The following is a 57,671-nucleotide window of genomic DNA, read 5'->3' on the forward strand; positions in this document are numbered from 1 at the left end:
TGTCTGAAGGGGTGATTGTTGCTCCTGAAAATTCACCTTCTTTTGATCTTTCTGCAACCGAAATAATATTTTATGGCGGAATGTCAATTGCAGCCTTGCTTTTTGCTTACAAATTGTTCCAAATAAACCGGCTAAAACGTCATGGCGAAATCCGTTACTTTAAAGACTTCACTAGGGTGTTAGTGCGCAATAGTAATATTGCCTTTTCCTTTTTTAGGTCGATTTTTTTGGGCGACCAAGTGTTGGAAAAGGAACATAAAAGCATTATTCAGCACGAGCTGGTACATATAGAACAAAGACATAGTTGGGACCTTTTGTTCTTTGAACTAATGCGCATAATAGGCTGGTTCAACCCCTTGATCTACGTTTATCAAAACAGGGTTTCCGAATTGCACGAGTTCATCGCCGATGCAAAAGTGGCCAAGACCCATAAGGCGGAGCAGTATCAATTGCTGTTGTCACAGGTCTTTCAGACCCAACATATTTCTTTCATCAATCAATTTTTTAAATCATCATTAGTCAAAAAACGAATCGTCATGTTACAAAAATCAAAATCAAAAAGAGTTTGGCAGCTAAAATATTTATTGTTGGTGCCGTTGGTAGTGGGAATGTTGGTGTACACTTCCATGGAGGCCAAAGAAAATGGAATTTCTGAGGAAGAACAAGCTACTGGCGATGCACAGTTAATAAAAAACATCAAATTGCCTCAACTTAGTAATCCTAATCAAGGCGATGTTGATGTTCCTTTTTCTCAAGTTGAAAAGGTTCCAGTTTTTCCCGGTTGCGAAGACGCGGAAAATATGAGGGCCTGTTTTCAAAAACAAATGCAGAAACATATTGGTAAGAATTTTAGATACCCCCAAGAAGCTCAGGAAAAAGGTATTCAGGGACGGGTGAATATTATGTTCGTTATTCAAAAAGACGGAAGTATAGGGAATGTTCGCATGCGCTCCCCGGATAAAATTTTGGAAGCAGAGGCAGCGCGAATTATTTCACTGTTACCACAAATGGCTCCTGGCGAACACAAGGGAAATAAGGTGAGGGTTGCTTATTCCATTCCCATTACATTTAAGTTGGAGGGAAAAGAGGAATTTGGTATAATGGAAAATAATGATGGAACATCAGATGTGGCCTTCGCCATTATAGACAAAGTTCCAGTCTACCCAGGTTGCGAGGATGCAGGGGATATGAGAGCCTGTTTTAATCAAATGTTGCAGAGGCATATTGGAAAGAATTTTAGATATCCCGAACAAGCCCAGGAAATTGGCATTCAGGGACGGGTAAATGTGCTGTTCATTATTCAGGAAGATGGAAGCATTGGTAATGTTAGTTTACGCGGTCCGGACAAATTATTGGAAGATGAGGCGGCCCGAATTATTTCTTTGTTGCCGCAAATGACCCCTGGGGAACACCGTGGTGAAAAAGTACGGGTACCTTTTTCGATTCCAATTACGTTTAAGCTTGAGGGCCCTAAAGACATTGACACATCTCAATCCCCAGAATTAATGTCAGTTTCGAATACGATGTCCGTAATGGCAAATGTTAAAAAGGTTGGTGGTAAGGAGTATCTTCGATGTATGGTTACCGATGGAACCAAAGGGTTGCCAGGGGTAAATGTTTCCGTACAAGGAAAAAATGAGGTTGTGGTTACAGACTTTAATGGGATAATTGAGATTGAAGCCCAAAAAGGAGAGGTCTTAACTTTTCAGTACAAAGGATTGCCCACTACTATGCTTGTCCTTACGGATCAACAGAAATACCATATTACCAATAAGTAAACATTACTATATGTTTCTTTAAGGTAACCACTGTGCTGTTGGTAAGGATATTTCTTGAAAATTGTAGCCCATAGGTTAAGATTATTCAACAGGAAATTGACGGCTACACCCCTTAAATTGATCAAAAAATTGTAATTTCCGCCCAGAATCTGGCATACATGAGGAAAGTTGCGGTTTTGGCTTGTTTTTGTCTTTTTACCTCTTGCGACTGGTTTACTTCCAAGGAAGAAAGAACCCAAGAATTGGTAAACGAGGAAATGCGCAATATAAATTTTAATGAGGTAGATCGTTATCCACTATTTGACAATTGTGATGAAATGATGGATAAAGCGGGACAATTGGATTGTTTTCAGAATACCCTTTTGGAACAATATACGGAGACTTTGGAGGATTTTGAATTTCAGTTCGTGTCCGATGTCAATACCAATATTTACGTAGATTTTCTGGTGGACTACAAAGGGGAAATATCCGTTTTGGAAGTACAGCGCAATGAGGATATTGAAAATCAGATTCCGGAATTTCGCAGTATTATCACCCAAAGTCTAAAAGGACTGCCCCATTTATCGCCCGCCTTAAAACGAGGTGTGCCCGTATCCTCCAAATTTAGGATTCCTATTATTGTGAATTCTAAATAAATAAAATCACTAAAAATTAAATAGCTTCTTCCTTGGCACACGAAAAGATAATATTGGGTATTGATCCTGGAACTACAATCATGGGCTTCGGCCTAATTAAGGTGGTGAATAAGAAAATGGAGTTTGTTCAAATGAACGAGCTCCTGCTTCAAAAATACAATGACCCCTATACCAAGCTAAAACTAATTTTTGAACGCACCATAGAACTCATCGACACCTATCACCCGGACGAAATAGCTATTGAAGCACCTTTCTTTGGTAAGAACGTCCAATCCATGCTCAAGTTAGGCAGGGCTCAAGGGGTAGCCATGGCCGCAGGATTGTCGCGCCAAATTCCCATCACGGAATACCTCCCAAAAAAGATTAAAATGGCCATTACGGGAAACGGCAACGCCAGTAAGGAACAGGTAGCCAAAATGCTTCAAAGCGTACTGAGTTTAAAGTCGCTCCCCAAAAACCTGGACAGTACGGATGGCCTGGCCGCTGCCGTATGCCATTTTTATAACGAAGGCCGAATAGAAGTTGGTAAAAGCTATAGTGGTTGGGATGCCTTTGTGAAACAAAACGGAGATAAAATCAATAAACAATAAACAATTAGCAATTACCAATACTTTGTATGGGAACAGATAGTAATCCTTTAGCCGATATATAGTGAACAGTAATCAGTAATGAGTAAACAGTATGGTAAGAGCCAACAGTTAAAATTCTGATCAGACCTATTTGCCAATTAATTCGAAGACTTATTTTTGATGTATTGAACAATAATCAGTAGTTATGAGATTTCAAGACTTATTGGCCTATAAAAAATCTTTTGCCTTGGCAATGAAGATTTTTGAAATTTCCAAAACCTTTCCTAAGGAAGAAAGATATTCCTTGACCGATCAAATAAGAAGATCTTCCAGAAGTGTTTCAGCTAATATTGCCGAATCTTATGCTAAGCGACTTTATCCTAAATATTTCATCAATAAATTAACCGATAGCGATGCTGAGAATTTAGAAACCCAAGTATGTATGGAATATGCTATGGAATGCCAATATATAAAAAAGGAAATATTCGATGAGATGGTAAGTGAAAGTCAGGAAATTGGGAAGCTAATTTATTTTATGATCAATAACCCCGATAAGTTTGGTTCCAAATAGGTTAATTTTACTGACCACTGACCACTGACCACTGACCACTGACCACTGACCACTGAAAAAATGAGCGGCATCTACGTACATATTCCTTTTTGCAAGCAGGCGTGCCATTACTGCGATTTTCATTTTTCCACCAATTTGGGGAAGAAGGAGGCTATGATATTGTCGCTGATAAAGGAACTGGAACTTAGGAAGGATGAGTTTAGGGATGAGGTGGTAGAGACCATTTACTTTGGGGGTGGAACGCCATCGGTTTTGAATACGGCCGAAATCGACCAGATAATTAGGGCAGTTTATAGTAATTATACCGTAGTAGCTGATCCTGAAATAACCTTGGAGGCCAATCCGGATGATCTGTCGAAAGAAAAGATAGAGGAATTGGGTAAATCGCCAATCAATAGGCTGAGTATCGGTATACAATCCTTTTTTGAGGAGGATTTGAAAATGATGAACAGGGCACATAATGCCCAAGAAGCTGTAGCATGTATTGCTATGGCAAAGTTGTATTTTGATAATATTTCCATCGATCTTATTTATGGCATTCCCGGAATGACCAATGAAAGATGGATTTCCAACATAGAAAAGGCCTTGGCTTTTGGGGTGCCGCACATTTCCAGCTATGCCCTTACCGTAGAATCTAAAACCGCCCTAAAAACATTTATAGACAAAGGACTTATCCCACCCGTGGATGATGAATTGGCAGAAGCACATTTCCATATTTTGGTCCAGAAATTGGCAGAAGCCGGATTTGTAAATTATGAGATTTCTAATTTTGGGAAACCTGGATATTTCTCCCGTAATAACACCGCTTATTGGCAAGGAAAAAAATATTTGGGAATAGGTCCGTCTGCACATTCCTATGACGGGCTTAGAAGAGGTTGGAATATTAATAACAATGCAAAATATATAAAAGCGATTGCCCAGAACGAGCTGCCCATGGAAACTGAGGTGTTGTCCATAACAGATCGTTACAACGAATATGTCATGACTGGTTTACGGACCATATGGGGTGTATCCCTGGAGCGAATCAAAACCGAGTTTGGTCAGAAGTTTTATGCCTATTTGACGCAACAGGCTCAAAAAAAAATAGAGGACGGACTACTTTATATTGAGAAGGATCATTTATTGGTCTCTAAAAAAGGCAAATTTTTAAGTGATGGGATTGCTGCCGATTTATTTTTGGTTAACTTGTCCTGAGCACGAATAACAAGTTCAGCATACATGAAAACCATTATAAAACACAATACTAAAAAATATACAATAGATCTGTCCAAGCCTTTGGATATCTCTATTCCCATTACTGGAAAGAGGACCAATGTAAATGCATGGTATGTAGATCCTCCAAAAATAGAGCCGCATACGGAAGGGGAATTTATAGGGAAGATCACAGAAGGGGCTTCCATCAATTTTAACGATATTAGTTTTAATCCTCATGCCCATGGCACCCATACCGAATGTATTGGTCATATAACGGAAGAGTTCTATTCCGTAAATAAAAGCCTTTCCAAATTCTTTTTTATGACAGAGGTCATTACCATAGCTCCGGAAAAGATTAATGGCGATTTTGTGATTTCTAAAAAGCAATTGCAATATGCCTTGGGCAATAAAAATAGGGAGGCAGTGGTCATTCGGACCATCCCTAACCTTAGGGACAAAATGACTAGGCAATATGCCAATACCAACCCCCCGTATTTATTGGAATCGGCAGCACAATTGTTGGTGGACAAGGGGGTGGAGCATTTGTTGATAGATCTTCCTTCCGTGGACAAGGAAAAGGATGACGGAGCCCTTTTGGCCCATAAAACCTTTTGGAATTACGATGGAAAACGGCGGTTGCACGCTACGATAACCGAGTTTGTTTTTGTGGCAAATTCCATCAAGGATGGGAAGTACTTTTTGAATCTTCAATTGGCTTCATTTGAAAATGATGCCAGCCCCAGTAGGCCTGTTTTATATTTAATAGAGGAATAATAATTAGGGGGTATGCGGTTACTTTTAAAAAGTGAGGAATTACTAATGTTCTGTCTGGGATTATATCTCTTTAGTTTGTTGGATTATAGCTGGTGGTGGTTTGTTGGGCTAATTTTGGCGCCAGATATAGGGATGCTTGGCTATATTATGGGAAATAAGATTGGTGCTATCGGATATAATATATTCCATCATAAGGGTTTGGCCATCGCTATTTATTTTCTCGGGATTTATCTTTCATTACCTTTGTGTCAGTTAATAGGGATTATCCTGTTTTCCCATGCTTCCATGGACAGGATATTTGGTTATGGGCTTAAATATAACAAGGGGTTTAAATACACCCACTTAGGTGAAATAGGTAAGGCAAATGAGTGATATATTGGAACTTTTTTTGGGCCTCATTCTCGGGGCCATTGCAATGTACTGGGTGTTTTCTTTTTTTCGTAAAAAGAGGAGTAAGGAACTCACGGAACATCAGTCGGCCATTTTATTGGATAAGATAAAAAGCGTTTGCAAATTAATCACCGTGGAGGGCGATTTTGCCGAAATTTATCGGTATGAAAATACCAAAGAGCGTTTTCTTAGCTTGGTAAGCAGCAAAAAGAAGGCCTTGATCATTATTAATGCCAAGGCGCACATTGGTTTTGATCTAAAGAAGTTGCAGATGTATGCCGATAACGATAAAAAAAGAATAATACTTACCAATTTTCCTCAACCTGAAATTCTGTCCATTTCCCCGGAACTACAGTTTTACGATATACAAAACGGACTTTTCAACTCCTTTACCCCAACGGACCTTACCTCCTTGAATATGGAGGCAAAACAACACATAAGGGATAAGATTCCTCAAAGTGGTTTAATGGATACCGCAAATAAAGAGGCTTTGGAGGCTGTACTTTTAGTCGAGAAGATTGTGGAGACCATAGGTTGGAAACTGGACTATTCTGCCCTGGAAATGAACAACCGAAAAAAGGACTTATTGGAGAAATAATTTCCTTTTTTACATAATCCCGATTTGGAATCAATTTTATTTATTTTAGCGAAATGATGGGATGGTCTCTATGGGGCATATTTTTGGTGGGACTTTGAAAACAAAATTTATAATGAAAACTTTATTTTATACTGTATTATTTTTAACAATGACCGTAGCAAGTTATGGTCAAAACAAAGAAGATATGAAGAACTTTGATTCCAATTTTGTGCACACCGTTTTTTTTTGGTTGAAGAATCCCGACAGCGTTGAGGATAGGAAGGCCTTTGAGACGTCCATCTTAAAATTTATGAGGGATTCCAAATACGCCAAGACCAACTTTGTGGGCGTACCGCCAAAGGCCACCCGTGATGTTGTGGATGGTTCCTTTACCTATTCCTTGGTGGTTTCCTTTGAATCGGCAGATGCACAGGCAAAATATCAGACAGAAGAAGCCCATAACCTATTTGTGGCGGAATCCAGCAATTTATGGTCTAAGGTTATCGTGTACGACTCCCAAGGGATTTAGTTCTATGTTATGTTGACTTATAGGCAGGCCAATGCCGGGGATTATTTGGAATTCGCCAAATTGCACGTAAAAAGTTGGCAACAACATTACAGAGGTGATTTTAGTGATCATTTTTTGGATGTTGAAGCTGCTTCGGAAAGAAAAGAGGTTTGGAAAGATAGACTAAGCAATCCCTCTCCTAATCAATTCGTTTTGGTTGCAGAACAGGATGGGGAAATCTGTGGATTTGCCTGTGCCTTTCTAGAGAATGATACCGAATACGGCACCTTATTGGATAATTTGCACGTATTGGAGAAGGTCAAGGGAAAGGGAATTGGCAGACATTTGATAAGCTTGGTGGCCCAGGAAGCACTGAAGAATAATCCCGAAGGAAAATTGTATTTATGGGTGTTGAAGAACAATGCCAGCGCAATGGCCTTTTATGAGCGTTTGGGAGGAGTTAATGGTGAAACCGTGGTAGGAAACGACATTGGTGATCAGGAAGTACTTAAATGCAGGGTAACATGGGAAAGTCTAAAAGTGCTGGCACATTGGTGATGCATTAGAACCGATATTATGAATATAGAGGAATTTAGGGAGCATTGTATTATTAAAAAAGGGGTTACGGAAGAATTCCCCTTTGATGCCGCCACCTTGGTGTTCAAGGTAATGGGCAAAATGTTTGCCCTAGTGCCTCTGGAGCGTATCCCATCCCAAGCCAATTTGAAATGCGATCCGGAAAGGGCCATTGAATTGCGGGAAACATACGATGGAAAAATCACTGCTGGGTACCATATGAGCAAAGTACATTGGAATACCCTTTATTTGGAGTCTTTGGCGCCTACTTTGGTCCAGGAATTGATAGACCATTCCTACGAACTGGTAGTTGCCGGTCTAACAAAAAAGTTACAGGCCCAACTTAAGGCTTTGGATTAACTACATTTGCATAAATTACATTTCAAATTCCTAAATGGATAACCTAAAAACATTTTATAGACACAGAGTTGAACTGCATACCGGATTGTTGGGGCAGGTAAAAAGACAACTGGCCTTATCCAGTACCATCAGATTGATCGTTTTTGTTTTCGCGGCCGGCTTGACCTACCTTTTTTTTGGGGATACCAAATTGGTCTTGGGAACAGTCATAGTTGCCATAGGCCTGTTTTTATTTTTGGTTTCCAAACATACGGATTTACAGTACAGGAGGGACAAACTTTTGGCCCTAATAAAAATAAATGAAACGGAAATTAAGGTGTTGGAACGCAATTTTCATCACCTTCCCGATGGTTCGGAATATAAGGATCCTACCCATTTTTTTGCCCAGGACATTGACCTGTTCGGAAAAGGGTCTTACTATCAATATAGTAATCGTACCGCCTTGCTCCAAGGTAGCGATATGTTGGCGGAGATGCTATTGTCCAATAACTTGGCCAATATTGCCGACAAGCAGAAGGCTGTGGAAGAATTATCCAAATTACCCGATTGGAGACAGGAATTTTCTGCAATAGCTATCCTGGTAAAAACGGATACTACCACCAAAACCATAGTTTCATGGCTTTCTGGCTATAAGGCATACGTTCCCAAGGTAATGCGTTTTGTGTCCTATGCTTTTTCTTTGGTTTCCCTGATTTTAATTGGAGGATACTTGTTTGGGCTATTACCCGGTTACCCAATTTTCATGATACTATTGGCGGGTTTGTTATTGAGTGGTTTTTACCTAAAAGGCACTTCTAAATTGGCTTCGGATGCCAATAGGTTACAAAGTACCTTTCAGCAATATCAAAAATTGATTCTAAAAATAGAGGAACAGGAATTTACCTCCGATCTTTTAAGGGAAAAGAGGAATTCTGTGGTCTCCCAGAAAGAGTTGGCCTCAAAAGTTTTAAAGGAATTCTCTGAAATTCTCGGTGCCTTGGACCAAAGGAACAATATGTTTTTTGCCTTGTTGGGGAACGGATTTTTTCTTTGGGATTTGTTACAGGCGTACAGGATAGAACGGTGGATAGGCCAGCACGGGCCAAAGGTGGAACAGTGGTTTAACGCCATAGCCTTTTTTGATGCCTTTAATAGTTTGGGGAATTTTGCCCATAATCACCCCAGCTATAGCTATCCGAAGTTGGTGGAAAACGAGATTGTCCTGAAATCGGTGAAGGCATCACATCCTTTATTGGATCCCCAAAAAGCGGTTCCCAATGATATAACGATCCTTAAGGAACAGTTTTTTATTGTCACCGGAGCCAATATGGCCGGGAAAAGTACCTTTTTACGAACGGTTTCCCTGCAAATTGTCATGGCCAACGTAGGACTTCCTATATGCGCCCAATCTTCGGAATATTCCCCTATTAAATTAATAACCAGCATGCGGACTACTGATTCCCTTACGGATGATGAATCTTATTTCTTTTCCGAATTGAAGCGGTTGAAGTTTATCGTGGATGAAATACAGAAGGACAAATATTTTATTGTTTTGGATGAAATCCTAAAAGGGACCAACAGCATGGATAAGGCTATTGGCTCACGGAAGTTTGTTGAAAAGTTGGTGGCCTCAAAATCTACCGGGATTATTGCGACCCATGATTTAAGTTTATGTGAAGTTTCAGAGGAGTTGCCCCAGGTTATGAATTACTATTTTGATGCTGAAATCATTAATAATGAACTTAATTTCGATTACACCTTTAAAACAGGGGTTTGTAAAAATATGAATGCATCTTTCTTGTTAAAAAAGATGGAAATAGTGGAATAACCACTATGGTTTAGGTAGGAAATTGTAAATTTTCAGTACCCTTCGACGAAATGAGGGCATAGCTCTTTTGAATAAATAATCAGGATGGATTCGCTAACACAGATAGTACTGGGTGCCGCAGTGGGAGAAGCGGTTTTAGGTAAGAAAGTAGGCAATAAAGCCATGCTTTACGGAGCTATTGCCGGGACCATACCCGACTTGGATGTTTTAGCCAATTACGTTACCGATACTGTTACCGCTATAGAATGGCATAGAGGGTTTACCCACTCTATCTTCTTTTCCATAATTTTTGCCCCTATCTTCGGTTGGTTAGTTTTTAAATTGGAACGGAAGGGGCCTGCCACATGGAAGGAATGGTCATGGTTGTTCTTTTGGGGACTTTTTACCCATCCCATTTTAGATGCCTTTACCACGTGGGGGACCCAACTTTTTTGGCCATTTGATCTTAGGGTAGCTTTTCAGAACATCTTCGTTATTGATCCCTTGTACACCTTGCCCTTTTTGCTGTTCCTTATTCTGGCTCTGCGCCAAAAGCGCAATCTAGCGCTGCGGTGGCGTTATAATATGTGGGGGTTGACCATTAGTAGTTTGTATTTGGGACTTAGCTTGGTGCTCAAAGGAGTGGCTTATAAAAAGATTACCGATAGTTTGGACGCACAGGGAATAGCTTATACGGAAATAGATACTAGGCCTTCTCCATTTAATACTGTTCTTTGGTCTGCCAATGTGGATGCGGGGGATGCCTACCTCATTGGGAACTACTCTTTTTTCGATAATAAGCCAGTTCTGTTCAGTCGGTATCCAAAAAACCACGAATTGTTGGGTGGCTTGGCCCAAAGTGATAAGATTCAACGGCTGAAAAAAATTACTGAAGGTTGGTATACGATTAATGAGGTAAACGGGCAGTTGTTTTTTAATGACCTGCGATTCGGGTTGATGAGTTTGGATCCCAAGGAGCAGCAATTTGCCTTTAATTATAAGTTGGTTCCCAAGGATGGGGAGCTGTTGGTAGAGGAAAGTCCAAAATTAAAAAGGGATGCCAAAAAGCTCCTTTTGGCCCTATGGGCACGTATGTGGGGGAATTAACGCAATGCTTTAGGTCTCAGATATGGTCCCCTCGAGCGGAGTCGAGAGGTGTTGGACACTTATAATGTTAAAATGAGGTTTCGACTGCGCTCAACCGGACAGTCGGGGGATTTTGGCCATATTGTCCTATAGATTTTAAACGAGAGGTTGAAGGTAAAGGTTAATCCCGTTGGGAGATTAGCTTTATCTCTATAAGCTCTTTACTTGCACCTCATGAAAGGCATCGGCCTGTAACTTCAACAATTCCTCTGCTTTTTGTTTTTTGTATTTGTAAATTTCCTCTTCTTCTGCTATTTCACTGTAGATTTTATTGTTTAAAATGGTATCTGTTTCCAATACTTTTTCACGTTGCCCAACCTTTTGGGTTACCCAGGTCCTTAGGGCACTTTCTTGGTCTTCCAGCTTATAATCGTAAGCCCCTTTAGGGGAAAGCAATTTTGCTACTATGGGTGATGTTTCTATAGCTAGGAACAAAAGAAAAATAAAGAAAGAGGGCAACCATGGCAATTTATCCAGGGCATTTATTCTAGCCAGGAGTCCGTCGAAACCATCAATAATGGGTTGAGTAGTTGTTATTTGATCTGCATATTCCAGATCCAGAGCAACGATCTGCGCCTCCAAGGCTGAAATTTTTTCGGAGTTCATTTGTTTTAGGGCCTGCAGTTCGGCCAGGGCGACATCGTGTTTGTCCCTTTTTTCCTTGTATACTGGCCCCTTGCCCAGTAATTTGGTACCTGCGGTTCCTTCTGCCTCGGAGATATAGGTGTCGTAAAGGGCATTTGTTTCGGCCTCCTTGGTAATAATTTCATTTTTAAGGCCCAATATATCGTTCTTTAGTTGTTCGGTTTTTGGGGTGTATTGTGTGGCAATTTGCTCCTTATTGGCAAGCGTCATCGTATTTTTTTCCTCTAGGAGTACCTGATTGATCTCTTTTTCAAAAATTTTCATTTCCAAAGGTTTGGAGATGACGATGGCGATAATGATGGCTAATATTAGTCGCGGGGTTGCCTGTAATAATTCGCTCTTAAAACTAGCGCTCTTTTTTATGGTAGATACAATAAATCGGTCCAGATTAAAAATGAGAAGCCCACAAATAAGGCCGAAAAAAATGGAGGTATAGATATTGTCGAAGACGGTAAATAGGGCATAGGCACTAGCTATAAATGCCATGACTGCCGTAAAGAAGACGGTAGCGCCAATTCCGGCGTATTTGTTTTGTTCTCCTTTGGAGCAAGTTTTGAGAATATCGGTATCGGCCCCGGAGCAGAGCATAAAGAATTGCTGTAACATAGTGATCTGATTTTGATTGATGTTCCTATAGACTGTTAGAATGTAGAAACCTATGATTTGTTACAGTAAATTATCATAAATATTGGGCATAAGCTTAGAGCTTTTCAATATTGCTGCACAGAGGATGCCCCTGCTTAGATAAATTCCAGATGGGTAGCCATGCGTATCAAGGTGGCGGTATTTTTGGCTTCGAATTTTGCCAATAGGTTTTTCCGGTGGGTGTCTACGGTGGTGATACTTATAAAAAGTTTGGTTGCGATCTGGTTATTGGTAAGACCTTCTGAAATTAGTGATAACACCTCTTTTTCCCGCCTTGTGATGATGGGTATTTTTGAACCTACATTTTTTTTGACGATCAATGCCGCTTCCTCACTTAAATATTTTTCACCGTCCATTACGGTTTCAATGGCGTCCAATAATTCTTCTTTGGTTGCATTCTTTAGCACATAGCCGGAAGCCCCGTTATCCATAATTTTGTTGATATAGCTCTGTTGGTTGTAGGAACTTAAGCCAATAATTCCAATTTTGGGATATTTGGTTTTTATTTCCTTGGATAGCTCTATTCCACTTATGTCCGGGAGGTTTATATCCAATAAAATAATGTGTGGTTGGTGTGTTTGTAGAAATGCCATACAGGATGTTGCATTCATTGCATGTCCCATCCACTCCAAACCTTTTGCATTTTGTAGTAAGGATCTTATGCCCTCTATGATCATATAATGATCATCAACGATAAATATTCTTGTTGTCATTTAAACATTAAATTCTATATGTACAGATGTGCCTTTGCTATATTCCGAGTCCACGTTTAGATTTCCTTTTAGAAATTCAACCCTATGCAGAATGTTGGTCCAGCCCATACCTTGGGATTTTTTTAATATTAGAGTATCAAATCCTTCCCCATCATCCTCTACGGTAATGGTAAGTTGGTGCTCCGTTTTAGTAATTTGTACGATCACGGTTTCGGCCTTTGCGTGCTTTAAGGTGTTGTTGATGAGTTCCTGTACAATTCTATAGATGGTAATGGCTACAGTCTGGTTTATGGACGTATTTGCCAATCCAAAGGACAGATAATTGATCTGTACTGCCCCTGTCTTATTTATGTGGTTGCAAAAATCTTTTAGGGCAGTGTCCAGGCCAAACTTAAGTAAGGATTCCGGCATCATGTTATGGGCTACCCTGCGCATCTCTTTAATGGAACTGTCCAACATATCCATACTGCGTTCAAATACTTGTTGATTATCATTGGTCATGATCATATTTCCTTTAATCGATTCAAAGGAATATTTGATTCCGGAAAGCATTCCGCCCAGGCCGTCATGTAGGTCCTTGGCCAACCTTGTTCTTTCCTGTTCCTCTCCCTTTAAGACCGCCGCGGTTGCGGCAAGTTGTTTTTCTGTTTCAAGTTCGTTGATCCTATTGGTCTGAAGTTTCTGTTTATGGCGATAATTTCTATAGGAAATATAGCTCGTGAGCAGAATGACCATAATTACCCCGAACAGAAGATAATTCAAGCTGTTCTTCTGGCTAATGGACAGTTCTTGGATCTTTTTATTATTTACTAAATTGGATATCATGGCCTCCTTCTTTTCGGATTCGAATTTGGCTTCCAACAGATTTATGTTTAATTTACTTTTTTCTCCGACCACAGAATCGTTTAGAATCTCATATTTTTTGCGATACTCCAGCGCATCCCTATATCTCCGGGCCTTTTCGGCCATTTCCGAGGCCTTTAGGTAAAGGTCCTTTAGTTCGTATTTTGTACCCAGTTTTTCTGCCAAGGATATGCCCGAAAGAATGGAAGCCACGGATTGCTCATCCTGTCCGGTGTTTTTGTAAAGGTCAGAGAGGCCCATATAGGCGTACATTTCATATTCAGGGGCATCCTTTTCTTTGGTTAGGGCTATTATTTTGCTGTAATAATTTAGAGCTTTACCGTAATTGTGCTCTGCATTGTATACGTCTGCGGTGCCCAACAAGCCATCCAAGATTAGAATGTAATCATCGATTTTTTCCCCAATTTGGACTATTTGTGAATAGTGCTTAAGGGCATTTCCATAATCCTTTAAATACAGTTCCGCCGTTGCAATGTTGAACATGGACGATGAAATGGCATAGTCGTTTTTGAGACTATGGGCTAATTCCAGTGCCCTAATGGCATAGGTCTTGCCTTTTTCAAATTCTTTGAGATTGATAAAAATGGAGGCCAGATTGTTGTTGATAATCCGTTGCAATCTTATGTCTTCCAGTTCCTCGGCAATTTTTAGGGCCATAAGGTAGTTGTCCGTAGCCAAATGGAAATCTGATAGATAGTGCCATTCACTGCCAATATTGATCAAAGCTACCGCAATATCCCTCTTGCTGCCAATTGTTTCATAGATGGTAAGTGCTTCTTTACATAAGGCCAATGCTTCCTTAAATTTGCCTTGTGTATTTAGAATTTCTATGGCATGACTGGCGTAGGCCGCCTTACCTCTGTCATATTTAAGGGCCATTGAGCGCTTTTTGGCCACATTGTAATACCAGAGGGCAGAGTCGGGATATTTATTTGCCAGCTCCTCCCCATATAGGTAATACAGGTTTACAAGGACAGTGTCATTTGGAGTTGCTTTTATTTGACGACCTATACTATCCAATTTGGAAGATTGGCCAAAGGCAAATTGCATTAGGGCCAAATACGGCAACGACCAAACAACTGATTTACGCGGAGAGTTGAATGCATACATGACGTACAATTTGCTCCTTTAAAGGTACGCATAGCACTGATACAAAATATCCCTTTTTTCCATGATTTTTAATGGTAAGAAAATCCTGTTTTTAGGGGATTGTAGGAGTGGTCTTTTAAATGGAATTTTACAATATGTTATTGATAATTGTATAAAAGTATCTAAGGTATGGACGCTATTTATAATCATTGCCCATTCCTTTCATGGCCGTAACGGGTATTTAACGAAGTTTAACTATAAATCTTATTGGAATGAAAACAAAACATCTAATACTTGTTGCCCTACTAGGGCTGCTTGGAATATCCGCTTATAAAATAAGTGAGGATATAATTGCCAAATTGGGTATGGACCACGCCAATGCCCAAAACTATATAATGGCCAATTTTACGGGAGGTTTTGGCTCGAATTATGAGGTTGAGCCAAACTTTATGAGTCTTCCCAGGTTAAAGTTACTTGCTACTATTGTGGAAGGGGATAAGGTGGGAGCGGCCAAGGAACTATGTGAATACATAAAGCTGTATTGCAATAGTGAGGAGTTTATGGCCGTGTACCAGAAGAAAAGGGCTGACAGTAAACCAAGTTCAGAGCCTCCTAGAATGGATGATGCTGTACTTCAGGGAATGAGGGATGGGATTAAGGATTTGGAGGCAGCCTTAACCGACCTCAGGAAGGCACCAAAAGAAAATGCCCAATCTATTGCCATGTTCGAACCTATGTTGGAGGAGCAAAAAGCCACGGTTGCCTTGTATGAGGATCCAACCCCTAATAAAACGAAATGGGAAAAAAGTTATCCGGCAGATCCCGCTGTTCTGGTAAAAAGAAAATTAGAGGAATATCTTAGCTTAGTTTCAAAAGTGGATTTTAACGCAAAACTTAGTGCTCCCGATAATTATAAAATTAAAAAGTTTGTCAATCCGGATTACGAGAGTAAATCGCCACAATGGAAAGCGTGTTATAGGGCAGGTAAGGAGGTAAATACGGCAGTTTCGGCTTTTGTGAAAACTTGGCTTCAGGGGGAGATTATTTCGTCCACAAAAACTAAAATGCCCGTATCTTCGGTAGACGCCAATAAAGGTAACAGTACTGAGGGTATAGCTAACCCATCCTTTGTTGTGAAAGATGGCAATGATGCCCAGGAACAAAATACGACTGCACCGGATAGTGAACCCAAAAAATCACTTTTGGCCAGAGTGAAGTCAAAGGCAAAATCGATTATTAACGAATAGTGGGGTATTGGAGTGATATCCTTTTTTTCTTGGGGCTCGATCCTGCAAGGTTTCCAAAACCTTGCAGGACTTCCTTGTGATGGATAGGAGATGGAAGCTCCTTCCCCTACATGGGGAAGGTGGCATCCCTACCTTTTTGTCGGGATGGCGGAAGGGGTAGTGTGCATCCTTGGGCTTTTGTGATGTGGCTATAAGTGCAATCTCTATTTTTACGAGCTTTCTACCCGCCCCGACTTCTTTCCCAACTGGCTGTCGGTAAAGAATCCATTTTATTTGAGTATTGCAAAACTGGGCGGCATTGTAAATTGATTTTGCATTAGCATTTGCAGAGGCAACTTTTTTGGGCTGGTTCCTGCAAGGTTTCAAAAACCTTGTAGGTATGTTGTAAGGGCATTATTGTCTCTATGGTTTTCCGTTTAGGTTTGGTTCTAGTCCTCAAGGTTTCCAAAACCTTGTAGGTATCAATCCTATCTTGCGACTTTCGTCTTGCAAGTTTTTAGCCCTGAAAATTTCTGGATCTTTATTTTGGCTGACTTATATCATGTTTTAAGTTAGGAATGTTGGCGACCTTTGGTGTGTTGGTTTAAACGGGTAATACGGACCTTTTGGTTTTATTGCGATTACTTGCTATATGTGCATTGGTACTCCCCTTTTAAATCGACCAAATATTAAACAATTTCAAAATTTATTAAAGTATGAAAAGAAGAGAGCCAGTATCAAAAATTATGACAACAGATTTAATTACAATAAATCACACCAACAGTTTATTGGACGCCGAAAAATTGTTCGAAAAGCATAAGATTCGGCATATTCCAGTTGTGAACAATAAAAAGATTATTGGAATTCTGAGTTTAACGGATTTATTACGGATTAGTTTTGTTGATAATTATGGAGAGGATGATTCCCAAGTAGACACTGCGGTCTATAATATGTTGAGCATAGAACAGGTAATGGTGAAAGATCCAGTACATATATCCCCTTCGTTGACCGTTAAAGAGGTAGCGGAGATATTGGCCAAAAAGGAATTTCATGCTTTGCCGGTGGTTGAGAATGGAGACTTGGTTGGTATTGTTACTACCACGGATTTGTTAAATTACCTTTTGGAACAATATTAGTATGGATTTTAGCCGAGAGGCCTGAATTCTAATTTTAGGATTTTTGGGCCTCTTGGCTTTTTTGTGCCCTTTTCCTAATCCTACAAGGTTTGTCAAACCTTGTAGGTGTCTCAGTTGGGTGATTGTCTTAGTCCTATAAGGTTTTTGAAGCCTTGCAGGACTACCTTGTGATGGATAGGAGATGGAAGCTCCTTCCCCATGTAGGGGAAGGTGGCATCCCTACCTTTTTGTAGGGATGGCGCAAGGGGTAGTGTGTATCCTCGGGCTTTTGTGATGTGGCTATAAGTGCGATCTCTGTTTTTAGGGACTTTCTACCCGCCCCGTCTTCTTTTCCGACTCGATGTCGGTAAAGAATCCACCCCTCCCTGTCCAGGGTGGGGAACTGTTTTTTTTAATTTTTTATAGGCCTGTCCCTAATCCTGCAAGGTTTTATAAACCTTGTAGGTATGGTGTTGAGATATGATTGTTTATCTGATTTTCCTATTTAGGCTTGCTTCTAATCTTGCAAGGTTTTTAAAACCTTGTAGGTATGATGTTAGGGCGTAATTGATTATTTGGTCTTCCTGTTAGGCTTGCTTCTAATCTTGAGAGGTTTGAATTGCTTGGTAGGTATCTCAGTTGGGTGATTGTCTTAGTCCTACAAGGTTTTTGAAACCTTGCAGGACTACCTTGTGATGGATAGGAGATGGAAGCTCCTTCCCCATGTAGGGGAAGGTGGCATCCCTACCTTTTTGTAGGGATGGCGGAAGGGGTAGTGTGTATCCTCGGGCTTTTGTGATGTGGCTATAAGTGCAATCTCTGTTTTTAGGGACTTTCTACCCGCCCCGTCTTCTTTTCCGACTCGATGTCGGTAAAGAATCCACCCCTCCCTGTCCAGGGTGGGGAGCTGTTTTTTTTAATTTTTTATAGGCCTGTCCCTAATCCTGCAAGGTTTTATAATCCTTGTAGGTATGGTGTTGGGGCGTAATTGATTATTTAGACTTCCTGTTAGGATTGCTTCTAATCTTGAGAGGTTTGAATTGCTTGGTAGGTATCCCAGTTGGGTGATTGTCTTAGTCCTACAAGGTTTTAGAAACCTTTCAGGTCTGCTTTAAATTTTGTTGGTATTTATGCGATTAACATCCACCCAGTTGTACCCTTGGGTAATCGCTTACATCAATGCTAGGATCTTTACTCTTTCTCACTAATTCGATTACTTCAGTTGTCTTATGTTGATGGGGGCCAATATAAAAGGTGGCTCCTTTTTCTGCCAATTCCTTTATATATTCCACTGGATTTGGATTTTTCTGAGGTGGTGGTTGAGGTACAGTGTACAAATGTCCATAATATACAGAAGGCTCTTTTATAGCCTTTAATTTTTGATTGGAACTACTTTTTAAAGTTGGTGATGGAATATTATCTTCTTCAACGTTTGGCGTAGAATTTGGTTTTCCAAATTCCCCATTAGGGTCATTATATAATGGGACCGGATGCACATAATGATTTTCCTTATATGCCAATTTTTTATATGTATCGTAAAATTGCATTACTTCTACATAGTTTTTTTTTAGTTCATCAATACTACCCTTGTGCTCGTTGTGGTAACGGGAGACTGCAGCCCTATAGCTTTTCGCTTTTTTTAAATAGGTATTAATCGCATATTTCACTTCTTTCGAATAGTTTTCGGTATTGACGTGGGTTGCAATAGTTGGAGGAGGAGGTGGGAAATCGGAGCTAACAACGGGTACTATTTTCGCTTTCAACACCACTTTTCTTGAGTTATGATTATTGTTTCCTAACTCTTCTTCATGGTCAACTTTTGTTTCTGTCTTTGGCGGAGTTGGAACTGATGGAATAGGACTTGGCTCACCCTTTTTTATGGTTGGAACCGGCTTTGGAGCAGAAGCAGGAGCCGGTGGGGGTGGTGGACATTCTGGAAAGGACTGTGCCTGCTGTTTTTGCTCATTGCTCATACGACCGTAAATAGTTTCTAAGATCTTTAGGTCCTTTAGCGGAATAATCCTTTTTTCTTGGGGTTGAGCATTGTATTTTTTGGCAAGGGTGTTGAATTCCTGTATTTCCGTTTTGGTGGCCCCGACTTGGGTTGGGAATCCTGTTGGTCCTTTAATGTCTATGGTGGCTACGCCATAGTCCATTAAAATAGCATCTACTTGTTTTATAATATTGTCCGGAGTTTCTTTCTCTACACTAATAATGGCCCTAACGCTTTGCTCTCTTTGTTCCTTGGTTAGGCCTTGGTTGTATTTAAGTAGGTGTGATTTTAAGTCTTCGATTTTAACCAAATCAGCATTGACCAACAACTGTCCTTTTTTATTAATGGCTATAGAAATTTCTTGTGTTGGAATATTTTGATTTTTTGAATCATTAATTATTTCCTGTACAATATCCTCTACTATTGTTTCATGTTGGTAGCCCCGCTCAATAGTAACGGTCTCGATTTCTTGAATTTCAAGAACTTCTTTGGTGCTAAAACTGTAGAGTAGGAGTGCTATTAATGGAATTAGCAATAAACTTTTAAGCCAAATGGCTCTTTTTGATGTTTGTGTTTTCATGATGACGATTCGTTTTTTGATTGATGAATAATGAATGGCGTTTGCCAAAGGGGATGTTACGGCATTTGATGAGAATGCCAATACCAAGTTTTGATAGTTGGTAATACTTGTTCCTCTTTTTAAAACGGCCTGGTCCGCTAAAAATTCGTGGTTCAGTTTTGCCAAATGCTTTGCCCAGTAAATCAATGGGTGAAACCAGAAGACAATTTGAATCAGCTCCAACAGTAAGATATCCAAGCTGTGTTTTTGTAAGGCATGGGTTTCCTCGTGCCAAAAAACTTCTTGCGGAATTTTCTCGGTTTCGTAATTGTTTTTATTGAAAAAAATATAGCTAAAAAAGGTGTGCGGAGCAATAAGTTCTTGAAGCAACACGTGATGGATACGTCCGGATTTTAATTTGGGATTGTTCTTAATATTTTTGATCAACGCCCTGAGGTTTTTCAAAAACTTGAGGGCGAAAATTAATACCCCTAAAGTGTAAATACCCCATAAAATAATTGGTAATATTTGGGCAGTGTTGTTTTTGTTTTCTATGGGATTACTGCTGGTTTGGCCAATGTACTCTGGAATCAGGGTTGGCTCTAATGTTACTGTAACATATTGGGTAAAGGTGATTAGTGGAATACAAAGGGAAATGATAAAAGCGGATAGGAGATAATATCTTTTAAAATGATGAATATGGACCCTCTCCAATGCTAATTTGTAAAATAGAAGGAGTGTGGCCAAGCACGAACTAAATTTTAAAAGATAGATCCACATGGCTATTTGTTTTTAATTTCTGTATCGATCAAATTTCTTAATTCTTCCAGCTCTTCCTTGCTCAAATCTGTTTCTTTGGCAAAGAAGGAAGCAAACTGGGAGGTGCTGTCGTTAAAAAAGGTTTTAATGAGTCCGTTCAAGTGTTTGGAGAAATAATCTTTTTTCTTTACCAAAGGGTAGTATTGTCTAGCGTTGCCAAACAAGTTATACCCAACAAAGCCTTTGTCCGTCATTCGCTTTAATAAGGTAGCCACAGTTGTGGTGGCGGGTTTGGGCTCGGGGTAGACCTCCAATAGATCCTTCATAAAAGCTTTGTTCAGCTTCCAGAGGTGGTTCATTAATTCTTCTTCTGTTTTTGATAGTTTCATTTGTAAAATGATTATTTGCTCTACAAACATAGAGCAAATATTTTAATTCTACAAGTGTAGAGGTATTTTTCTTGCTGAGAGTGATGAACATTGAATCGCGGTTGAATAAATAGTTTTGCCTGAATGACGGGTTTAGGAACTGACCCAAGAGATTGTAAATTGATTTTGCGTTAGCTATTGCAGCGGCATCCTTTTTTGGCCTTTATCCTGCAAGGTTTGTCAAACCTTATAGGTATGTTGTCAGGTCATCATTGCTTATCTGGTTTTCCGGTGTAGGCTTGGTTCTAATCCTGCAAGGTTTTTTTTAACCTTGTAGGTATGGAGTAAGAGCGTTTTAATTTGTCTGGAAGTCTTGGTAAGCTAGGTGCTTTAGTCCTACAAGGTTTTAGAAACCTTGCAGGACTACCCAATAGTGCGCAGGGGAAGGAGGCATCCCGACCTTTTTGTCGTGATGGCGGAAGGGGTAGTGTGTATCCTCGGGCTTTTGTGATGTGGCTATTAGTGCGATCTCTATTTTTACGGGCTTTCTACCCGCCCCGTCTTCTTTTCCGACTCGTTGTCGGTAAAGAATCCACCCCTCCCTGTCCAGGGTGGGGAGCCGCTTTTGGCAGGTAAATGAAACAGAATAGATCCCCTAATATTCTAGAAAGAATCTACTCTGTTTGAGTATTGTTAAACCCGGTTTCATTTTTAATTGATTTTGCGTTAGCTATTGCAGTGGCATCCTTTTTTGGCTCATGTCAGGCCCCAAAAAGCGGTCCTGCAAGGTTTACAAAACCTTGCAGGATTAGAACAGAAACTTTGCGGGCTTTAAGCCAAAAAAGATATAGCGGAAAGAGCGACCCGCGAGGGAAACGTCCAATAACATGAATCTTGCTTATTTGGATAATTCCGTGAAATATTGATAGAAATAAGGAATGGTTTCTATGCCTTTTAGGTAGTTCCAGACCCCAAAATGTTCGTTGGGAGAATGTATGGCGTCACTATCCAAGCCGAAGCCCATAAGGATGGTCTTGCTTTTCAATTCCTTTTCGAAAAGGGAAACTATGGGGATGCTGCCTCCGCTACGCTGAGGTATTGGGGTCTTGCCAAAGGTGGTTTCATATGCTTTTGAGGCAGCTTTGTAGGCATTGTTATCTATGGGTGTTACATACCCTTGACCGCCATGGTGTGGGGTAACCTTTATGGTAACTCCGTCCGGAGCCAAACTTTCGAAATGGGTCTTGAACAGTTCTGTTATTTCTTTCCAATCCTGATGAGGTACCAAGCGCATGGAAATTTTAGCATAGGCCTTACTGGCAATAACGGTTTTTGCACCTGCACCAATATATCCGCCCCATATTCCGTTAACGTCCAAGGTAGGTCTAATGGAGTTGCGTTCGTTGGTGGTATAGCCCTTTTCTCCATAAACGGCTTTTATATCCAAGGCTTTTTTATAGTTCTCCAAGCTAAAAGGTGCCTTGGCCATTTCTGCACGTTCTTCCTTGGAAAGTTCTTCCACTTTATCATAGAATCCAGGGATGGTGATATGGTTGTTTTCATCGTGAAGTGCAGCAATCATTTTGGTCAATACATTGATGGGATTGGCCACAGCTCCGCCGTATAGGCCTGAGTGCAAATCCCTGTTGGGCCCGGTCACTTCGACTTCCACATAGCTGAGTCCACGTAAACCAGTGGTTATGGAAGGTACATTATTGGCAATCATGCCGGTATCTGAAATTAAGATGATGTCATTGGCCAGTTTTTCTTTGTTTTCGGCTACAAAAGTGCCCAAATTCTCGCTTCCGACTTCCTCTTCCCCTTCGATCATAAATTTTACGTTGCAGGGCAGTTGGTTGGTTTTTACCATAAATTCCAAGGCCTTTACGTGCATATACATTTGTCCCTTGTCATCGCAGGCGCCTCTTGCAAAAATGGCCCCTTCGGGGTGAACGTCGGTGGATTTTATAACCGGTTCAAATGGAGGGGAGGTCCAAAGGTCTATGGGATCTGCTGGTTGAACGTCATAATGGCCATAAACCAAAACGGTGGGCAATTCCGGATTTATTGTTTTTTCCCCGTAGACTATGGGGTATCCGTTGGTTTCACAAATTTCTACGGTATCGCAACCGGCCTCCAAGAGTGAAGCTTTAACGGCTTCGGAAGCATTGATGACATCCTGGGAATACGCTGGGTCAGCGCTTACTGAGGGTATCTTGAGGAGGTGTATCAATTCATTGATAAATCGTTCTTTGTTTTTGACTAGGTATTCCGAAATGTCTTGCATGTTTTGATTTAATTGAAGGCTAAATTTACAAAAAAGAACTTTTTATTGGCTAAGTATTTTAAAATTGAAAAATTACTTTATATTTGCATCCCGATAATAATCGGAGTCAATGCAGGCGTGGTGGAATTGGTAGACACGCTAGACTTAGGATCTAGTGCCGTGAGGTGTGAGAGTTCGAGTCTCTCCGCCTGTACTTAGTAAAACCTCAACAATCTAATAGCTAGAGAGTTGAGGTTTTTTAGTTTTTAATATTGTACGATTAATGTACGGTAGGCTGTAGTTGCTCTTCTAGTTTTTCTCTATTGAAAAGGTATAATAGGTTGAATTTTCGTCAGGATGATGGGCTTTATCGCGGACATCAACCAATTTGCCAGTAATGTTATTTTCATTCCGTAATTTAAAGCTAAATGATATTGGTTCTAGTTTTTTCATTAATCGAGAATGAGGGTTATTTGTATAAGAAGATACGGGGAATTTTTCAAACAGCAGATAAGTTAAATCTTTGATTTCCCAGCTTACATTAGCCTTGCTAGCTAGCTCTACTTTGAAATTTATTACTATTTCTCGAGCTGGATAAGCACGTGGGTCTATAAAAAAAGAGTTTTTAAATGAATGTTGAATTCGCCCAAAAGTTCCTATTTGATAAAATTCAGAATCGTTAGAGTCATAATTTATTTTATAATCTTCACAGCCAACAGAGAGATTAAAGTCAAAAGTAGTAACATAGTCGGCAATAAATTTTTGAAATTCATTTTCTTCTACTCCAAATTTTTCTAAGTCTTTTATGTAGAAAACAAGTGTTACTAGTGCTTCTTTAAACTGTAATTCCTTGTTTTGAAGACCAACATTATTTGTTAAAATGTTGGTATCCTCTTTAAGTTTGTCGAAAACTTTCTGGAATTCTTCGATGGCTTTATTTGTCTCCTTTTTAATTTCGTTTGTGGAATTCTCCGAATCCTTTTTTAAATCAATAATTATTTTATCAGCAGCATCCTTAATTGCGACCATACTTTCTGTGGAATTTTGTTCCATTGTTGATAGCAAGGAATTGAATTCACCCTTCATTTCATTAATCGTTTGATCATTGGCTTCTTTAGCCTTTACCTGTGAACTATGATTTATTAAAAGAAAAGAAGCAAAGGCAAAAAGCCCGGCAACAATAATAGCCCAGTAGTCAATAAAAAAATCCCACATCCGTTTTTTATTAAAAAAGTCAAACATATTACGCTTAATGGATAGTTTTAAAACGAGTAGAATTTTGACCAATTAACCAGTCAATCCTTCTCATCCTTAGTTCTTTGGTAAACCACTACAATTTTGCATCAATATATGCATTAATGTTTTAAATGTTATCTACCAATATCTAGTTTTTTTTGATTTGAAATTATTCCATATAATCAAGTCTATACCCAAAACAAAAAATAGTTAACTGGGGACATGACTGAAAAGATATACTTGAATTCCTAATTGAAATTTGAGAACATTGATACAAATGAAACTGTTGTAAGTATTCGTAAATATATGGGTCTATATCTGTATACGGCAGGATTTGATAAGGCATAATCTTAACTTGCGTGATTTATATTCAATGAGATCTATTTGTTTGATGGATGTATTGTATTATGAAAATTCCCACAGAATGGGTGGGAGGTATAAGGTTTGTTGATTTTGTAATTAATTTGAACAAATTGTACTCTTGTGGTAAGAGCTTAGTTATTCTGCGAAATATTATTAACTTTTTCAAATAATGTCTTATGATAAGTTTGCATTAATGTTGTTGTCTAGAATAGCTTGTAGGTGGGATGGTGCTTTATAACCTGTTAAAACCTCAGCAGTTGAGGTGCTTTCCCAGTCTCCAATCTTAGGATTGTATTCCCATTCTTTAAAATTACTCAGTAGTTTGGCCTGTGGTCGATGTTTAGCTATTGATTTGGGTAAATTAAAACCGAATCTATCAAATATTCTTTTGCCTTTCATGGCGGTTAAAATAGTGTCTAATGCTTTGGCGTAAATTTGAGTAGTATCTGTTTCTTTGGCTCTTTTCTTTAGGTCAGGTTCTGTAAAAATTTTACTTCCATACTTTATTATTTCAATTAGCCCTTTTTCCAAGTCGTGAACTTTTTGAATGTTTTGAGCTGGTCTTTTGGCGTGTTTGGGAGTCCATAATTTAAGCCATTCTTTTAATAGGATTTCAGCGGTTTCTCGGTCTTTGGTTATAATATGAAAATGGGGATTGTATGTTCGGGCTTTCGGATTGAAGTTGCATTCTAAAGATTTGACACCAACTAATAATTTACCTCTTCCTCGTTGATGTTTTTTTCTATACTTTGCTGTTATTCTTCTAAATCCAATGTTGAATTTTTTGATGTATAAGTCCAATTTTGGAGCAGTACATGACTTTACAGTTAGGGTAAGAAAATAGGGTTTTTTCCATTTTCTCATTTCGGGATAGTATTTGTTTATCATTTCTGCCTTACGAATGCTGCAACAAAGTGTACAGAATCTATTCTTGCAGTATTTTCCATATAGTTTGCCATCTGCTGTAATAACTTCTTGTTGGCAATAGTAGGTATTCCAATAAGCTTTTTCCAATTCAGGTTCTCCGTTCTCTTTTGCAATGTCAATCAACTTTAGCATCATTGATTGCGTGATGGTCTTTCTTTTTGCCCTTCCTTTTAGGGCATCTATATTGTTGAGGTCTGTTCCGTCACCATTGACAATAGTATTATTCTGTCCCCTTTTGTTTGTCCCGCTTTCTGCTAATGTATAGATAAGGCCTTTATCGAATGTTTGTTCCATAGCTATTATTTGGTTAATGGAGTTAGACATTCTAAAAGTTCTGATCTTTTGTAATAGCGTCTGGAGCCTATGCCGTATGCCTTAACTTTTCCCTTGTTAGTCCATGCCCATAGGGTTGAGCTGTCCACTTTTAGAAATTTGCAAGTTTCATCCCGTGTAAGCAGGTTGTCGTTAGCTTCTTGGTTGCTCAATTGCTTCCTGAGCTGTTCTAATCGGCTTGCTAATTTGTCATCAATTAAGTTGCCTAACTGTTCTGGAGTTAGGTCTTGAAGTAAAATAGAGTGTGTCATTACCATGTATTTAGGATTACATGGCAAAATTGCATTGGAAGTTATGTCTTAAAAGACCGTGTTTTGTACCTTTTTGGGTACGTTTTGTGCCCCTGCTTAAATATCTGCTATTGCTTTCTTGAAAATAGCTTGTCTTTTTGTGTCGTTTTTAAAGTCCCTGTAAGGCAATTTTTCGACTGTTAATTCATAGACTTTATTAATCCAGTCTAGTAAAGCTTTTTGACTTACCGTTGAATGAATAAGGCCTATTTCCTCCTTCTTCATTGTGTCGAACATAAATCTTAAATCTGTTCTGCTGCTGGCGTTAATATTGAAATCGATGAACATTCTAGACCAAACTTTAAAGCCATCTCTTGTGAAAATTTTTGAATGCCTATTGTATTCGATGTTTTCTTCGGGATCCTTGTGTATAGAAGGTAGGGACTTAATTTTTTCAATTTCAGGGTCAATATTATTTTTAAACTCAAGTATTATTTGGTCAAAATGAAAATAAATGGGATTGACTTTTTTGAAAAAGAAGTTTATTTCTAACATGGTTTTTAGTTCCTTTATTCTATCGATGTAATAGTCTCGCATACTTAAGGCCAAAGCTGGGTTTTCAGCCCTTTTGAGTCTTAAACTTTGTAAATAAATTTCAATTGTATTCGTGTAGCCGTCCCCGTAATTTAATAGGTGGAATAATTTGAAGTATCCAGGTTCAAAGTCCTTGTTGTATTGAGGTAAGCCTTTGTGATAATGATGGGCGCCCCGTGCGATTTGTATTGTGTTATCGATTAATTGGCTGCAAAAAATATTAAGGAAATTATGTATCCATTTTGCTTGGTCAGCTAAGGGGGTATTCTCTAAGTGGGCTGTTCTAGCCTTGACCCAATTATTGAAAACGTTTTTATAGTAAATGTTATTTGGGCTGTTGTTATCTAAGGTCTTTAAGAGAACCTTATTAAACATGGTGTTATTGATGGAATTTGAAAATGTTGAAACTTTAGGAATTGAAGTTAATTTGTTTTGTGATTTTCTTTCAGTTTCTATTTTTTGCTCTAGGATTTCCTTTAGTTTATCCAATGATTTTTGAGGCTCCTTTTTATCACTCTTGCCGTTGAACAAAGTACCGAAGGTAATTTCAGTAACCCTTTTTGTGTGAAAATGCTCGAGGTCGTTTAAAAGTGTTTTGAGTTTATCGGTATTGTTGTCCGTTCTAACTTCGATGTAATGCAGAATATCCAATTGGGCTATTTCATCATTATTGACCTTTTCAAAAAAATCGTATATGTCCAAAGTATTGTGTATTAAAAACAACTTAAATTTTTAATTGAAATAGTCATAAGCATCTAAAGCCTTGTCCTCTTCACTCTTTTTTATATAGTTAAGGAACATTTTTTCCGAACTATGGCCGGAAATGGCAATAAGATAGGATGTTGGAACTTTGCTGTAATAGTTGGTACAGAAGCTTCTGCGTCCTATATGGCTAGAAACCAACTCCCATTTGGGGTAATTCCCTACTATGTCTCGATATGTCCCTTTTTTTAGGTCTGGAGTAATGTTTATTCGCTTCTTTCCTTCTACTATTTCGTTTAATTCTGCAAGTTCGCAAACCTTTTTGATATAGTCGTTATATTTTTGGTCTGAAATAGGTCTTGGAAATTCCCCATTTCTTTTATCTAATACCTCCCTAGCTTCTTTCGGTAAAGGAATGGTCATTAGTTTGCCCGTTTTTTGTTGCTTAAACTCTAGTAGATGTTTTCCTTGCTTTATGCGTATCATGCTTTTATTGAATTTCATAAAATCAGATACGCGTTGTCCTGTAAAACAGCTAATCAATAGCCAGTCTCTTGCATTTTCTAAATGTTCAAAAGGTAGTTTTAAGGTTTTGATGTGGCTTATCTCGTCAAAGGTTAAGTATATGTGCTTTACCTCCTGTCTCTTTAGTTTTAGGCCATCTAGTTGATAGTGTGTTTCTAACCCTAAATGTTTCGCATGGTAACAAAGAGTCTTAATTAATACCAATTCCCTTTGCTGTGTATTTTGAGAGTATTTCTCTAAATTACTATAATCTTGAAATTCTTTTTTAAAATTTTCGTCAATATCCTTTATGAGGATTGTCTTGCCTATTTTTGCCTGTAACCGTTGCATTTTGTTTTTGGTTACATTAATACGCTTAATTGCTTTTGGTGTTAACTCATGTTTTTTGAATTCAATGTAAAAATCTATATAATTGACCAAATCGGTAGGTATCTCTTTTTTATTAGCCTCTACAGGATTGTAATACTGTTCTATGATGGTTTTAAACCAGTCTTTGTCTATTTTCTTTTTATCGGCACTATCAAATTTATCTAAGACGTAAATTTGTAAATTGGTTAATTGATCATTTATCTTTTTTTGCTTATTAAGAAGGCTAATATCATTTGTCCTTTTGATATTATGCTCCTTATTCCAATAGTGCCTTGTTACCTTAATTTGTGTTTTAGCGCCATGCGTATAATCTTGATACCCTTCTTTGGTGGATGAGTCTGTTAATCTGTATAGTAATCTAATATTTAGGTAGGCAGCATCTCTTGTCGAACGATAAAGAAAATTAACGGTGGCCATTTATAGGTTTGTTTATTAAGTTTACAATACAAATTTAGTTAATTTTGTACGGTAGAATACAAAAACATACAAATAGTTGCAAACATATCCAAAACTTAAGAGACTACATATTATTGTGTATGTATTGAATTTATGGAGTTATAGGGTATTGTTTTGGGATGTTACTTAAGTTGTCTTTTTTACTATAGTACTCTCTCCGCCTGTACTGAGTAAAAAGCTCTTCAGAAATGAGGAGCTTTTTTTGTGGTCTATGGTTTTGAGGTAGTAGAGACGAGAAGCCTGTCCCGCCATGGGCGGGAAGTCTCGGAGTTTATCCTGAGCATTTCGACTGCGCGCAATACAAGTTACGCCGAAGGACCTGTACTGAGTAATAGCTCTTCAGAAATGAGGAGTTTTTTTGTTTATAAGTTTGGACAAGTAGAAAATACTGTAACCAAAATAATAATGATCTATTCCCTTGCTATCATATCAAAACTTACAATTCCGCCATCGATGACCGCTTTTTTTAAAATTCCATGACTGTAATAATATGTATTCTCCTTTCCCTGGGAATTAATTTTTTTATAAGTATGGTTTCCAAGAGCTACAATATGGTTTACACTCCCGTCCTGTTCGGAATAACAACGATCTATATCAACAGGTTCTTGAAAATACAATAGTATGGTGGTGTAGTCGATTGGTTCCGTAAGGGTGTTTTCCTCATTGTTGTTTTTGGTAATCTGATAATACCCATTTTTCCATAGTGTAGTTGTTTTGGAATGTGGCTTATCATTTACTGTAATTTGGACATTGGCTTTTTTTAGCACCATATCATTAAAGGTAACATCATATTTATAATCTACTTCAATGTCTTTGATGAGCCTGGTTTTTATAACCGTTGAACTATGATAATAGATTGTTGAGTCCTTGGTGTTTTGACTCACTTTTAAAGTACCGACTATTTTATCCTTTAGTACTATATCAAAATATTTTGATGTGTTGGGTGCAATTGGATTTGTGGCAGTACAAACTATTAGGCCAACCAATAAAAGCAGACGTATCATATTTATTAAAATTAAATTGACGCTGCAAAATTAGGTTTTAAAATTATAAGTATATATTACTTGTATTAATACGTTGCTCAACCTCGGATGCACAGGTGCATTTATGCCAATTCACCTAAAAGGGAATCTGTAAGTTTTTCTACATTGGCTGTAATCTTTTCAATAGGCCAATCCCACCATTTTAGTTCCAATAATTTCGCAATATCAGCTTCTGAAAAACGTTTTCGGATCAATTGACCAGGATTGCCACCCACAATACTATAGGCTTCAACGTCCTTCGTTACCGTGGTGTTGCTGGCAATTATGGCCCCATCGCCAATTGTAATTCCCGGCATAATGGTGGCATTATAACCAATCCAAACATCATTGCCGATCACCGTATTGCCTTTTGAAGGATAGCCCTTACCGTTCATGGCGTGGCTCCAAGCCTTACCGAAAATGGCGAATGGATAGGAAGATATGGAACTGCTTAAATGATTGGCCCCATTCATAATAAAGGTCACATCGGAGGCAATCATACAAAACTTTCCGATAATGAGCTTGTCTCCTACAAAGTCGAAATGATATTTTACATTTTTCTCAAAATTGGCCACATCCTCAAAATCATCGTAATAGGTATAGTCGCCAACAAGTATATTGGGGTTCTTTACGATGTTCTTTAAAAAACAAAGTCGATCGTAATTTTCTAAGGGAAACGGATTGTTTTTATCAGGTGCGTTCATAGGACTTTAAATTTGGTAAATAACTGAAAGATATGCCTAAAGCAGCGCTAAATGTAGTGCAAAGGGTCGATATTTTTTCAATTTTTAAAAAAAATTTAACCCAGATTAAGCTAATTGAAGTAATTGCCAATAATCTATAAATTATAATTTTGGGAGGCTGCTTTGCCTAGGATATCTGGCCATGAGGAAATACATAAACTAAGCCTAAGGACATAAATTAAAATTGGAATTATACTTGCCAAAGACTAAAGTACAAATAATGGAGGTAATCCCTAATGGTTTTTGTCTGATGTAGATCTAACATTAGGCATATGCATATGGCTGTGACAACTACGATAGTCCCCAAAATTGATAATTACGCATTTGTTCTTTTTTTTATAGTATCCATTTCGTTCTGAAAGAAGAGGGATAATCTGTGACTGCCGTACCTAGGTGCTATGGTATCTTCTGCCATAAGGGTGAGGAAAAATTCGATCGGACCATAAGTCTTGGAGGAGGTAAAAGTCCTCATAATCCATAGTATGGATTTTCGCAACCAATGGGGTACATGAATAATATTGATGGGCTTTCCGGCGGTTAAAAGAGCCATTTCTGCAACTTCGTAATGGGTGAGGATATCGGGTCCGCCCACCGCAATCTCCTTCTTGTTGGAATTAATGGCATCAACACAAACCTGGGCCAGATCGGCACCATGTATGGGGTTGAACTTCTTTTTTCCTTTCCCGAAAATATAAACACTTCCTTTTTCCGCCATCTTTAGAAAGTCGCACATATCGGAAAAGAAACCATTGGGACGTATTATGGCGTAGTCTAGCCCCGATGCCATAAGTTGATCCACAAAGGCTTCCTTGGCTTCCACCAATTTTAGGTTTCTGTGTAGTTGTCCATTAATCACGGATACGTAAATAAACTTTTTTACGCCTGCCCTTTTTGCTTCTTCCAACAGGTTCATATTGGCCCCATAATCTACGTCCATGTAGGTGAGTCCGTCTTTTTGGCGAGTAATTCCTACTGTGGAAATAACGGTATCCACCCCGTGGAAATGCCCCCTTAATGTTTCCGGGCGTGTAACTTCGGCTTGGATAATCTCTGCCAGTTTTAAGGCCATGTCAATTATCTTGCCCGGTTTTCTTACTATAATTTTTGTGTCAATATTTCTGGAAATCAATTCCTTGGTAATATAATTTCCCAAATATCCGGTGGCTCCCGCCAATAGGATCGTTTTTTTTATTTCGTTGTGTTGCATTTTTATATTTTCAAAGTTCATAGTCCGTGACTATCGGGTTCACTATAATAATTTATAGATTAAAAGTAATAGGTAACTCATGACGGGTCGTTCCAAATTATGATTTGGAACTATTTGCCAGATGCCATTTTATTGGAATGGAATCCCTTCCGACAGCCAAATAATCGTAGCCCAGTAATTGTTTCTAAGGTTAGCATTTTCTAAGAATGCCTCCTGTTGATCGTTGTCCAAAACGTGTCCATTTATAAAGACTACTTCAGGTTAGTCAAGGGTATTTGTTTTTTTTAAAATAATGACAATGGCGGCCTTAACTTATTCAATGGAATCCGAAAACTCGGTTATGGCTGTGGTTACTTTTTCTTTAACGGCAATGTAATCTTGTATGTTGCCGCTGAAGGAGGCATCCATATTGGTCATCAAAACATATCCTGAATTACCATTTTGATCTATTTCCATATGTGTGGAGATCCCAAAACTGTTACCTCCATGTAAGGCCTTTCCATCTTGGAAATACCAGAATAACCCATGGTTTTCTGCAAAATCCTGAGGCACTGTCCCAGCAGCCAATTGAGGGGCAAAGATGAGTCCATAGGAGTCTTTGGAAAATAAGACCGTGGATTCCCCTTTAATACCCTTTGCCATATCCAAAAGATACTTGCCCATGTCTTCATTGGTGGTATACATGCTTCCCTCTGGATAGGAATCATTGGCGTAAACTGGTAGCGGGGTGTCCTCATTTATATATCGCGTGGCCATTTCGTGGGTATTGATTTCCGAAATATTATAAGTGGAAGCATTCATTTGCAGAGGTTGCAAAATATTTTCTTTTACATAATCATCAAAGGATTGTTCCGTTGCCGTTTCAATGATATACCCGGTTAGGCCGGTAGCCAAATTGGAGTAGTTCCAGGTACTTCCTGGAGGCGTGTCGGCAAAATTATCCAAACTGTAAAGATCACCATCTTCCAGGAAATAGTTAGCCAGAAATTCTTCCAAGGTAAAAGTTTCTCTTTGTTCTATTCCAACTTCGTCCATTAGGAGGCCGGCACCGGCAGTGGCAATATCCTCACCAGGTATAATATGGTAATTGTGGGCCAAATAAACCTCTGGGGTATCCAATAGACCGGAGGTATGGGTAACCAAGTGTTTTATTTTGATGACCCCATCCGGTTGTTTAGGATTAATAAGTTGGATCGGCAAGATATCGTTTATATCGGTTTCCAAGGTGAAATACCCCTGTTCAATGGCCTTGGCCACCGCAGTTCCTACGAAAGTCTTGCTTACGGAAGCAATAGAATTTATGGTTTCATTGGTGTAGGCTACCTGATTCTGAATATTAGCATAGCCAAAGGACTCCTGATAAACAATACTATTGCCTTTTACTATACTGATGGCCAATCCGGGCATAGAGGAAGTTTGTACTAGTTCCCCTAGGTAAGCATTTAAATCGGCCGCGTTTTTAATTGAGGAAGGTTCTGGAGTGGTTGCTTCGTCATCATTAGTGGAGCAGGATGTTAACGAAAGGATTAAACTTAGAATTGATAATAGTAGGATTCTGGATAAAGTTGTCATTATACTATGATTTTTTAGATTTATATTTTTTTACTTGGCAAAGATGCGGTACCGCTTCTTGCCATTCGTTCTGGATTATTATTCAGGACTTCTTTTGTTGTTTACTTTGGTTCCTTTTGCACCTTGGATAAATAGATATAAGCAGAGGGAAAATTCTCCAAGGTCGGCCGGAGCGGTTATGTATTCGGATAAAGCGCTGCTTTTTTCGGGAAGAAGAAAATAGAACATGAAATCCAATAGATAGCTAAAACAGCCTACGATCAAGAATATCCCTATAATTTTGGGAAACCTATCCGATTTAAAAACCAAATAGCCTAGTGGTAGCAGCCAAAGTCCAAAAAACAACTGGGCAATGTGATATCCTTTATTATGCATCTCCAAATAGAACAGGACGGAACTATTAATCTGTTCTGCACCGTATGATGCACTATACCCATTTGGATTCAATAACAGCAAGGGGGCATAATGGTTAAGCATATTGATGCACATAATGGCTACGGCCACCGTTACGCTCAGGACCATAAGACCGGCCATAGCACGACTTGTTTTTTTGAACAATTTGTACAATGCCATGGGCAGCAGAAAATAAGCTAATTGCATTATTAGATCTGCAACAAAACCCATTCGGAAGAGCATTTCATTGTCCTTGATGTTCCTTACGGTTTCGGCGGCATTGGTTAAATTTACCAATGTGAACCGGACATATTTTTCGGCGAAAATGCCGCAGATGATAACCGTAAGGTAAAGTGTCCCCGCAATTAGGGCCATCCTTTTATTGTTTAACATAGTGGGAAGTATTAAAAGATTTTGTGTAGGATTGATGACGAATAAATAGCACTAATTTTATTTCAACGGATTGGCCAATTGCTCATCATATGCCTCCCAAAAGACAAGGTCCCGGCTCTTTTTCTTTTCTAATGGATTTTTTTTCCATTTTTTGGAAAGCAGGATATTCATATTAAAATAGCGGTTATACATGTCGGCCCCGTTGCCTATGTCCACCATGCCATAATGGTAGCGTAGATCCAGTAGGAGTCTCGATTTTTTAAACTTGAACTCATAGCCCATGCCAAATTGTAAGCCGGCATCCCAGCGACTATAGGTACCCAGTTCCGAACCGAATTCCATTTTGGACTTACCTCCGGGCAGGAGTTCATTGCTCTCGGTTTTTAATCGACCGCTGATGTTATAGCTAATTACCGGTCCCGCGTTTACATATAGGTTGCACAGATGCAAACGAGCCATCACTGGTAGATCCAGGGTGTTGAACCTGATCTTGGTTTCCTGGCCGGTAAGGGGGTTATTATTTTCCAAACGTCCTCCTTTCATTACAAAGTACAGCTCCGGTACCAAAGAGAAGTACTCACTGATTCCAGCTTGGAATGAGGCTCCGGCCTGAAGGCCCCAATACCCCTTTTTGAAATCCTTAAGTTCTTTGTTGTTGTCCCCATAATTAAGACTTGTTGGGGTATAGTTGATCACTACATCCATAAAAGTCTCTTGGGCCGTGGTTTTTATTATAAATAAGCCCATTGTAATGATGACTACTAATTGCTTTTTCATCTTTGTGATTGTTTTAAAGATTAATTGTGGGGCAAAGATGAAAATGTAGTGGGTGCCAAACGCCCGTACTTATGATTCCGAACTATTTGGGTGAAATTTGGAACTTGTTTATTTCGATTCCGTTAAAAGTGGTATTGTAAGAGTAGTGTTTTTCCAGGTACCCTTATCTTTTTAATCTGTACTCGAAATTTAGGGCATCCTCTGTTTTACCCATTGCTTAGGGGTCATGCCGGTTTCTTTTTTAAAGAAGGTATTGAAGACGGTTTTGGAATTGAAACCACTGTCGTAGGCCAGGCCAAGTAGGGTCAGGTTTTTATTGGCAGGGTCTATGGCCATTTGTTGAAACTCTTTTATCCGGAATTGATTTATAAAATCGTTGAAATTTTTTCCGAAATGGTTGTTCAACAGCCATGAAAGTTTGTTGGGGTGCAGCCCCACATTGGCGGCCAGTTGTTTTAAGTTTAGTTCTGGGTCAATAAATAGCTTTTCTTGGTGCATAAGTAGTTCCAAGACCTCGGAATAATGCTCAATTTGACCACTGTCAAAAGGCGATGAAGCTACGGGGCTTTTGGGCTCCAAAATAAATTCTGGCAAATCCAGGGTTTGAAATACCGAATCCTCTATATCCTTATATTGCCTGTATGCACGTAAAGGTTCCAAAAAGGGATCGTTTTTAAAATTGAACAATTGTCCAGACCTCTCTTTTATTCGATTATCAAGCATGTCCAGGGCAATTTCATGATTGCCATTATAAACCTCGTAATATAGGTCCCAAGCACGAAGACTTACTGCAGAGGCTTCCTGAAACTCTTTTTCGACCTCTTTTTTGGGAATATTAAAAACATTTTCCTGGTGCATAAGGTCGTAAATAGCCCTGTACGTATTGGGTCGCTCCAACTGCGGGGTGTTTTCTACAAACGCTGCCAATACATCTGGCTGCCGGTCCAAAATTAGGGATGCAGCCTTCATTTCCAATGCCAACGGTAAATGTGGATTTAATGATAAAGCCTTGTCAAAAAGAACAATGGCATCTTTGTAGTTCCTTTTAAAATAGATCATGTTGCCCTGGGTGAAATATAGGTTGGCGGATAGGGGGTTAATACGCAGTGCCATTTCGTTATTGGCCAAGGCTTCGTCTATCATTCCCAATGCAGAGAAGCCGTCTGCCATAGCATCACGTACTTCCGAGGAATTAGGGTTTATTTCAAGGGACAATTGTAAATGCTCAAAGGCATCCTTATAGTTCCAATAGCCCCAAAAACTTATGGTGCCCTTAACATAATGTCCCATGGCGGAGTTGGGATTCGATTGCAGCCCCGTATCAATGTGCCGATTGGCTTCCAGGAGTCCTTCATCCTTTTTCACATAGCCCCAACTGGCCAGCATTCCCAAGCACCAACCTTTTTCAAAATGGGCGTCGGCGTAGCTCGGGTCCAGTGTTATACTCTGTTCAAAATAGGGGATGGCATCCCTGACATCATGGGCGTTCCAGCGCATGCGCAATTCACGGCCCTTTAGAAGATGCTTGTATGCTTCAATATTTTTGGTAGGGGCTTCGATTAAATGTTCCTGCACATCAAAGTGCCCAAAGTTCTCCCGAATCTTGTCGGCAATGAGCAAGCTAATCTCATCTTGTAGTTCAAATATATCGGAAAGGTGGCGGTCAAAATTCTCGGACCAGATATGAAAACCGGTATCCGTACGTATCAATTGCGCGGTAATCCTTACCCGATCATTTACAATCCTTGCACTTCCTTCAAGCAATGTTTCAACTCCAAGCTCATTGCCTATGAGACGGGCATCCATATTTCTTTGCTTGTAGTAAAAGGAAGATGTTCTTGCAGTTACCTTTAGGTCCCGGACTTTGGTCAGCGCATTGATGATTTCCTCCGTAATTCCGTCCGAAAAGTACTCGTTTTCTTCCCTTCCAATGTTTAAAAAAGGTAGTACAGCAATAGACTTCGGATTAAAAGAGGTTTGCACTCGCTGGCCGGGGTTGTTTGTTAAATCGAAAAAATGAAATCTAAAATACAAATTTTAATCTAAAAGTATCCCGTTTTTATTGGCTCGGAAAGGGTTATATCCAGGAACTGTTTATGGAAATCAAGACATAATTGAAAATCAGAACCTTTTAGTGATAATCGGAACTTTTAAGGGTATATAGCTGGCTAACTTGCACTTGTAAAATAGTGCGGAACACTAAAAATATACCTTATGAATTATCCTTTTGTACGACCTAAATTTTATTTGAGATTGATAAAGGAATTAACACGGTTTATATTTCAACCACGGTATCTAACCTTGAAAGATCTAACTGTCAGGAATAAAATTTACGACACCTTGGGATTGTTCCTTATTAAACTGGTCTTTTCTCTATTGGTCGCGAATGTATTGGCTATTTTTTATGAGCCAAAAAATATCACGGATGCCAATATGGCGAATAGGTTTACTCCTTTAGTGTACCTGTTGGTGGGGGGTGTAATTCTACCCCTTTATGAAGAGGTGTGCTTTAGGTTAAGTCTAAAGTTTAGACCGCTATATGCAGCTCTTACTTTTGTGTCACTATCTTATTACTTGCTTACAAAAGGCATATACAAAACCAACCTGAGCCTAGTGGATGAAACTTTTTATACCCGGGTGTTGCTGTCACTGTTTCTTGGTGTAATTGCATATGCCTTAATGTATAGAAAAAAAATCGCCCAAAAGCTAGCTGTTTTATGGGAGAATAATATTAGGTGGATTTATTACCTTTCCTGTGTGCTGTTTGCCTGGTTGCATATTTTTAATTTTGAATTGAACTTGACCAATGTACTGTTACTTCCCATTATAACCTTACCCCAGTTGTTTAGTGCCACCATTGCCGGATATACACGACTAAGCTTTGGGTTTAAATATCCTTTATTTGTTCATATGGGTACTAATTTGCTTTTTATAGGCTTAACATTTCTACCGTTGGATTAGTTGGTTTGTAGCATGGATAAGAAAATATGGGGCACATAAATGATAAAGCTGCCAAAATTTAGAGTAATATTTATTAGCTGCTAGTGTTGTGCTGTTCTTAATCTGTTATAGTGAACAATTCCATGTTTTGCTCTTTTCCTTTCAGTTCGTTTTTGCCCAAGGATTGTATTTTGAATTCCGGTTCAAGGGGTAGGCTTTGGTACAAATCCCCGGAAATTAGGATGTCTACATTTAATGGGTTGCAGAGCCCCTGAATTCTAGCGGTGGTATTGAGGACGTCGCCCGTGAATATAATTTCCTTTTTCAGCTCACCTATTTCCCCTGTGGTTACCTTACCATAGTGAAATCCCGCTTTAAAGGTAGGTGTAATGCCGTAGTTGGAGGAATACCATTCTGCCCTTTTGTGAAGGTCCTTTTTCATGGCAAAAAAACATTTGATACAATTGTTGTTTACAATACCGGCCTCATATTGCCATGAGATAATGATTTCGTCCCCCACATATTGGTATATTTCCCCTGAATGTTTAATTATAGCTTCGGAAAAATCAGAGTAATACTCTTTTAACAATTCAAAGTATTTAATGTGGCCCAATTGCTCCGCTATTGCGGTGGAAGATTTCATATCGGAGAACATAAATATCCTTAATTCTTCAGTTGGAGTGTGATACTTTCCTGTAAAGAAATTCATTAATACCCCATGCCCAATATTCTCGCTTATCTCGGAGTAAAATAGGGATATTAAAAGGGAGGTAGCCAGCTGTATGTCCGTACTTAAATGGGTGATGCTGGTCCAGTATTCCCAAAAAATATCCCAAACGCGTTTATCAAAAATAGAAGTGTTCAATTCCAAACTCTTGGCTATAGGATAGGTGATGGAAGTAATGATCAACAGCAACAAAATGTAAAATATGGTTTTGTATACGATCTTCTTGGTAAAACTTTTTTTTGAAAAAACTTGGTTTAGATATAGGAGTTCTATGGTCCCAATGAGCAGTCCAACAATCATGAGGGCAGCGCTGGAAAAGAGGAATACCTCAAAATTCATGGCAATCCTGGAGGATTGGTCCTGGTCGGAGTTGCCCGCTGCGGCTTGCTCCACGATCCAAAATACCCAACCAGATACTAGCCAAATAATTCCGAACGGGATTATTCGGGAAAGGTTTCTTTTAACTTTGGGAGATAATTTTAAGGGCATACAGAAAAATAAACTCTTGGAAAACCATCGTAAAGTTAATGTCTTTTTTGATATTGTCCCTTAAAATGGTTTATTGCAAATTATTGTACTTTTGAAATGAGTTGTCTTTATAAGCAATAAAATCTAAGACCAAAAACTAATGCCAAGCAATAAAAACCGCCGTATTGCAGTCATAATGTTTACCGATATTGTTGGCTACACTGCTCTGATGCAGAGGGATGAAAATGCCGCAGCGGAAATGCGTGCCCGTCATAGACAGGAGTTCGAAAAAAATCATAAACTTCATAATGGGGATATCCTGCAATATTATGGCGACGGAACCCTGAGCGTTTTTTCCAGTGGGTTGGAGGCAGTGGAATGCGCCATAGCTATACAAAAGGCCTTGCAAAAGGAAAACGCGGTGCCGCTTCGCGTAGGGTTGCACCTGGGAGATATTGTTTTTGATGGAACGGAAGTTTATGGGGACGGAGTAAATATGGCTTCCCGTATAGAGAGTCTGGGAATTGCAGGTTCAATTTTGTTATCGGGGAAACTAAATGATGAGCTTAAAAATCATCCACATATTCCCACCTTGTCCTTGGGCCATTTTAATCTCAAAAATATTGCTAAACCGGTTGAAGTATTTGCGGTAAAAAATGAAGGAATACAGGTGCCCAGTCGTTCCGATCTTATGGAGGTCCCTGAAAATGAGCCCAAGTCTATTGCTGTTCTCCCCTTTGTAAATATGAGTTCCAATACGGACAACGAATATTTTAGTGACGGCATGACGGAGGAAATCATAAACGCCCTTGCTAAAATCAAAGGATTAAAAGTAACTTCAAGAACCTCTTCCTTTCACTTTAAAAATGTTAATCTTCCCATTGCACGGATAGGAAAGGAACTTAATGTATCTACCATCTTGGAGGGTAGTGTACGTTTGTCCAACAATAAAATGCGCATAACTGCACAGTTAATAGATGTAAAGGATGATTTTCATTTTTGGTCGGAGACTTTTGATAGGTCCTTGGACGATGTTTTTGCCGTTCAGGATGAAATTAGCCTGCTCATTGCCGAAAGGTTGCGGGAACATATTGGACATTTTGAAATTGAAGGCCAATTGGTCCAAGACCCCGAAGTGCCAATTGATATATACCAAGGCTATTTAAAAAGCAGGTATCATATTTTAAAGATGGGCAAATCCGATATTGAAACAGGGATGTCAATTTTAGAAAGAATTCTAGAGGATTACCCTCATTTTGCATTGGCCCATCTGGGGATGCATCTGGCCTACACCCTGTTGGGTACAATAGGCTTTGTGCCATTACATGAGGCCTTTTCAAAGGGACAGCCTTTTCTGGACAAGGCCATAGAAATAGACGAAAATTTACCGGAATGTCAATTACATCTATCCTATGCAAGCTTTATCCAAAACTGGGACCTCCCAGAAACCTATAAGCATTTAAACAAAGTGTATGAAGCGGGACCACTTGTTGACTATTACCCGAGTATGGCATCCACTTTGGTAGCCGAAGGGAGTTTTGGTGCGGCCCGAACCTATATTGAAACCGCCCTTCAGCTCGATCCTTTCTCTTCCATAAATTATCATTTGAAGGGATTTATAGATTACTGCGAAGAAAAATATGATGATGCCATAAAGTGTTTTGAAAAGGGAGTAGAACTCAAAGTAGATTTTAAAACATCCACATTGTATTGGGGACAGTCACTGTTGTTGATGGGTAAAGGCAAGGAAGGATTGGCCTTTTTTGAGAAATTGCCACAGAATGAAACCGAAGATATCATGAGACTGGGGGGGACAACAATGGCCCATGCGGTATTAGGTAATAAGGATAAGGCCGAAAAGGGAATAGCCAAGTTGGAAGTAGCCCTGGAAACCGATTTTATGGGGAGGGCTATAAACTTGCTTATTCTGTGCAATGCATTGTTGGGTAAGATACCGGAAACCATTAGGTTAATAGAACAAGGTGTTGCCCAAAGATTGCCAATGATGATTTACATTTTTGTTGAACCAATTCTAAAGCCCTTTTTCGGAATGCCTCGTTTTCAAGAGCTTAGGAGGGAAGTTTTGGGGGAGGGCAGTCAATATTCGACCAACAAAAGGAAATATCAAAAATCGTTATTCAATAAAACGCAGCTCAAGGTATACAAGAAAAACTTGGATCGGTTAATGTTGGAAGAGGAGCCCTACTTGGACCCCAACCTTACACTTCCGATTTTGGCTGAAATGATGGAAATTCCTTCAAATCATTTATCGCAGTTGCTAAATGAAGGGTATGGGAAAAATTTTGCCGACTATGTTAATACCTTCCGTCTGGAAGCTTTTAAGGCCAAGGTGGCCGACAAATCCCAAAGACATCTCACCATTCTTGCGTTGGCATATGATAGCGGCTTTAACTCCAAGACCGTCTTTAATACCTATTTTAAAAAGATAATGGGTACAACCCCCAGTGCTTATTGGAAAAAAATAGTGGCTTAAAAGGTTCCGATTTGTAATCTAGAACGACCAGCCCTGACATTTTATACATCTTTGTCTCAAATAAAACTATTCTAATTTAAGAATTAATATAGGTTTTATAACACCTTACAATTAATATAATTTTACCTAAAAATGTATAAAGATTTTTTCGTTGGGACAGCAATTCAGATAGCAATTATCATTACCATCTTAATTACCTCATGCTCCCGTAATGATACAGACTCTTATGAAAATCAATATCTGGACATACCGGATTCTGGTTTTGAAGCTATTTTAATAAAAGAGGGTATAGATTCGGACGGAATCCTAAATCAAAGAATGTTGAGGAAAGACGCGTCGGAAGTGAGTGTACTTGATTTAAATTTTTCAAGTGAGGCTGTAATAAGTGATTTGACCGGAATTGAAGGCTTTGTGGGGCTGAAGAAGCTATCCGCAACGCAGCAGGAAATAACGGGTATCGACTTAACTCATAATACTTTGTTGGACACTTTAGTTCTTTCTGGCAACTATATATCCAACATTGATATCAGTAACAACCTCAATTTAGTTTTATTGGATGTGCAGTCTAACCAGCTTAGTGCCATTAACGGACTTTCCAAAGCGGCTCACTTAAAAGAATTAAACCTATCCTTTAACGAATTGGAAGAATTTAGCATTGAAAATGAAACTCTTGAAATATTGAAAATAAGCAACAACTTATTACATTCCTTTGATGTCAAAAGATCTATAAATCTGAAAAATATATTGCTAACAACGAATGAGCTGACTTCTGCAGATTTTAGTACAAATGTAGAATTGGAAACCTTATTGATTTCTGACAATAAAATTCAGAATATTGATCTTGAACATAATACCGGTTTAACACACCTTTATATTTCAAGCAATTCACTTACAGATCTGGATGTGGGCAACAATCAGGAATTAATAGACTTAAAGGTAGATAGAAATCCCAATTTAAACTGTATCAAAATCCAAAGTGGACAGAACATACCTAATGTTTCAATATCCGAATACCAAGAATTAAATACTTCCTGTGAATAACCAATAATCCCATAACTCAAAAAAGGTTTCATATGTCCTACAATAGAATACAGCAATTGGACCTTCATTTTAAATCTTATCCAATACATAGCCCAGAAATACTATTTTTAGGGTCTCTTCAAGATTAATACTTATGTCATATAAAATAGAAACGATTTCCCAGGCCGAATACCCCGTAGTGGTTGAGGTTTGGGAGGCCTCGGTAAGAGCCACACACCACTTTTTAAGGGAAGAGGATATAGCCTATTTTAAGCCGTTGATATTGAACGAATATTTAAAGGCTGTACAATTAAGGTGCATTAGGAATGAGGTTAAGGAAATAATCGGTTTTATGGGAGTGGAAGGCCGGCATCTGGAAATGCTATTTGTACATCCGGCTTACCGGGGAATGGGAATAGGAAAAAGTTTATTGACTTACTCCATACATGAATTGAATGTAAATAAGGTGGATGTAAATGAACAGAACGAACAAGCTGTTGAATTTTATAAATATGTTGGATTTATAACAGTACGTCGGTCGGAATTGGATGCCACAGGAAAACCCTACCCTATTCTGCATATGGAATTACAATAGTAAGAGCATCGTTATTTATCCTATAGATGAAAAGAATTGCAATGCTTATTAGTTTAGGTACGTTAAGACATTTTGTTCCGATTCTTAAATCGGAACGATTGGCATAGGGGTGTGGGATACATTTGTCATAATAAAAAATGATAAAATGAAAGCGATCATAACAACAAAGTATGGCTCACCCAAGGTTTTGCAACTTCAGGAAATTCCAAAGCCCATACCCAAAGAAAATGAGATTTTGGTAAAGGTAAAAGCTGCCAGTGTAACCACGGCAGACACCATGATGCGTAGAGGGAAGCCGTGGTACGGTAGACTTTTTATTGGTTTAACAAAACCCAAGTATCCTATAGCGGGTACTGGTTTTTCTGGAACAATCGAAGCCGTTGGGGACAGTGTCCAACGTTTCCAAGTTGGGGATGAAGTTTTTGGGGAGTCGATATTTGGTGGAGGCGCCAATGCGGAATATTTATGTATTTCAGAAGAAGGTATAGTGGCGAAAAGACCTAAAAATGTAGCTCATGAAGAACTTGCTTGTATGTGTGACGGGCCTTTGACTTCTTGGAATTATTTAAAGGAAATGGCCAATGTAGAAAATGGACAAAGAGTGCTTATAAATGGGGCTTCGGGAAGTCTAGGTACTGCAGCGGTGCAATTGGCCAAAAATCTTGGCGCTGAGGTTACCGCGGTTTGCAGTTCTTCCAATTTTAACTTGGTAAGATCGCTCGGAGCTGATCATGCCATAGATTATACAAAGGTAGATTTTACTAATACAGCTAATAGTTACGATATTATTTTTGATACTGTGGGCAAGAGCTCGTTCCCTGAAAGCAAAAAAGTACTCAGTGAAAAGGGCATGTATCTTTCACCTGTGCTAAGTATGCCACTGCTATTTCAAATGCTGTGGACCTCTAAATTTAGTAGCAAAAAGGCAAAGTTTGGGGCCACCGGACTTTTAGCTGTACCAAAGCTTAGGGAAATGTTGAATGAGCTCACGGATCTTTTGATTGCCGGGAAGCTAAAATTGGTCATAGATAAGCGCTACACCCTTTATGAAGCTGACAAAGCCCACAGCTATGTGGACACTGGCCGCAAAAAAGGCAATGTGGTTATTAACTTGTAGTGAACTCTGGTTTTGAAATTGTTTTTTTTTGATCCTTAAAAAAATGATGGCTCCAGATTTTGACGACTGTATTTGAGACTATTACCGATATTTTTTCTTTGTTTTATATAGATAGACCACATCATTCTTACTGCATTGTTGAAGGAAAACTACATTTTATCCGAGGTTTGTTAGAGTTGAACGTTGATATTTTGAAACATGGTCATTCCGTGCTAACTTTATAATTGGAATTGTGTGTTAATTGCACGATTGAAATTTAAACCTAGGAAAAACCCAATCAAATTTAATTACTTCTCCTGTGTTATGGTGATGACTATGGAAAACAATAAAAATAAGGAATGAAAAAGAAATTCAACTTTATAGACCTGGTATTGACCTTTAGCGGTGCTTTTGCGGTTATTGTATTGTTATTGGTAGTTTCCAAGTTTGTATAGTAGCACTTGGTACTAAAATACTAAGGATATAGGAAAGTTTCTTAAAATTAGCGGTCCATGGATACCAATTTTTACGTAAATATAAATATGGTATCTAAATGGAACAATTTATTGTTTTAATCTAAATTTGGAATAATGTCAAAAACATCCGCCCGTTGGTTATTGGTATTGGGTCTGGTCATAGTTGGCTTTGGGGTCGGTATTTACTTGCAGGATTTAAAACATCAGGAAAGTACCAAGGCAGCCTGGAAGGCCAACCGTTTTAATGTGGCCAGGTTTAACAAGATAATGCGGTATGCCGGGGATATGAATGACCAGAATTGGTCTTCTATGAGGGACAGTATTGGTGGTCAATTGGATAGTTTAATGATATTGAGGTTCAGAAAAGAAGTTGATAGCATAAAAAAAACAAAGAAATAAAATTTTCGGCCTAAATTGGTCTTAGTTGTTTTTATCACTGAGACATGGTAATGATATAGGCAATAATTAACATAAGCAACCCAAAAGGGTTGCTTTTTTTGTGAATAACAGCATAAGTTGGTATTGCATTTTTAAATCGATTAGTTAACTTAGAGGAAAATAAATGTAATGGGCATAAAATTATGATGAGAACTGTAAACCTCACAGCTGGTATAGTAATGGCGTACAGAAAAAGATTAAATTGCTGCTATGGATATTAATTCGTGGGACTGGATATTCCAGCTGTTGGGACGCTTTCACCCTTTGGTAGTACATTTTCCCATAGGCTTGTTGGTGGTTGCCTTATTTCTGGAGTTTTTGACCCTGGGTGGAAAAAGAAAAGACCTCAGGGAGGGAATTAATTGGATGGTTTTTTTGGGAGCTGCATTCGCCGTGTTGGCCGCAGTCTTGGGTTGGTTGCTTCGTACCCACGACGATTATGAAGGCGATTTGGTTCTATTTCACCAGAATACTGGTATTGCCACAGCTGTTATGGCCATTGTTACCGGTTTCTTGTTGCGCACTACACTGAAAGGGAAATTTGACTCTTATTTATATTATCGATTTGGGTTGTTTGCAACAGTTTTGGTTTTGGTCGTGGCAGGTCATTTGGGAGCAAATCTAACCCATGGGGAAGATTATTTAACCAGTGTCTTGCCCTATAATCAAGATTCTTATGACGATGGAAAGGCCACGGTACTTTTGGCGGAATTAAAGGGACTGGATTCTTTGTCCGAAGCGCAGCAGGAAGATCTTAATTTGGGAGTTAGGGCAATTTTGGCACATAACTGCTATCAATGCCATAGTGAAAATAAGCAAAAAGGCGATTTGGTACTGGACAATAAACGTGGTGTTTACCAAGGAGGAAAGTCAGGTCCTATTATTGTCGAGGGCAGGCCGGAAGAGAGTGAGATGTTCTTAAGGGTAAGCCTTCCGCCCGATCATGATGATGTAATGCCAAAGAAAGGTAAAGTACTGAAGGATAGTGAAATAAAGTTGATTGAATTGTGGATCAAAAATGGCGCAAAATGGTCGGATGGGGCACTAAAGATTTTTCCTGAGGCCGAGTTGGCCCTCTCTCAGCCTGAATTACCAAAGGGTAGTATGGAGAACCATCCCATAGACAAAATAATGGATTCCTATTTTAAGGAAAAAAAGTTGAAATGGCCAGAGGTAGTGGACGATAGGACCTTTATAAGGCGTGCCTATCTGGATATTCTAGGTCTGCTTCCAGAGCCAATTACAATAGATCAATTTGTTAGCGATGGGGATAAGGAGAAGAGGACTAAGCTCATAGATGAATTGTTGGCCGATAAGCATAATTATACCCAACATTGGTTGAGTTTTTGGAACGATATACTCAGGAATGACTACAGTGGACCAGGATTTATAACGGGAGGACGAAAACAGATTACGGATTGGTTGTACAAGTCGCTTATGGAAAATAAGCCTTATGACTTTATGGTCAAAGAATTGATAAATCCAAATGAAGAATCGGAAGGATTTATCAAAGGGATTAAATGGCGGGGCTTGGTCAATGCCAGTCAACGTACCGAAATGCAGGCCGCCCAAAATATTGGTCAGTCTTTGATGGGGGTGAATGTAAAATGTGCCTCCTGTCACAACAGTTTTGTTAGCAATCTTACTTTGGAACAATCCTACGGGTTTGCCTCCATTTTTGCAGATTCCATTTTGGAACTCAATAGATGTGATATGCCCATTGGGAAACTGGCAGAAGTAAATTTTTTATATCCGGAACTTGGCTCGGTAGAGGCAGAGAGTGTAAAGGAAAGATTGCTCTTGCTCTCAGAGGTAATGGTGAAGCCCGAAAATGGTAGACTTTACCGAACCATTACCAACAGATTTTGGAAACGTTTTATGGGAAGAGGGATAGTGGAACCTGTAGACGAAATGGATAATGAACCTTGGAATGCCGTTCTATTGGATTGGTTGGCCGCCGATTTTGTAAATTCTGGGTTTGATATAAAAGGTCTCATGAAAATGATCATGACGTCAAAATCTTACCAACTGGAAACGACCCGATTGGAAAATCAGGAAGATTTGCAAAAGGGGTATGCGTTTAAGGGTCCCGTACTTAGGCGGTTAAGTGCAGAGCAATTTTCCGATGCCGTTAGTCAGGTAGTGGCTCCCATGTACTATGCGGCGGCTTATGATCCCAATAACGAAGGTCTGCCCTATAACCGGGTCTGGCACAGGGAAATTAAGTTTGATCGTGATGTATTGCCCGAACCGGGAAAGCGGTATTTTAGGCATAGTTTCAATTTAAATGATAAAGAAATATTGTCGGCGAAAGCATTGGTTTCCGTGGATCATTCCTATGCTCTATACCTCAATGGCAAAAAAATATCGGAAGGAACGGATTGGAGAAAAGTAGATAGGTTAGAGGTCGGGGACAAGCTTATTGAAGGTGAAAATATATTGGCTATAGAGGGCATTAATGAGGGGAGCATTGCCAATCCCGCAGGAATCTTGTTTGCCATGAAAATCCAATATGGGGATGGGACGGAATTGTTGGTCACTTCCAATGATAAATGGAAAAGTACTGATAAACAACCGGATGGCGATTGGGTAAGCTTATCATTTGATGATGGTAGTTGGCAAGGTGTCCGTAATTATGGATCCAGTAACTGGGACAAGTTGGTGAATTTCACTTTTGAAAATACGGAACGGGAATTTGCTAGGGCCAGTTTGGTAAAACAACATCCATTTATGAAGGTGATGGGCAGGCCTACTCGGGAAAATGTAGCCACCACAAGAGACGAACAAGCCACTTTGTTACAGGCACTGGAGTTGACCAATGGGGAGTATTTTAATGGCGTACTAAAGGAAGGGGCAGAGGCATGGCTGAAGAAGTATGGAGATAAGGATGAACAAATAGTGCTCAACCTATACCAAAAAACATTGGGTAGAAATCCAACCGATAAGGAAAAGGGAATAATGCTAAATGCCTTGCAAACGGATGCTAAAGAAGAAGCGTTGCAGGATCTTTTTTGGTCCATGTTTATTTCACCCGAATTTCAATTTATATACTAAGGAATAATGAATAAGGATTTACATACCAATGCACGTAGGGATTTTGTAAAGAAGATGGCCGCGGCCAGTCTTTCGGCTGCCACAACCAGTATTCCCCTTGCCAGTTTTTTAAGTTCCTGTAAATCTGCTCCGGCAATAACCTCCAAAGCTGATACCGTTATATTACTGTGGATGGCGGGGGGAATGGCCCATACCGAAACCTTTGATCCCAAGGCATTTGTACCTTATTCCAAGGGCGTAGAAAGCAAAAGGGTTTTAAGCACCTTTCCCAAGGTGCCCACTATTGTGGATGGCCTCCATTTTTCGCAGGGATTGGAATCTATTGGAAGTGTAATGGATAAAGGAGCTATAATCCGTTCTTATAAATCTGCAGATCTTGGCCATATCCTGCATACGCGGCATCAGTATCATTGGCATACCTGTTATGAACCTCCGCAATCGGTCCAGGCTCCACACATAGGTGCGTGGATAGCCAAGGAGTTAGGTCCTGTAAACCCTGTTATTCCTCCATTTATTGCCATGGGCCAACGTTTTACGGTTGGGGAAGCCGAGGAGCTCAAGGCATTTCATTCTGCTGGATTTTTGGGAAGTGAATATGGTCCGTTTCTAATACCCGACCCTTCCACAGGTTTGGATAGTGTAAGGCCGCCTCAAGGGATGTCACTAAAAAGATTTGAAGCCCGATATAAGCTTTATAAGGAGTTGGCCAATAAGAGCAAGATTATGGAGGGAGGCAGTGATTATCAAAGGGAATCCTTGATGCGCTCCATGGAGCAATCCTATCGGTTGTTAAATTCTCCCGAAGCCAAGGTATTCGATTTAAGCCAAGAACCTAAAGAGGTATATGACACCTACAATACAGGCAGATTTGGTCTGGGTTGCCTATTGGCAAAAAGACTGGCCATGAACGGAGGTAGGTTCATCAGTGTTTCAACGGAGTATGAACCATTTCTTGGCTGGGATACCCATGAAAATGGTCATACCCGCGCGGCGAAAATGAAAGAGCTTATAGATAGGCCTATTGCACAACTTATTAAAGATCTGGACGAGTCTGGACATTTGGATAGAACGCTGATTATACTGGCCAGCGAATTTAGTAGGGATGCCATTATGGAAGGTCGACCAGGAGTACCCGTACAGGATCAGGTTGATCAACCGGATATTATCGAGGATGAAAAATTCTATGGTATGCATAGGCATTTTACGGATGGTAGTTCCATTCTCATGTGGGGCGGTGGAGTCAAGAAAGGTTTGGTGTACGGTAAAACAGCAGATGAAAGGCCCTGTTCCTCAATTGAAAACCCAGTGGTGATTGATCAAGTGCATCAATCCGTATACCACGCTCTGGGTATGGATCCAGAAACAAATTATACTATAGAAGGCAGGCCATTTTATACCACTCCGGACGGGCAGGGCAAACCTATATTGGATTTGTTTGGCGAAAGAATAGTAACCTAAATTGCTTGCTTTGGTCCAATGTGGAAATATGTACCAAATAGGACCAAACTCAAAAGTAATAAAAATAAGGACCAGTCATAATTGGGGGAAAGAATACAACCCTGAATTGTATAAGTCTCAAAGGCTAGAATTAGCTCCTATTAAAAGAAACCAAAAGCCGCTAAAATCAAACAGACTACCACAGCCAATAGGATGGCAACCAATACTACGACCATAAGGCTAAGGAATCCATTGAGCACCCTTGTGCCAAAAGTAACATCTTCCATGATATTTAGATTTTAAAACAATTTAATGAATTATCCTCAAATTATCATGTGTTTTAGGGTCAAATCCGTTAAATGACCACCAATTAGTATACTTATCCGTTGTACTGTTAAAATTTTCGATAAAATACTGATAATCAGTAAGTGGTATTTTCTTACTTACTAAGTTTTTTGCTCAGTTCTTCCAATGTAATTCCTTTGGTCTCCGGCATCATGAAAATAACAAAGAGCAATTGCAATACCATCATAAAAGCGAAGAAACCAAAAACAGGCCCAGGACCTACCCAGGCAAAAAGTGCAGGGATAGAAGAGGGTATAAGCCAAGCCAGCACCCAATGTACAGAACTGCCAAACGCCTGACCGGAGCCTCTTAAGTGATTTGGAAATACCTCGGAGATGAAAACCCAAATTACAGCGCCCTGACCTATGGCATGGGATGCAATAAATAAGAATAGAAAAATAGGAACTGCCATGCCCTCCCAGTTTAAAATAAAAGCAGCAGCTACCAATGATAATGAAATTATATAACCTACAGAGCCAAAATACATTAATTGCTTTCTACCTAGGCGGTCAATTAGGAATATGCCCAATAGGGTAAAGATAAGGTTGGTGATACCGATTCCTATGCTACTCAGCAGGGCTGTGCTTTCACCTAATCCGGCAGCTTCAAATATTCTGGGAGCGTAGTATAAAAAAGCATTGATCCCAGAGAATTGATTGAAAAATGCGATTAGAAATGCCAAGGTCAAGGGAAATCGATATTTCTTCATAAAGATATTTTCGGAGGCTGCGGCACCTTCTTCCCCGTAAGCAATTTCAGCTTCCAATTCTTCCAATGACAGATCTGGGTTTATGGAATACAGTATTTTTTTTGCCTCTTCCGTCCTGTTTTTGGTCAAAAGCCATCTTGGACTTTTAGGAACGGTAAGAACAAATAGGGTATAGATTATAGCCGGGAAAGCTTCTACACCCACCATCCAGCGCCAATCGTTTTCGCCCACATTGCTCAGGGCGTAATTGGACATGAAGGCCACAAGGATTCCAAAAACAAGCATAAACTGGTAAAGTCCAACCAATCTTCCCCGATCTTTTGCCGGAGCAATTTCCGAAATATAGGCCGGGGCCGCCACTGTTGATGCACCAACACCCAAACCACCAATAAACCTGAATATTCCGAAGGTAACGGGGTCATTGGCAAAGGCAGAACCTATGGCGGAGATGGAATAAAGGATACCTATCCAAATAAGGGTGTTCTTTCTGCCTATTTTATTGGTAGGTATTCCACCCAGAATTGCCCCAATAACGGTCCCAAACAAAGCCATGCCTATAACTACCGTTCCGTGAAAAGCTTCCGAGGAGTTCCACAAAAGTTGTAATTTCTTTTCGGCACCTGAAATGACTACAGTATCGAAGCCAAATAAAAACCCCGCCAAAGCGGCAATAAGGGAAATACGAAGAATTTTGGAATTCATAATTTGGTTTGTTGATTTTTGTAAAGCTAACAAAAAAAGTAAACCAAATGTATAGACTATTTAAGATAGGGCAATTTTTGGGCTAAGGGTATCCCTTGTTTTGGGCTTTTGTCCATTTTTTGTTTTGGGAGCCACTTTTAAGGGTTCTGGTTTCTTGATATCTTCCTTTTTAGGCGATGGAACAGCATTTTCAGGAGGAGTAGTGCCCTGTTGTTCTCCCATCGGTTCCCTGCATGAAAGACAGAATAGGACAAAAGTGGTCAGGGAAACCAGGTATATAATTCGGGAATTTTGCATAGTCGTACATAGGTGTTCATAATAATGTACGTATGTATGTCATGATTTGGATGCTTGCCCCCTTATTTTCAGAGACATAAGTGCTGTTGATATCCCCGGTTCTTTTAAGGTACTCTTCGTCGTTTAGCAGGTTGTTGGCCAAGGTGAAGAATTCTTTTGGCGATTTAACAATCAATACTCCGCCTTTGATTACCAAATCTTCGGCTTCCTTAAAACCTTTAAAATTTGGCCCAATAATTACGGGGATACCGTATACTGCAGGTTCCAAAGTATTGTGCAATCCAGTAGCAAAACCACCGCCTACATAGGAAATGTCCGCATAACTGTAAATTTTGGTCAGTAGGCCAATAGTGTCTATAATAAGAACTTCGTAGGTGGATAAATCCTTATTCTCCAATTCCGAATAAAGTATTGTTTTCTTATTGATGGACGACTTAAGTTTGTTGATGTGTTCTGGTTTTATGTTGTGCGGTGCAAGAACAAATTTCAAGGAGGATTCACCAGCATTTATATAAGGTACCAATATTTCCTCGTCATCGGGCCAAGTGCTACCGGCGACCAACGTCTGTGCGCCATTTTTAAAATCTTCCATGAAGGCCAGGTTATTATCCCTTTCAAGAATTTCTATAACCCTATCAAATCTGGTGTCCCCGCTAATAGAGGTGTTCTTGATGTTGATATTGCTCAATAATTCAATTGATTTGGCATCCTGAACAAAAATATGGGTGAAATTGCCCAAGGCCTTGCGCATAAATCTACCGAAACTTTTAAAGTATACTTGATTGTCCTTGAAAAGAGCCGAGATAAGGATAGTAGGTATTTTCCGTTTGCCTAATGTTTTTAAATAATTGGGCCAAATTTCGTACTTGACAAAAATAACCAACTTGGGATTAACAAGGTCCAGGAATTTTTTAGCGTTTTTTTTGGTGTCCATTGGGAGGTAGGTAACCATATCGGCGGCGGCAGTATTTTTTTTGACCTCATAGCCTGAAGGCGAAAAAAAGGTGACCAATATTCGGTACGTGGGATAATTTTTTTTTAACTGCTCTATTATGGGAAGGCCTTGTTCAAATTCGCCCAAAGAGGCCGTGTGTACCCAAATTATTGAATCTCCGGGTGAAATATTTTTCTGTAAATAGGGCATTACCTCTTTCCGCCCATCTACGAAAAGTTTAATTTTTGGATGGAACAAAGCAATCAATTTTAGGAAAAGAGCGGATAATTGTACGGCAAAATTATATATGGCAAACACAGAATCTTCGTTTGGGGCTAAAATACGTTTCTTTATATAAATTCCATTGGCTGCCAATCCTTATTTTTGTAATATTGTTCGCGCCAAACCAAGTTTGGAATCTAAGTTTTATGCAATGAAGAAAATTCAAATGGTAGACCTAAAGGGTCAATATGAAGTCATAAAGGATGAAGTAAATGCCTCCATTTCCAATGTTTTGGAAACATCCGCATTTATTAATGGCCCCGAAGTACATGCCTTTCAAAAGGAATTGGAGGACTATTTGGGGGTGAAGCACGTTATCCCCTGTGCCAATGGTACGGATGCCCTTCAAATAGCGATGATGGGACTTGGTTTAAAACCCGGTGACGAGGTAATAACGGCCGATTTTACCTTTGCGGCAACTGTAGAGGTGATTGCACTGCTGCAACTTACCCCGGTCTTGGTAGACGTGGAGCCCGATAGTTTTAATATAGATCCATTAGCCCTGGAAAAAGCAATTACTCCTAAAAGCAAGGCAATAGTGCCTGTACATCTTTTTGGTCAATGTGCCAATATGGATGCCGTTCTTGAAATTGCTAAAAGGCACAACCTATATGTTATAGAGGACAATGCCCAGGCCATTGGGGCCGATTATACCTTTAAAAACGGTAAAAAACAGAAAGCCGGAACTATGGGACATGTGGCGGCAACCTCATTTTTTCCGTCCAAGAACTTGGGCTGTTATGGAGATGGTGGAGCTATTTTTACCAACGATGATGAATTGGCGCATACCCTAAGGGGAATTGTAAATCATGGGATGTACGAACGTTATCATCATGATGTAGTGGGCGTCAACTCCAGGTTGGACTCTATTCAGGCAGCGGTTTTACGATCCAAGTTGTCCCGATTGGATGGTTATAATGCCAGTAGGAGGGAGGCGGCAAGAAAATATTCCAAAGCATTTGCTGGAAACAAAAATATTATTGTTCCCCAAATGGCCAATGCCTGTAACGAGATTTGTGAAACTTGCGATTGTCATGTATTCCACCAATATACCTTGAGGATTTTAAATGGCCAACGTGATGAATTGGTGAAGCATTTGGCGGAAAAACAAATTCCATGTGGGGTGTATTATCCTATTCCTTTACATAGACAGAAGGCTTATTTGGATGAGCGTTATCAGGAGAAAGATTTTCCGGTAACCAATCAATTGGTCAGGGAGGTAATTTCATTGCCAATGCACACCGAGCTGGACGACGAACAAATTAATTTTATCACCGAAACCATTAACCAGTTTATTGGAGGGTAGTAGTTAAATGCTTTGGTGTGGTCAAATTCAATTTGAAAAAAAATGAAAACTAAAATTTAAAATAAAAATCAATAAATGAAAATACTCGTAACGGGAGGTCTGGGATTTATAGGTTCCCATACCACGGTAGAATTACAAAATAAAGGCTATGAAGTAATTATTATTGACGATCTGTCCAATTCAACTGAAAAGGTCTTGGACGGTATTGTGGCCATTACGGGGAAGAGACCAATTTTTGAGAAAATAGATCTTAAAGAAAGGTCGAAAGTTGAGGATTTTTTTAAAAGACATCAGGATGTTGCCGGTGTTATTCATTTCGCTGCATCAAAGGCCGTTGGTGAAAGCGTGGAAAAACCCTTATTGTATTACGAGAACAATATTGGTACCTTGGTTTACTTGCTCAAGGAACTTTCTAAAAAGGACAAATCCAGTTTTATCTTTAGTTCGTCATGTACCGTTTACGGTCAAGCCGATAAAATGCCTATAACCGAAAGTGCACCGGTAAAAACGGCAGAATCACCCTATGGCAATACCAAGCAAATGGGTGAGGAAATAATTCGTGATACCTGTAAGGTAACACCGGGCATAAATGCTATTGCGCTTAGGTACTTCAATCCAATGGGAGCACATCCGAGCGGGGAAATTGGGGAATTGCCAATTGGTGTTCCTCAAAATTTGGTGCCGTTTATAACCCAAACAGGCATGGGCGTAAGGAAACAGCTTTCGGTTTTTGGCGACGATTACCCTACCAAGGATGGTACCTGCATTAGAGATTACATTCATGTGGTAGACCTGGCCAAGGCCCACGTAGTTGCTTTGGAAAGATTGATGAACGGCAAGAACCAGGATAATTATGAAGTCTTCAATGTAGGTACGGGAACAGGTAGTACCGTTTTGGAGGTTATTAAAAGCTTCGAAAAAGTTTCCGGAAAAAAATTGAACTATAAAATTGTGGACAGAAGACCTGGCGATATCACTTCTGCCTATGCGGATACCACCAAGGCAAACAAGGTTTTAGGTTGGAAGGCAGAATCTACTTTGGATGAAGCCATGAAGTCGGCCTGGCTCTGGGAGGAAAAAATTAGGAAATAAATTCCCGGAACCTACTAATCTATTTTAACAATGTGTAGGCGGGATATCTACACAAATGTCAACTTTTTTTGTGGGGATTACTCAACGGTTCGGATAAATTAGACTTGAAGAAAGCAACCCATCCGAATCCTGTGCATCCTAAAATAAAAAGGGTTTATGAAATTATTTGTTGGTTTAATAACGCTTTTGTTAACGCTAAATTGCAGCGATAACGGTACGGATGATACCCCTAACTGTTCGGAGGCAATCTGTACCGAAGAATATAGGACCATTACGGTAAGTGTCAAAGATAAGGAAGGTGTTGCCGTGGCCTTGGACTATTTTAAGGTGGTTGTTCTTTCCAATGGAGAGGATATTACCCTTGATGCCTCAAGTAGTGAATATGACTGGATGGCAAAAAATGGGAACTACCCTTTGTTCAGCGATAAATACGTTGCAAAATACAGTAATAAGAAACTTGAAATAAATTTTAAGGGATATGTGGACGATAAGCTATTGGTTGATTCGGATTATGTTGTAGGTGCAGATTGTTGCCATGTTACACTTATTGAAGGGGAAACAGATATTGTGTTAGCCAATCCTTGAGCTGAAGTCAACCGTGAAATGTCTTGTTTGAAAACAGGAAACCTTAGGTGGGAATCCGTTTATCCTATATAATTTCGTCGAAAATAGTGACAAGACTGGTGAATTATGGAAAAAGTTGGCTTTATTGCGCTTTCTTAAAAACCATTTCAAGTAAAATTTCGTAAATAGCATATGGTTGTAAATTTCCCCAACATTTCGGCACTTCTAAAGCATGCTACAGATCAAAGTCTCTATCAGAATCTAGTATCGCAATTGCAGAAAGATTTTGTGTTCGCCAATGTATTTATAGAATTGCCGGACAACATTTCTCCTGAGGATTTAAAAACGTTGGTACATGAAAAAGTATATTATTTGATCATGGAGAAATTCACCGATTATTTAAACCTGCTATATATTATTGATGTCCCCGAGAAAGCGGTTAAAGCCATTGAAGCCACCGATGTGGTTGAAATTTCGGAACGGGTGACCTTTGAGATACTGAAAAGGGAATGGCAAAAAGTGTGGTTCAGAAACGAATACGGTTCCTAGTCTAAAAATATACCCGCACAAAAGGCATCAAGGCATTGGCATAAATGCTTTTTTGAGTGTCGTGTAAAACATCGTATCGTATACCTATGGTTACATTTCTATTGCCGTAACCTAATCCCAGAAACAATGCCGGTGACCAATAATTTTCTTCCAGGTTGCCTCCGTCAAGTTCAAGTTTTCGATTTACCCTTAATTGTTCCAATTCCGCCGAAAGTTGTAGCGCCCTAATTGGATTGAACAGGGATAGTACACTGCCTCCATAAGCTACTAATTGTGCATCCCGAAATTTGGCATAGTTAAAATTAATTCCTAGGCCAACACCGAATTGCTCGGTAGCTTGGTAAATTGCGCTGGGAGAGATGGATGCATTGAAGGAATTGTTGCCAAAACCGATGCCTAAATTGCCTCCAAAATATACTTGGTTCCAAAAATCGGAATTCCTTGGGGTTAGTTGCGAATAACCTAAGCCCCAAAATGCCGTGAAAAAAACACATAAAACCAAGCTTTTTTTTAAGGAATAGCGATTTATCATAATTATTGTAATAATTTTCCATTATTCAGGGCTAAGATAAGCTTAGATATGCTAAATGTTGTATTTTTGAATAAATTTTGTTCAAAAGACAGAGAGACTTTTTCATGGATAAATATTCCTTTTTAAACGCTGCGCATACTTCTTATTTCGCAGAATTATACGATAAGTATTTAACAAATCCCGATAGTGTAGAGCCTAGTTGGAGGGCCTTTTTTCAAGGATTCGACTTTGGTTTGGAAAGTTCTATGGACGGGATGGTCGATGATTTGCAGACGGCACCATTGTCCGTGGCCGGGGGTCACGAGGTTGAGGTTCCCGAGAGGCTTCAGAAGGAGTTTCAGGTAGTTCGACTCATAGATGGGTATAGGACTAGAGGGCATTTGTTTACCAAAACAAACCCGGTTAGGGAAAGAAGACAGTACTTTCCGACTTTGGAGATTGGAAATTTTGGACTTGCTCCAAGCGATTTGGATACCACATTTACCGCAGGGGAAATTCTGGGAATTGGCCCTAGTACCTTACGTGAAATCATACAGCATTTGACAAGCATCTATTGTGATGCCATTGGTGTGGAGTATATGTATATCAGAAACCCGGAGAGGGTGGAATGGATCCAAAATTGGTTGAATGTCAATGACAATCATCCTAAATACGATGCCGATAGGA

52 protein-coding genes and 1 tRNA gene (2 of these 53 running past the window's edge) are annotated in these 57,671 nt (G+C 39.4%); 29 read left to right on the top strand and 24 right to left on the bottom strand.

Translation table 11 applies throughout. The features are described from left to right. The 13 genes from KO529_RS07705 to KO529_RS07765 form a co-directional block, all read left to right on the top strand. Positions 1-1,778, top strand: partial view of a TonB family protein gene (locus KO529_RS07705; RefSeq protein ID WP_215947338.1) — the 3' portion only. It extends 220 nt beyond the left edge of the window; the window shows 1,778 of its 1,998 coding nt (coding positions 221-1,998); its start codon lies beyond the left edge, outside the window; its stop codon occupies positions 1,776-1,778. A 158-nt stretch (positions 1,779-1,936) separates the two neighbouring features. Continuing rightward, a complete protein-coding gene (locus KO529_RS07710; RefSeq protein ID WP_215947339.1) occupies positions 1,937-2,413 on the top strand; it encodes a hypothetical protein in 477 nt (158 codons plus the stop codon). 32 nt (positions 2,414-2,445) lie between these two features. Further along, entirely contained in the window at positions 2,446-3,003 is a 558-nt protein-coding gene (ruvC, locus tag KO529_RS07715) for a crossover junction endodeoxyribonuclease RuvC (RefSeq protein WP_215947340.1), read from the top strand. 184 nt (positions 3,004-3,187) lie between these two features. Beyond that, positions 3,188-3,553: a four helix bundle protein gene (locus KO529_RS07720; protein WP_215947341.1), complete on the top strand. Its 366-nt coding sequence runs from the start codon at positions 3,188-3,190 to the stop codon at positions 3,551-3,553. A gap of 60 nt (positions 3,554-3,613) precedes the next feature. Then, positions 3,614-4,747, top strand: coding sequence for a radical SAM family heme chaperone HemW (gene hemW / locus KO529_RS07725; protein WP_215947342.1), 1,134 nt, complete (start codon positions 3,614-3,616; stop codon positions 4,745-4,747). 24 nt (positions 4,748-4,771) lie between these two features. Beyond that, a complete protein-coding gene (locus KO529_RS07730) occupies positions 4,772-5,521 on the top strand; it encodes a cyclase family protein (RefSeq protein ID WP_215947343.1) in 750 nt (249 codons plus the stop codon). A 12-nt stretch (positions 5,522-5,533) separates the two neighbouring features. Beyond that, on the top strand, positions 5,534-5,893 hold the full coding sequence (locus KO529_RS07735; protein ID WP_215947344.1) for a DUF4260 domain-containing protein: 360 nt from the start codon (positions 5,534-5,536) through the stop codon (positions 5,891-5,893). Then, entirely contained in the window at positions 5,886-6,509 is a 624-nt protein-coding gene (locus KO529_RS07740; protein WP_215947345.1) for a DUF4230 domain-containing protein, read from the top strand. Before KO529_RS07735 ends, KO529_RS07740 begins: the two co-directional genes overlap by 8 nt. Positions 6,510-6,621: 112 nt before the next feature. After that, complete coding sequence (locus KO529_RS07745) at positions 6,622-7,017, top strand: Dabb family protein (RefSeq protein ID WP_215947346.1); 396 nt, start codon at positions 6,622-6,624, stop codon at positions 7,015-7,017. 9 nt (positions 7,018-7,026) lie between these two features. Next, a complete protein-coding gene (locus tag KO529_RS07750; protein ID WP_215947347.1) occupies positions 7,027-7,554 on the top strand; it encodes a GNAT family N-acetyltransferase in 528 nt (175 codons plus the stop codon). A gap of 18 nt (positions 7,555-7,572) precedes the next feature. Further along, complete coding sequence (locus KO529_RS07755) at positions 7,573-7,932, top strand: MmcQ/YjbR family DNA-binding protein (RefSeq protein ID WP_215947348.1); 360 nt, start codon at positions 7,573-7,575, stop codon at positions 7,930-7,932. Between the two features lie 34 nt (positions 7,933-7,966). Beyond that, on the top strand, positions 7,967-9,739 hold the full coding sequence (locus KO529_RS07760; RefSeq protein ID WP_215947349.1) for a MutS-related protein: 1,773 nt from the start codon (positions 7,967-7,969) through the stop codon (positions 9,737-9,739). Between the two features lie 84 nt (positions 9,740-9,823). After that, the gene (locus KO529_RS07765) at positions 9,824-10,825 is read left to right on the top strand and encodes a metal-dependent hydrolase (protein WP_215947350.1); all 1,002 of its coding nucleotides are present in this window, start codon (positions 9,824-9,826) and stop codon (positions 10,823-10,825) included. 189 nt (positions 10,826-11,014) lie between these two features. On the opposite strand, the gene KO529_RS07770 is transcribed toward KO529_RS07765, so the two are convergent. The 3 genes from KO529_RS07770 to KO529_RS07780 form a co-directional block, all read right to left on the bottom strand. Beyond that, positions 11,015-12,115, bottom strand: a complete 1,101-nt coding sequence (locus KO529_RS07770) for a DUF4407 domain-containing protein (protein ID WP_215947351.1) — start codon at positions 12,113-12,115, stop codon at positions 11,015-11,017. Positions 12,116-12,249: 134 nt separating this feature from the next. Next, the gene (locus KO529_RS07775) at positions 12,250-12,867 is read right to left on the bottom strand and encodes a response regulator (RefSeq protein ID WP_215947352.1); all 618 of its coding nucleotides are present in this window, start codon (positions 12,865-12,867) and stop codon (positions 12,250-12,252) included. After that, entirely contained in the window at positions 12,868-14,841 is a 1,974-nt protein-coding gene (locus tag KO529_RS07780; protein ID WP_215947353.1) for a tetratricopeptide repeat-containing sensor histidine kinase, read from the bottom strand. A gap of 251 nt (positions 14,842-15,092) precedes the next feature. Here KO529_RS07780 and KO529_RS07785 point away from each other — a divergent pair, with 251 nt between their 5' ends. Together KO529_RS07785 and KO529_RS07790 are read left to right on the top strand one after the other, a co-directional pair. After that, positions 15,093-16,067 (top strand): hypothetical protein, encoded by a 975-nt coding sequence (locus tag KO529_RS07785; protein WP_215947354.1) that lies wholly within the window; start codon positions 15,093-15,095, stop codon positions 16,065-16,067. 695 nt (positions 16,068-16,762) lie between these two features. Next, complete coding sequence (locus KO529_RS07790; protein WP_215947355.1) at positions 16,763-17,182, top strand: CBS domain-containing protein; 420 nt, start codon at positions 16,763-16,765, stop codon at positions 17,180-17,182. A 1,115-nt stretch (positions 17,183-18,297) separates the two neighbouring features. Here KO529_RS07790 and KO529_RS07795 read toward each other — a convergent pair. The 3 genes from KO529_RS07795 to KO529_RS07805 form a co-directional block, all read right to left on the bottom strand. Beyond that, positions 18,298-20,460, bottom strand: a complete 2,163-nt coding sequence (locus tag KO529_RS07795) for a M56 family metallopeptidase (protein ID WP_215947356.1) — start codon at positions 20,458-20,460, stop codon at positions 18,298-18,300. A gap of 35 nt (positions 20,461-20,495) precedes the next feature. Beyond that, positions 20,496-20,861: a BlaI/MecI/CopY family transcriptional regulator gene (locus KO529_RS07800; RefSeq protein WP_187588002.1), complete on the bottom strand. Its 366-nt coding sequence runs from the start codon at positions 20,859-20,861 to the stop codon at positions 20,496-20,498. A gap of 877 nt (positions 20,862-21,738) precedes the next feature. Beyond that, on the bottom strand, positions 21,739-23,127 hold the full coding sequence (locus KO529_RS07805) for a dipeptidase (RefSeq protein ID WP_215947357.1): 1,389 nt from the start codon (positions 23,125-23,127) through the stop codon (positions 21,739-21,741). Positions 23,128-23,238: 111 nt separating this feature from the next. Between KO529_RS07805 and KO529_RS07810 the strand changes: the two genes are divergently transcribed. Further along, positions 23,239-23,320, top strand: a tRNA-Leu gene (locus KO529_RS07810). Positions 23,321-23,415: 95 nt separating this feature from the next. On the opposite strand, the gene KO529_RS07815 is transcribed toward KO529_RS07810, so the two are convergent. From KO529_RS07815 to KO529_RS23660, 12 genes are all read right to left on the bottom strand, one after another. Then, positions 23,416-24,348, bottom strand: a complete 933-nt coding sequence (locus KO529_RS07815; RefSeq protein WP_215947358.1) for a hypothetical protein — start codon at positions 24,346-24,348, stop codon at positions 23,416-23,418. Between the two features lie 531 nt (positions 24,349-24,879). Then, entirely contained in the window at positions 24,880-25,926 is a 1,047-nt protein-coding gene (locus KO529_RS07820) for a protein rep (protein ID WP_215947359.1), read from the bottom strand. Between the two features lie 5 nt (positions 25,927-25,931). Beyond that, positions 25,932-26,216 carry a helix-turn-helix domain-containing protein gene (locus tag KO529_RS07825; RefSeq protein ID WP_215947360.1) on the bottom strand — a complete coding sequence of 95 codons (285 nt, stop codon included), beginning with the start codon at positions 26,214-26,216 and terminating at the stop codon, positions 25,932-25,934. Between the two features lie 96 nt (positions 26,217-26,312). Then, the gene (locus KO529_RS07830) at positions 26,313-27,491 is read right to left on the bottom strand and encodes a hypothetical protein (protein ID WP_215947361.1); all 1,179 of its coding nucleotides are present in this window, start codon (positions 27,489-27,491) and stop codon (positions 26,313-26,315) included. A 30-nt stretch (positions 27,492-27,521) separates the two neighbouring features. After that, positions 27,522-28,802 carry a tyrosine-type recombinase/integrase gene (locus KO529_RS07835; RefSeq protein ID WP_215947362.1) on the bottom strand — a complete coding sequence of 427 codons (1,281 nt, stop codon included), beginning with the start codon at positions 28,800-28,802 and terminating at the stop codon, positions 27,522-27,524. Between the two features lie 449 nt (positions 28,803-29,251). Then, a complete protein-coding gene (locus KO529_RS07840; RefSeq protein WP_215947363.1) occupies positions 29,252-29,845 on the bottom strand; it encodes a DUF6134 family protein in 594 nt (197 codons plus the stop codon). Positions 29,846-29,946: 101 nt separating this feature from the next. After that, positions 29,947-30,567, bottom strand: coding sequence for a CatB-related O-acetyltransferase (locus KO529_RS07845; RefSeq protein WP_215947364.1), 621 nt, complete (start codon positions 30,565-30,567; stop codon positions 29,947-29,949). 355 nt (positions 30,568-30,922) lie between these two features. Further along, complete coding sequence (locus tag KO529_RS07850; RefSeq protein WP_215947365.1) at positions 30,923-31,813, bottom strand: SDR family oxidoreductase; 891 nt, start codon at positions 31,811-31,813, stop codon at positions 30,923-30,925. Between the two features lie 312 nt (positions 31,814-32,125). After that, positions 32,126-33,385 (bottom strand): serine hydrolase domain-containing protein, encoded by a 1,260-nt coding sequence (locus KO529_RS07855; protein ID WP_215947366.1) that lies wholly within the window; start codon positions 33,383-33,385, stop codon positions 32,126-32,128. Positions 33,386-33,463: 78 nt separating this feature from the next. Further along, on the bottom strand, positions 33,464-34,171 hold the full coding sequence (locus KO529_RS07860) for a DUF4386 domain-containing protein (protein ID WP_215947367.1): 708 nt from the start codon (positions 34,169-34,171) through the stop codon (positions 33,464-33,466). A 57-nt stretch (positions 34,172-34,228) separates the two neighbouring features. Beyond that, a complete protein-coding gene (locus KO529_RS07865) occupies positions 34,229-34,948 on the bottom strand; it encodes a porin family protein (RefSeq protein WP_215947368.1) in 720 nt (239 codons plus the stop codon). Positions 34,949-35,137: 189 nt separating this feature from the next. Continuing rightward, positions 35,138-36,931: a helix-turn-helix domain-containing protein gene (locus KO529_RS23660; RefSeq protein WP_215947369.1), complete on the bottom strand. Its 1,794-nt coding sequence runs from the start codon at positions 36,929-36,931 to the stop codon at positions 35,138-35,140. Positions 36,932-37,162: 231 nt separating this feature from the next. On the opposite strand from KO529_RS23660, the gene KO529_RS07875 reads away from it, so the two are divergent. After that, positions 37,163-37,909 (top strand): hypothetical protein, encoded by a 747-nt coding sequence (locus KO529_RS07875; protein WP_215947370.1) that lies wholly within the window; start codon positions 37,163-37,165, stop codon positions 37,907-37,909. Positions 37,910-38,006: 97 nt separating this feature from the next. Here KO529_RS07875 and KO529_RS07880 read toward each other — a convergent pair whose 3' ends face one another. Next, positions 38,007-39,104, bottom strand: a complete 1,098-nt coding sequence (locus tag KO529_RS07880) for an adenylate/guanylate cyclase domain-containing protein (protein ID WP_252734343.1) — start codon at positions 39,102-39,104, stop codon at positions 38,007-38,009. Positions 39,105-39,243: 139 nt separating this feature from the next. Between KO529_RS07880 and KO529_RS07885 the strand changes: the two genes are divergently transcribed. The 7 genes from KO529_RS07885 (at position 39,244) to KO529_RS07915 (ending at position 49,714) form a co-directional block, all read left to right on the top strand. Then, entirely contained in the window at positions 39,244-41,577 is a 2,334-nt protein-coding gene (locus tag KO529_RS07885) for a helix-turn-helix domain-containing protein (RefSeq protein ID WP_215947371.1), read from the top strand. A 132-nt stretch (positions 41,578-41,709) separates the two neighbouring features. Then, entirely contained in the window at positions 41,710-42,618 is a 909-nt protein-coding gene (locus KO529_RS07890) for a hypothetical protein (RefSeq protein WP_215947372.1), read from the top strand. Positions 42,619-42,751: 133 nt separating this feature from the next. After that, positions 42,752-43,192 (top strand): GNAT family N-acetyltransferase, encoded by a 441-nt coding sequence (locus tag KO529_RS07895; RefSeq protein ID WP_215947373.1) that lies wholly within the window; start codon positions 42,752-42,754, stop codon positions 43,190-43,192. Positions 43,193-43,337: 145 nt separating this feature from the next. Next, positions 43,338-44,309 (top strand): NAD(P)-dependent alcohol dehydrogenase, encoded by a 972-nt coding sequence (locus KO529_RS07900; RefSeq protein ID WP_215947374.1) that lies wholly within the window; start codon positions 43,338-43,340, stop codon positions 44,307-44,309. A gap of 569 nt (positions 44,310-44,878) precedes the next feature. Further along, positions 44,879-45,163: a hypothetical protein gene (locus KO529_RS07905; RefSeq protein WP_215947375.1), complete on the top strand. Its 285-nt coding sequence runs from the start codon at positions 44,879-44,881 to the stop codon at positions 45,161-45,163. Between the two features lie 249 nt (positions 45,164-45,412). Beyond that, on the top strand, positions 45,413-48,256 hold the full coding sequence (locus KO529_RS07910; RefSeq protein ID WP_215947376.1) for a DUF1549 domain-containing protein: 2,844 nt from the start codon (positions 45,413-45,415) through the stop codon (positions 48,254-48,256). A 6-nt stretch (positions 48,257-48,262) separates the two neighbouring features. Beyond that, positions 48,263-49,714, top strand: a complete 1,452-nt coding sequence (locus tag KO529_RS07915; RefSeq protein ID WP_215947377.1) for a DUF1501 domain-containing protein — start codon at positions 48,263-48,265, stop codon at positions 49,712-49,714. A 140-nt stretch (positions 49,715-49,854) separates the two neighbouring features. Here KO529_RS07915 and KO529_RS23605 read toward each other — a convergent pair whose 3' ends face one another. The 4 genes from KO529_RS23605 to KO529_RS07930 form a co-directional block, all read right to left on the bottom strand. Then, positions 49,855-49,980, bottom strand: coding sequence for a hypothetical protein (locus KO529_RS23605; protein WP_258364872.1), 126 nt, complete (start codon positions 49,978-49,980; stop codon positions 49,855-49,857). A 152-nt stretch (positions 49,981-50,132) separates the two neighbouring features. Continuing rightward, positions 50,133-51,449 (bottom strand): sugar porter family MFS transporter, encoded by a 1,317-nt coding sequence (locus KO529_RS07920; RefSeq protein ID WP_215947378.1) that lies wholly within the window; start codon positions 51,447-51,449, stop codon positions 50,133-50,135. A 60-nt stretch (positions 51,450-51,509) separates the two neighbouring features. Continuing rightward, positions 51,510-51,671, bottom strand: a complete 162-nt coding sequence (locus tag KO529_RS07925; protein ID WP_215947379.1) for a hypothetical protein — start codon at positions 51,669-51,671, stop codon at positions 51,510-51,512. Between the two features lie 91 nt (positions 51,672-51,762). After that, complete coding sequence (locus KO529_RS07930) at positions 51,763-53,055, bottom strand: 3-deoxy-D-manno-octulosonic acid transferase (protein ID WP_252734344.1); 1,293 nt, start codon at positions 53,053-53,055, stop codon at positions 51,763-51,765. A 58-nt stretch (positions 53,056-53,113) separates the two neighbouring features. On the opposite strand from KO529_RS07930, the gene KO529_RS07935 reads away from it, so the two are divergent. From KO529_RS07935 to KO529_RS07950, 4 genes are all read left to right on the top strand, one after another. Further along, positions 53,114-54,268 (top strand): DegT/DnrJ/EryC1/StrS family aminotransferase, encoded by a 1,155-nt coding sequence (locus KO529_RS07935; RefSeq protein ID WP_215947380.1) that lies wholly within the window; start codon positions 53,114-53,116, stop codon positions 54,266-54,268. A gap of 75 nt (positions 54,269-54,343) precedes the next feature. Further along, positions 54,344-55,360, top strand: a complete 1,017-nt coding sequence (gene galE / locus KO529_RS07940; protein ID WP_215947381.1) for a UDP-glucose 4-epimerase GalE — start codon at positions 54,344-54,346, stop codon at positions 55,358-55,360. Positions 55,361-55,516: 156 nt separating this feature from the next. Beyond that, on the top strand, positions 55,517-55,945 hold the full coding sequence (locus KO529_RS07945) for a hypothetical protein (protein ID WP_215947382.1): 429 nt from the start codon (positions 55,517-55,519) through the stop codon (positions 55,943-55,945). Positions 55,946-56,116: 171 nt separating this feature from the next. Further along, positions 56,117-56,473 carry a hypothetical protein gene (locus KO529_RS07950; RefSeq protein ID WP_215947383.1) on the top strand — a complete coding sequence of 119 codons (357 nt, stop codon included), beginning with the start codon at positions 56,117-56,119 and terminating at the stop codon, positions 56,471-56,473. A gap of 1 nt (position 56,474) precedes the next feature. Here the strand turns inward: KO529_RS07950 and KO529_RS07955 are convergent, their stop codons facing one another. Then, entirely contained in the window at positions 56,475-57,005 is a 531-nt protein-coding gene (locus KO529_RS07955) for an alpha-ketoglutarate decarboxylase (RefSeq protein ID WP_247096796.1), read from the bottom strand. 104 nt (positions 57,006-57,109) lie between these two features. Between KO529_RS07955 and KO529_RS07960 the strand changes: the two genes are divergently transcribed. Next, positions 57,110-57,671, top strand: partial view of a 2-oxoglutarate dehydrogenase E1 component gene (locus KO529_RS07960; RefSeq protein WP_215947384.1) — the 5' portion only. It continues 2,249 nt past the right edge of the window; the window shows 562 of its 2,811 coding nt (coding positions 1-562); the start codon lies at positions 57,110-57,112; its stop codon lies beyond the right edge, outside the window.

Origin of the sequence: Arenibacter algicola, assembly GCF_018860365.1 — a bacterium.
In the GTDB taxonomy this organism is placed as follows: domain Bacteria; phylum Bacteroidota; class Bacteroidia; order Flavobacteriales; family Flavobacteriaceae; genus Arenibacter; species Arenibacter algicola_B.

Coding starts and splice junctions, on each gene's coding strand:
- KO529_RS07920 (WP_215947378.1), bottom strand. CDS start 51,449: ATGAATTCCAAAATTCTTCGTATTTCCCTTATTGCCGCTTTGGCGGGG.
- KO529_RS07895 (WP_215947373.1), top strand. CDS start 42,752: ATGTCATATAAAATAGAAACGATTTCCCAGGCCGAATACCCCGTAGTG.
- KO529_RS07915 (WP_215947377.1), top strand. CDS start 48,263: ATGAATAAGGATTTACATACCAATGCACGTAGGGATTTTGTAAAGAAG.
- KO529_RS07740 (WP_215947345.1), top strand. CDS start 5,886: ATGAGTGATATATTGGAACTTTTTTTGGGCCTCATTCTCGGGGCCATT.
- KO529_RS07860 (WP_215947367.1), bottom strand. CDS start 34,171: ATGTTAAACAATAAAAGGATGGCCCTAATTGCGGGGACACTTTACCTT.
- KO529_RS07955 (WP_247096796.1), bottom strand. CDS start 57,005: ATGATAAATCGCTATTCCTTAAAAAAAAGCTTGGTTTTATGTGTTTTT.
- KO529_RS07745 (WP_215947346.1), top strand. CDS start 6,622: ATGAAAACTTTATTTTATACTGTATTATTTTTAACAATGACCGTAGCA.
- KO529_RS07720 (WP_215947341.1), top strand. CDS start 3,188: ATGAGATTTCAAGACTTATTGGCCTATAAAAAATCTTTTGCCTTGGCA.
- KO529_RS07865 (WP_215947368.1), bottom strand. CDS start 34,948: ATGAAAAAGCAATTAGTAGTCATCATTACAATGGGCTTATTTATAATA.
- KO529_RS07785 (WP_215947354.1), top strand. CDS start 15,093: ATGAAAACAAAACATCTAATACTTGTTGCCCTACTAGGGCTGCTTGGA.
- hemW (WP_215947342.1), top strand. CDS start 3,614: ATGAGCGGCATCTACGTACATATTCCTTTTTGCAAGCAGGCGTGCCAT.
- KO529_RS07840 (WP_215947363.1), bottom strand. CDS start 29,845: ATGATACGTCTGCTTTTATTGGTTGGCCTAATAGTTTGTACTGCCACA.
- KO529_RS07850 (WP_215947365.1), bottom strand. CDS start 31,813: ATGCAACACAACGAAATAAAAAAAACGATCCTATTGGCGGGAGCCACC.
- KO529_RS07765 (WP_215947350.1), top strand. CDS start 9,824: ATGGATTCGCTAACACAGATAGTACTGGGTGCCGCAGTGGGAGAAGCG.
- KO529_RS07750 (WP_215947347.1), top strand. CDS start 7,027: ATGTTGACTTATAGGCAGGCCAATGCCGGGGATTATTTGGAATTCGCC.
- KO529_RS07910 (WP_215947376.1), top strand. CDS start 45,413: ATGGATATTAATTCGTGGGACTGGATATTCCAGCTGTTGGGACGCTTT.
- KO529_RS07885 (WP_215947371.1), top strand. CDS start 39,244: ATGCCAAGCAATAAAAACCGCCGTATTGCAGTCATAATGTTTACCGAT.
- KO529_RS07875 (WP_215947370.1), top strand. CDS start 37,163: ATGAATTATCCTTTTGTACGACCTAAATTTTATTTGAGATTGATAAAG.
- KO529_RS07770 (WP_215947351.1), bottom strand. CDS start 12,115: ATGTTACAGCAATTCTTTATGCTCTGCTCCGGGGCCGATACCGATATT.
- KO529_RS07710 (WP_215947339.1), top strand. CDS start 1,937: ATGAGGAAAGTTGCGGTTTTGGCTTGTTTTTGTCTTTTTACCTCTTGC.
- KO529_RS07735 (WP_215947344.1), top strand. CDS start 5,534: ATGCGGTTACTTTTAAAAAGTGAGGAATTACTAATGTTCTGTCTGGGA.
- KO529_RS07815 (WP_215947358.1), bottom strand. CDS start 24,348: ATGTTTGACTTTTTTAATAAAAAACGGATGTGGGATTTTTTTATTGAC.
- KO529_RS07805 (WP_215947357.1), bottom strand. CDS start 23,127: ATGCAAGACATTTCGGAATACCTAGTCAAAAACAAAGAACGATTTATC.
- KO529_RS07845 (WP_215947364.1), bottom strand. CDS start 30,567: ATGAACGCACCTGATAAAAACAATCCGTTTCCCTTAGAAAATTACGAT.
- KO529_RS07880 (WP_252734343.1), bottom strand. CDS start 39,104: ATGCCCTTAAAATTATCTCCCAAAGTTAAAAGAAACCTTTCCCGAATA.
- KO529_RS07775 (WP_215947352.1), bottom strand. CDS start 12,867: ATGACAACAAGAATATTTATCGTTGATGATCATTATATGATCATAGAG.
- KO529_RS07950 (WP_215947383.1), top strand. CDS start 56,117: ATGGTTGTAAATTTCCCCAACATTTCGGCACTTCTAAAGCATGCTACA.
- KO529_RS07935 (WP_215947380.1), top strand. CDS start 53,114: ATGAAGAAAATTCAAATGGTAGACCTAAAGGGTCAATATGAAGTCATA.
- KO529_RS07760 (WP_215947349.1), top strand. CDS start 7,967: ATGGATAACCTAAAAACATTTTATAGACACAGAGTTGAACTGCATACC.
- KO529_RS07905 (WP_215947375.1), top strand. CDS start 44,879: ATGTCAAAAACATCCGCCCGTTGGTTATTGGTATTGGGTCTGGTCATA.
- KO529_RS07790 (WP_215947355.1), top strand. CDS start 16,763: ATGAAAAGAAGAGAGCCAGTATCAAAAATTATGACAACAGATTTAATT.
- KO529_RS23605 (WP_258364872.1), bottom strand. CDS start 49,980: ATGGAAGATGTTACTTTTGGCACAAGGGTGCTCAATGGATTCCTTAGC.
- KO529_RS07925 (WP_215947379.1), bottom strand. CDS start 51,671: ATGGGAGAACAACAGGGCACTACTCCTCCTGAAAATGCTGTTCCATCG.
- galE (WP_215947381.1), top strand. CDS start 54,344: ATGAAAATACTCGTAACGGGAGGTCTGGGATTTATAGGTTCCCATACC.
- KO529_RS07730 (WP_215947343.1), top strand. CDS start 4,772: ATGAAAACCATTATAAAACACAATACTAAAAAATATACAATAGATCTG.
- KO529_RS07800 (WP_187588002.1), bottom strand. CDS start 20,861: ATGAAACTATCAAAAACAGAAGAAGAATTAATGAACCACCTCTGGAAG.
- KO529_RS07825 (WP_215947360.1), bottom strand. CDS start 26,216: ATGACACACTCTATTTTACTTCAAGACCTAACTCCAGAACAGTTAGGC.
- KO529_RS07780 (WP_215947353.1), bottom strand. CDS start 14,841: ATGTATGCATTCAACTCTCCGCGTAAATCAGTTGTTTGGTCGTTGCCG.
- KO529_RS07855 (WP_215947366.1), bottom strand. CDS start 33,385: ATGACAACTTTATCCAGAATCCTACTATTATCAATTCTAAGTTTAATC.
- KO529_RS07900 (WP_215947374.1), top strand. CDS start 43,338: ATGAAAGCGATCATAACAACAAAGTATGGCTCACCCAAGGTTTTGCAA.
- KO529_RS07820 (WP_215947359.1), bottom strand. CDS start 25,926: ATGGAACAAACATTCGATAAAGGCCTTATCTATACATTAGCAGAAAGC.
- KO529_RS07945 (WP_215947382.1), top strand. CDS start 55,517: ATGAAATTATTTGTTGGTTTAATAACGCTTTTGTTAACGCTAAATTGC.
- KO529_RS07890 (WP_215947372.1), top strand. CDS start 41,710: ATGTATAAAGATTTTTTCGTTGGGACAGCAATTCAGATAGCAATTATC.
- KO529_RS07835 (WP_215947362.1), bottom strand. CDS start 28,802: ATGGCCACCGTTAATTTTCTTTATCGTTCGACAAGAGATGCTGCCTAC.
- KO529_RS07755 (WP_215947348.1), top strand. CDS start 7,573: ATGAATATAGAGGAATTTAGGGAGCATTGTATTATTAAAAAAGGGGTT.